51 protein-coding genes and 2 pseudogenes (1 of these 53 only partly in view) are annotated in these 56,793 nt (G+C 64.6%); 25 read left to right on the top strand and 28 right to left on the bottom strand.

Going from position 1 to position 56,793, the window contains the following annotated elements; all coding sequences use genetic code 11:
• Positions 1-347 precede the first annotated feature (347 nt).
• The 3 genes and pseudogenes from FME68_RS07280 to FME68_RS07290 all read left to right on the top strand — a co-directional run bounded on the left by FME68_RS07280 (position 348) and on the right by FME68_RS07290 (position 4,954).
• Positions 348-1,715: a PepSY-associated TM helix domain-containing protein gene (locus FME68_RS07280; RefSeq protein WP_158396959.1), complete on the top strand. Its 1,368-nt coding sequence runs from the start codon at positions 348-350 to the stop codon at positions 1,713-1,715.
• A 52-nt stretch (positions 1,716-1,767) separates the two neighbouring features.
• A pseudogene (locus FME68_RS07285) lies at positions 1,768-3,836 on the top strand (M3 family metallopeptidase).
• Positions 3,837-3,925: 89 nt separating this feature from the next.
• Positions 3,926-4,954 carry an HNH endonuclease signature motif containing protein gene (locus FME68_RS07290; RefSeq protein WP_158396960.1) on the top strand — a complete coding sequence of 343 codons (1,029 nt, stop codon included), beginning with the start codon at positions 3,926-3,928 and terminating at the stop codon, positions 4,952-4,954.
• A gap of 253 nt (positions 4,955-5,207) precedes the next feature.
• Here FME68_RS07290 and ppc read toward each other — a convergent pair whose 3' ends face one another.
• From ppc to pdxS, 3 genes are all read right to left on the bottom strand, one after another.
• Positions 5,208-7,877, bottom strand: a complete 2,670-nt coding sequence (gene ppc, locus FME68_RS07295) for a phosphoenolpyruvate carboxylase (RefSeq protein WP_328287765.1) — start codon at positions 7,875-7,877, stop codon at positions 5,208-5,210.
• A gap of 75 nt (positions 7,878-7,952) precedes the next feature.
• Positions 7,953-8,723, bottom strand: coding sequence for a pyridoxal 5'-phosphate synthase glutaminase subunit PdxT (gene pdxT / locus FME68_RS07300; protein ID WP_328287766.1), 771 nt, complete (start codon positions 8,721-8,723; stop codon positions 7,953-7,955).
• A gap of 5 nt (positions 8,724-8,728) precedes the next feature.
• On the bottom strand, positions 8,729-9,631 hold the full coding sequence (pdxS, locus tag FME68_RS07305; RefSeq protein ID WP_049157099.1) for a pyridoxal 5'-phosphate synthase lyase subunit PdxS: 903 nt from the start codon (positions 9,629-9,631) through the stop codon (positions 8,729-8,731).
• 81 nt (positions 9,632-9,712) lie between these two features.
• Here pdxS and pdxR point away from each other — a divergent pair, with 81 nt between their 5' ends.
• A complete protein-coding gene (pdxR, locus tag FME68_RS07310) occupies positions 9,713-11,014 on the top strand; it encodes a MocR-like pyridoxine biosynthesis transcription factor PdxR (RefSeq protein WP_328287767.1) in 1,302 nt (433 codons plus the stop codon).
• A gap of 43 nt (positions 11,015-11,057) precedes the next feature.
• On the opposite strand, the gene FME68_RS07315 is transcribed toward pdxR, so the two are convergent.
• From FME68_RS07315 to FME68_RS07325, 3 genes are read right to left on the bottom strand one after another with little or no spacing between them, the layout of a single operon-like run.
• Positions 11,058-11,690 carry an anti-sigma factor gene (locus FME68_RS07315; RefSeq protein ID WP_158396965.1) on the bottom strand — a complete coding sequence of 211 codons (633 nt, stop codon included), beginning with the start codon at positions 11,688-11,690 and terminating at the stop codon, positions 11,058-11,060.
• Positions 11,687-12,295, bottom strand: a complete 609-nt coding sequence (locus FME68_RS07320; protein WP_070821401.1) for a sigma-70 family RNA polymerase sigma factor — start codon at positions 12,293-12,295, stop codon at positions 11,687-11,689. Before FME68_RS07320 ends, FME68_RS07315 begins: the two co-directional genes overlap by 4 nt.
• 7 nt (positions 12,296-12,302) lie before the next feature.
• Positions 12,303-12,509: a hypothetical protein gene (locus tag FME68_RS07325; protein ID WP_158396967.1), complete on the bottom strand. Its 207-nt coding sequence runs from the start codon at positions 12,507-12,509 to the stop codon at positions 12,303-12,305.
• A 169-nt stretch (positions 12,510-12,678) separates the two neighbouring features.
• Between FME68_RS07325 and FME68_RS07330 the strand changes: the two genes are divergently transcribed.
• The 4 genes from FME68_RS07330 (at position 12,679) to metX (ending at position 17,487) form a co-directional block, all read left to right on the top strand.
• The gene (locus FME68_RS07330; RefSeq protein ID WP_158396969.1) at positions 12,679-14,259 is read left to right on the top strand and encodes a redoxin domain-containing protein; all 1,581 of its coding nucleotides are present in this window, start codon (positions 12,679-12,681) and stop codon (positions 14,257-14,259) included.
• A gap of 10 nt (positions 14,260-14,269) precedes the next feature.
• Complete coding sequence (locus FME68_RS07335) at positions 14,270-14,884, top strand: MBL fold metallo-hydrolase (protein WP_158396971.1); 615 nt, start codon at positions 14,270-14,272, stop codon at positions 14,882-14,884.
• 136 nt (positions 14,885-15,020) lie between these two features.
• On the top strand, positions 15,021-16,340 hold the full coding sequence (locus FME68_RS07340; protein ID WP_158396973.1) for an O-acetylhomoserine/O-acetylserine sulfhydrylase: 1,320 nt from the start codon (positions 15,021-15,023) through the stop codon (positions 16,338-16,340).
• The gene (gene metX, locus FME68_RS07345; RefSeq protein ID WP_230308932.1) at positions 16,288-17,487 is read left to right on the top strand and encodes a homoserine O-acetyltransferase MetX; all 1,200 of its coding nucleotides are present in this window, start codon (positions 16,288-16,290) and stop codon (positions 17,485-17,487) included. The genes FME68_RS07340 and metX overlap by 53 nt, the downstream gene beginning before the upstream one ends.
• Positions 17,488-17,521: 34 nt before the next feature.
• Here the strand turns inward: metX and FME68_RS07350 are convergent, their stop codons facing one another.
• Positions 17,522-17,836 carry a DUF3017 domain-containing protein gene (locus FME68_RS07350; RefSeq protein WP_328287776.1) on the bottom strand — a complete coding sequence of 105 codons (315 nt, stop codon included), beginning with the start codon at positions 17,834-17,836 and terminating at the stop codon, positions 17,522-17,524.
• Positions 17,837-17,998: 162 nt separating this feature from the next.
• The gene (locus FME68_RS07355; RefSeq protein WP_102234241.1) at positions 17,999-18,853 is read right to left on the bottom strand and encodes a bifunctional methylenetetrahydrofolate dehydrogenase/methenyltetrahydrofolate cyclohydrolase; all 855 of its coding nucleotides are present in this window, start codon (positions 18,851-18,853) and stop codon (positions 17,999-18,001) included.
• Positions 18,854-18,877: 24 nt separating this feature from the next.
• On the opposite strand from FME68_RS07355, the gene FME68_RS07360 reads away from it, so the two are divergent.
• From FME68_RS07360 to feoB, 4 genes are all read left to right on the top strand, one after another.
• Positions 18,878-19,348, top strand: a complete 471-nt coding sequence (locus FME68_RS07360) for a tRNA (cytidine(34)-2'-O)-methyltransferase (RefSeq protein WP_158396975.1) — start codon at positions 18,878-18,880, stop codon at positions 19,346-19,348.
• A 47-nt stretch (positions 19,349-19,395) separates the two neighbouring features.
• On the top strand, positions 19,396-21,267 hold the full coding sequence (locus tag FME68_RS07365) for a pyruvate kinase (protein WP_158396977.1): 1,872 nt from the start codon (positions 19,396-19,398) through the stop codon (positions 21,265-21,267).
• Positions 21,268-21,404: 137 nt separating this feature from the next.
• Entirely contained in the window at positions 21,405-21,653 is a 249-nt protein-coding gene (locus FME68_RS07370; protein ID WP_328287768.1) for a FeoA family protein, read from the top strand.
• A 3-nt stretch (positions 21,654-21,656) separates the two neighbouring features.
• Complete coding sequence (gene feoB, locus FME68_RS07375; protein ID WP_158396979.1) at positions 21,657-23,591, top strand: ferrous iron transport protein B; 1,935 nt, start codon at positions 21,657-21,659, stop codon at positions 23,589-23,591.
• Positions 23,592-23,831: 240 nt separating this feature from the next.
• Here feoB and FME68_RS07385 read toward each other — a convergent pair whose 3' ends face one another.
• Both FME68_RS07385 and FME68_RS07390 read right to left on the bottom strand, forming a co-directional pair.
• Positions 23,832-25,319, bottom strand: coding sequence for a PH domain-containing protein (locus tag FME68_RS07385; RefSeq protein ID WP_328287769.1), 1,488 nt, complete (start codon positions 25,317-25,319; stop codon positions 23,832-23,834).
• Complete coding sequence (locus FME68_RS07390) at positions 25,316-25,765, bottom strand: PH domain-containing protein (protein ID WP_158396983.1); 450 nt, start codon at positions 25,763-25,765, stop codon at positions 25,316-25,318. Before FME68_RS07390 ends, FME68_RS07385 begins: the two co-directional genes overlap by 4 nt.
• A gap of 58 nt (positions 25,766-25,823) precedes the next feature.
• Here FME68_RS07390 and FME68_RS07395 point away from each other — a divergent pair, with 58 nt between their 5' ends.
• Both FME68_RS07395 and FME68_RS07400 read left to right on the top strand, forming a co-directional pair.
• Positions 25,824-26,084: a helix-turn-helix transcriptional regulator gene (locus FME68_RS07395; protein ID WP_039673876.1), complete on the top strand. Its 261-nt coding sequence runs from the start codon at positions 25,824-25,826 to the stop codon at positions 26,082-26,084.
• Positions 26,085-26,091: 7 nt separating this feature from the next.
• Entirely contained in the window at positions 26,092-26,562 is a 471-nt protein-coding gene (locus tag FME68_RS07400; protein ID WP_070680499.1) for a hypothetical protein, read from the top strand.
• Positions 26,563-26,568: 6 nt separating this feature from the next.
• On the opposite strand, the gene FME68_RS07405 is transcribed toward FME68_RS07400, so the two are convergent.
• Entirely contained in the window at positions 26,569-29,706 is a 3,138-nt protein-coding gene (locus FME68_RS07405; protein ID WP_158396986.1) for an error-prone DNA polymerase, read from the bottom strand.
• Positions 29,707-29,870: 164 nt separating this feature from the next.
• On the opposite strand from FME68_RS07405, the gene FME68_RS07410 reads away from it, so the two are divergent.
• From FME68_RS07410 to FME68_RS07420, 3 genes are read left to right on the top strand one after another with little or no spacing between them, the layout of a single operon-like run.
• On the top strand, positions 29,871-30,761 hold the full coding sequence (locus FME68_RS07410; protein WP_070545972.1) for a MetQ/NlpA family ABC transporter substrate-binding protein: 891 nt from the start codon (positions 29,871-29,873) through the stop codon (positions 30,759-30,761).
• A 16-nt stretch (positions 30,762-30,777) separates the two neighbouring features.
• Positions 30,778-31,917, top strand: coding sequence for a methionine ABC transporter ATP-binding protein (locus FME68_RS07415; RefSeq protein ID WP_439329290.1), 1,140 nt, complete (start codon positions 30,778-30,780; stop codon positions 31,915-31,917).
• Positions 31,914-32,594, top strand: coding sequence for a methionine ABC transporter permease (locus tag FME68_RS07420; RefSeq protein ID WP_046648398.1), 681 nt, complete (start codon positions 31,914-31,916; stop codon positions 32,592-32,594). Before FME68_RS07415 ends, FME68_RS07420 begins: the two co-directional genes overlap by 4 nt.
• An 18-nt stretch (positions 32,595-32,612) precedes the next feature.
• Here FME68_RS07420 and FME68_RS07425 read toward each other — a convergent pair whose 3' ends face one another.
• Positions 32,613-33,497: a ferredoxin family protein gene (locus FME68_RS07425; RefSeq protein ID WP_158396988.1), complete on the bottom strand. Its 885-nt coding sequence runs from the start codon at positions 33,495-33,497 to the stop codon at positions 32,613-32,615.
• Positions 33,498-33,595: 98 nt separating this feature from the next.
• Between FME68_RS07425 and FME68_RS07430 the strand changes: the two genes are divergently transcribed.
• On the top strand, positions 33,596-34,249 hold the full coding sequence (locus tag FME68_RS07430) for an AMIN-like domain-containing (lipo)protein (RefSeq protein WP_083312713.1): 654 nt from the start codon (positions 33,596-33,598) through the stop codon (positions 34,247-34,249).
• Positions 34,250-34,254: 5 nt separating this feature from the next.
• Here the strand turns inward: FME68_RS07430 and FME68_RS07435 are convergent, their stop codons facing one another.
• On the bottom strand, positions 34,255-35,799 hold the full coding sequence (locus FME68_RS07435; protein WP_328287771.1) for a DNA polymerase Y family protein: 1,545 nt from the start codon (positions 35,797-35,799) through the stop codon (positions 34,255-34,257).
• Positions 35,796-36,479 carry a DnaE2-dependent mutagenesis accessory factor ImuA' gene (gene imuA', locus FME68_RS07440; RefSeq protein WP_070511383.1) on the bottom strand — a complete coding sequence of 228 codons (684 nt, stop codon included), beginning with the start codon at positions 36,477-36,479 and terminating at the stop codon, positions 35,796-35,798. The genes FME68_RS07435 and imuA' overlap by 4 nt, the downstream gene beginning before the upstream one ends.
• A gap of 59 nt (positions 36,480-36,538) precedes the next feature.
• On the opposite strand from imuA', the gene FME68_RS07445 reads away from it, so the two are divergent.
• Complete coding sequence (locus tag FME68_RS07445; RefSeq protein ID WP_158396990.1) at positions 36,539-36,949, top strand: hypothetical protein; 411 nt, start codon at positions 36,539-36,541, stop codon at positions 36,947-36,949.
• 25 nt (positions 36,950-36,974) lie between these two features.
• Here FME68_RS07445 and FME68_RS07450 read toward each other — a convergent pair whose 3' ends face one another.
• The gene (locus tag FME68_RS07450) at positions 36,975-37,628 is read right to left on the bottom strand and encodes a response regulator (protein ID WP_070680521.1); all 654 of its coding nucleotides are present in this window, start codon (positions 37,626-37,628) and stop codon (positions 36,975-36,977) included.
• 2 nt (positions 37,629-37,630) lie between these two features.
• Entirely contained in the window at positions 37,631-38,779 is a 1,149-nt protein-coding gene (locus FME68_RS07455; protein WP_158396993.1) for an ATP-binding protein, read from the bottom strand.
• A 113-nt stretch (positions 38,780-38,892) separates the two neighbouring features.
• On the opposite strand from FME68_RS07455, the gene FME68_RS07460 reads away from it, so the two are divergent.
• From FME68_RS07460 to FME68_RS07470, 3 genes are read left to right on the top strand one after another with little or no spacing between them, the layout of a single operon-like run.
• On the top strand, positions 38,893-39,948 hold the full coding sequence (locus FME68_RS07460) for a PspC domain-containing protein (RefSeq protein ID WP_158396995.1): 1,056 nt from the start codon (positions 38,893-38,895) through the stop codon (positions 39,946-39,948).
• Between the two features lie 11 nt (positions 39,949-39,959).
• Entirely contained in the window at positions 39,960-41,078 is a 1,119-nt protein-coding gene (locus FME68_RS07465) for a threonine aldolase family protein (protein WP_158396997.1), read from the top strand.
• A gap of 33 nt (positions 41,079-41,111) precedes the next feature.
• Positions 41,112-42,281, top strand: coding sequence for an HNH endonuclease signature motif containing protein (locus tag FME68_RS07470; RefSeq protein WP_158397000.1), 1,170 nt, complete (start codon positions 41,112-41,114; stop codon positions 42,279-42,281).
• A gap of 548 nt (positions 42,282-42,829) precedes the next feature.
• Here the strand turns inward: FME68_RS07470 and guaA are convergent.
• Positions 42,830-44,398, bottom strand: coding sequence for a glutamine-hydrolyzing GMP synthase (gene guaA / locus FME68_RS07475; protein ID WP_046648408.1), 1,569 nt, complete (start codon positions 44,396-44,398; stop codon positions 42,830-42,832).
• Positions 44,399-44,422: 24 nt separating this feature from the next.
• Complete coding sequence (locus tag FME68_RS07480; RefSeq protein ID WP_046648409.1) at positions 44,423-45,349, bottom strand: LysR family transcriptional regulator; 927 nt, start codon at positions 45,347-45,349, stop codon at positions 44,423-44,425.
• 74 nt (positions 45,350-45,423) lie between these two features.
• Here FME68_RS07480 and FME68_RS07485 point away from each other — a divergent pair, with 74 nt between their 5' ends.
• Complete coding sequence (locus FME68_RS07485) at positions 45,424-46,407, top strand: EamA family transporter (protein ID WP_187357531.1); 984 nt, start codon at positions 45,424-45,426, stop codon at positions 46,405-46,407.
• Positions 46,408-46,469: 62 nt separating this feature from the next.
• Here the strand turns inward: FME68_RS07485 and FME68_RS07490 are convergent, their stop codons facing one another.
• Both FME68_RS07490 and guaB read right to left on the bottom strand, forming a co-directional pair.
• Positions 46,470-47,666, bottom strand: coding sequence for a GuaB3 family IMP dehydrogenase-related protein (locus tag FME68_RS07490; protein WP_158397005.1), 1,197 nt, complete (start codon positions 47,664-47,666; stop codon positions 46,470-46,472).
• A gap of 9 nt (positions 47,667-47,675) precedes the next feature.
• On the bottom strand, positions 47,676-49,190 hold the full coding sequence (gene guaB, locus FME68_RS07495) for an IMP dehydrogenase (RefSeq protein WP_158397007.1): 1,515 nt from the start codon (positions 49,188-49,190) through the stop codon (positions 47,676-47,678).
• Positions 49,191-49,339: 149 nt separating this feature from the next.
• On the opposite strand from guaB, the gene FME68_RS07500 reads away from it, so the two are divergent.
• A complete protein-coding gene (locus FME68_RS07500; protein ID WP_046648414.1) occupies positions 49,340-49,714 on the top strand; it encodes a DUF5319 domain-containing protein in 375 nt (124 codons plus the stop codon).
• An 89-nt stretch (positions 49,715-49,803) separates the two neighbouring features.
• Here FME68_RS07500 and FME68_RS07505 read toward each other — a convergent pair whose 3' ends face one another.
• Both FME68_RS07505 and FME68_RS07510 read right to left on the bottom strand, forming a co-directional pair.
• Positions 49,804-50,646, bottom strand: a complete 843-nt coding sequence (locus FME68_RS07505; RefSeq protein ID WP_328287772.1) for a hypothetical protein — start codon at positions 50,644-50,646, stop codon at positions 49,804-49,806.
• A gap of 92 nt (positions 50,647-50,738) precedes the next feature.
• Positions 50,739-51,356 (bottom strand): sigma-70 family RNA polymerase sigma factor, encoded by a 618-nt coding sequence (locus FME68_RS07510; protein WP_158397009.1) that lies wholly within the window; start codon positions 51,354-51,356, stop codon positions 50,739-50,741.
• A gap of 350 nt (positions 51,357-51,706) precedes the next feature.
• Here FME68_RS07510 and FME68_RS07515 point away from each other — a divergent pair, with 350 nt between their 5' ends.
• Positions 51,707-52,006: a WhiB family transcriptional regulator gene (locus FME68_RS07515; protein WP_046648418.1), complete on the top strand. Its 300-nt coding sequence runs from the start codon at positions 51,707-51,709 to the stop codon at positions 52,004-52,006.
• A gap of 297 nt (positions 52,007-52,303) precedes the next feature.
• Here FME68_RS07515 and groL read toward each other — a convergent pair whose 3' ends face one another.
• From groL to tsaB, 6 genes and pseudogenes are all read right to left on the bottom strand, one after another.
• Entirely contained in the window at positions 52,304-53,920 is a 1,617-nt protein-coding gene (groL, locus tag FME68_RS07520; protein WP_158397011.1) for a chaperonin GroEL, read from the bottom strand.
• Positions 53,921-53,938: 18 nt separating this feature from the next.
• Positions 53,939-54,238, bottom strand: coding sequence for a co-chaperone GroES (gene groES / locus FME68_RS07525; protein WP_167595557.1), 300 nt, complete (start codon positions 54,236-54,238; stop codon positions 53,939-53,941).
• Positions 54,239-54,593: 355 nt separating this feature from the next.
• The gene (locus tag FME68_RS07530) at positions 54,594-55,022 is read right to left on the bottom strand and encodes a hypothetical protein (RefSeq protein WP_049157036.1); all 429 of its coding nucleotides are present in this window, start codon (positions 55,020-55,022) and stop codon (positions 54,594-54,596) included.
• A 78-nt stretch (positions 55,023-55,100) separates the two neighbouring features.
• Positions 55,101-56,152: pseudogene (gene tsaD, locus FME68_RS07535) on the bottom strand (tRNA (adenosine(37)-N6)-threonylcarbamoyltransferase complex transferase subunit TsaD).
• Positions 56,146-56,640, bottom strand: a complete 495-nt coding sequence (gene rimI, locus FME68_RS07540; RefSeq protein ID WP_049157032.1) for a ribosomal protein S18-alanine N-acetyltransferase — start codon at positions 56,638-56,640, stop codon at positions 56,146-56,148. Before rimI ends, tsaD begins: the two are co-directional and overlap by 7 nt.
• Positions 56,637-56,793, bottom strand: the final stretch of a protein-coding gene (tsaB, locus tag FME68_RS07545; protein WP_158397014.1) for a tRNA (adenosine(37)-N6)-threonylcarbamoyltransferase complex dimerization subunit type 1 TsaB. Its footprint extends 536 nt past the window's final position; only the last 157 of its 693 coding nucleotides appear in the window; its start codon lies beyond the right edge, outside the window; its stop codon occupies positions 56,637-56,639. Before tsaB ends, rimI begins: the two co-directional genes overlap by 4 nt.

Consider the following 56,793-nt stretch of genomic DNA (forward strand, 5'->3'; position numbering starts at 1 on the left):
AATCAGACTACCGGCTACCCCCGCCGATACCCGCTTAGTGCCGAAAAAATAACCGCCACAACACCAAACCTCCAGGCCACAATGTCAAGGGTGACCTTCATCACCTAACCGTGAGCCAAGTCAGGTTGAAGTCCGACAACGGCTTATGCAAACCCCTAACCTCATCAAAGGTTGTAAAAGCTACACCGCACAGCAAAAGAGAGAGTTTTTCAATCCACGGGAACCAAGCAACCACCGCCTCCGACTAGTAGTGCAGTTGATATCAGCGCCTGTCCATCGCCCCTCCTGAACGCCCCGCGAACGTTCAGCAGGGGCCTTCACCAAAGACCCTGAAAAGAGCACTACCTATGAGTCGGACGGCTCTGCGATCTTTCATTCAGCGCATCCACTTTTACGGCGGTATGTTCGTCGGCCCCTTCATCCTCGTTGCGGCCCTGACTGGCTGCCTCTATGCCATGGCGCCCTCCCTGGAGAAGGTGGTGTACCGCGACGTCATGTCCGTTCCGGCGGTCGAGCACCCCGTGAGCTTGGAGGAACAAATCCAGGCCGCGCAGCACAAACACCCTGACATGCCGGTCACGCAGGTCTGGCCAGCCACAACACCGACGGATTCCACGCGCGTGCTGGTTTCCGATGACAGCATCGACGAAAGCCTCCAGCGCACCGTCTTCATCAATCCTGCCAACGCCGAGGTCATCGGGGACTACCCCACCTACTCGGGCCTGGGTGAGATGCCGCTGCGCCGCTGGATTTCCTCCCTGCACGAAAGCTTCCGCTTGGGCAAGGTCGGTGAGCTCTACTCGGAGCTGGCCGCTTCCTGGTTGTGGGTCATGGCCTGCGGCGGACTTTATATGTGGTGGATTCGCCGCCGCCCGAAGAACAAGGCAACCTCGAACGCAGCGCAGCAGCAGCCCAAGCGCTCTGCCCGCTGGAAGGCCACCCGCCTGCATTCCACTGTTGGCGCCTGGATCTTCATCGGTCTGCTTGGTCTCTCTGCCACCGGTATCACCTGGTCGGGCCTGGCCGGCGACAACGTCGATTCCCTCGTCGAGCGCATGGACTGGAAGGCCACCCCGATCGAGACTGCCCTCCCCGGCACCACCGCTGAAACGCATGAGCACACCGGCCATGAAGGACATGAAGGTCATGGGGTTGGAGGGGCGTCGTCAAGCGCGAACGTGGCTGCCGAGGCCGAACGTGTCCTTGCCACCGGCCGCGCCGAGGGGCTGACCGGACCGCTGCGCCTGTACCCACCGGAGGACGCCAACTCCGCCTGGCAGGTCAGCGAACGCTGGGTGGAATGGCGCACCACCTCCGATGCAATTTCGGTAGATGGCACCACAGGCGACGTCATCGACCGCCAGCCTTTCTCCAGCCTGCCGCTGTTTAGCAAACTCAGCAGCTGGGGCATCTACCTGCACATGGGCATCATGTTCGGGCTGCCGCTGCAGATTGCGCTGCTCGCACTGGGCCTCGCCACCGCCGCTCTCGTAGTACTGGGGTACTACATGTGGTGGAAACGTCGCCCACGCTTCCTCCCGACTGCCCACTTCTCCTGGGCCACCACAGGGTTGGGCGCGCTATTCGCGGCCACCGTGGGCGTCTTCCTGCCGCTCTTAGGAATCACTTTGGCAGCGTTCCTGATTCTCGATGTCATCCTTGTGAACCGTGCCACCGCCCCGCGCAGGGAACGCACGCCAATCCCGGTCGGATAATTTAGTGAAAGCCATCACATAGGGCGGAGCTTATTAGGTACGGTAGTTTCTTATGACTAACCCACTTCTGACACCCTCCACACTGCCCTACCAGCTCCCACCGTTTGCGGAGATCAAGGTCGAGCACTACCGCCCTGCCTTCGACGAAGCACTCGCGCTTCACGACGCCGAAATCGCCTCCATCACCGACAACCCCGCCGCGCCTACGTGGGAAAACACCGTGGAGGCGCTCGAGCGCTCCGGCCAGGACCTCGACCGCGTCATGGCCGTCTTCGGCAACCTTTCCGGCACGGATGTCACCGATGAGATGGAGGAGATCGCCGCCGACATCTACCCGCGCCTGTCCGCGCACTATGACGCGATCTACCAGAACGAGGTGCTCTACGCGCGCATCAAGGAAGCCACCCCGCCTGCCGACGACGCGGAAGGCCAGCGCCTCCACGACCACCTCCTGCGCACCTTTGCCCGCAAGGGTGCCGACCTCGACGCGGCCGGCAAGGCCCGCCTGTCCGAGATCAACCAGCGCCTCTCCGCGCTCTCTGAAGAATTTGGCCGCAACCTCATGGCGTCTACCCGCGAGCGCGCGGTCTCCTTCACCGAGGAAGAACTCGAGGGCCTGCCCGCCGAGCGCATCGCCTCCGCCAAGGCCGATGCCGAAGCATTAGGCCGCGAGGGCTTCGTCATCCCGCTGGAGCTGCCGACCGTGCAGTCGGAGCTGAGCCGTCTGGCGCGGGAGGATGCGAGGGGGAGGCTGTATGCGGCGTCGGCAAGCAGGGGCTCCGAGAACAACATCCCGGGGCTCATCGAGGCCGTGCAGCTGCGCGCCGAGCGAGCCGAGCTGCTGGGCTTTGCCACGCATGCCGACTACGTCATCGCCGAGGAAACCGCCGCGACTGCCGACGCCGCCCGCACCATGCTCTTCGACCTCGCCCCCGCCGCCGCGGCCAACGCCGAAGGCGAGCAGAAGCTCCTCACGGAGGAAGCAACGCTCAACGGCCAGGGTTTCAGCTCCGCGGACTGGCCTTATTGGGAATCCAAGGTCCGCGCCCGCGACTTCTCCCTCGATGAGGAGGAGCTGCGCAAGTACTTCCCACTCGACCAGGTCCTGGAGAAGGGCGTCTTTGCCGCCGCCGAGCGCCTCTACGGCATCACCGTTATCCCCCGCGATGACCTCGAGGGCTACGCGGAGGGGGTTCGCGTCTGGGAGGTGATTGACGGAGACGTCAATCACGTGAATAAGGACCCACACGTAGATATCGACTCGCACGAGGATAAAGGAATCGGCCTTCTGCTCACCGACTACTTCGGGCGCCCACCAAGCGCGGCGGCGCATGGATGAGCGAGTTCGTGGGGCAGTCCCGACTGCTGGAGCGCAAGCCGGTCATTGTCAACGTCATGGGCATCACCAAGCCCGCCGACGGCTCGCAGCCGCTGCTGAGCATGGACGAGGTCCGCACCGTCTTCCACGAATTCGGCCACGCCCTGCACGGCCTGCTTTCCGACGTCCGCTACCCCACCTTCGCCGGCACCAACGTCCCTCGCGACTGGGTGGAGTTCCCCTCGCAGATCAACGAGAACTGGGCGCTCGATAAGAACTTGGTCAAGGAGTACGCCCGCCACGTCGAGACGGGCGAACCTATTCCGGACGAGCTTCTCGACGCCATCTCCGCCGCCTCCGAGTTCGGTCAGGGATTCGCCACCTCGGAGTATCTGGGAGCGTCAATCATCGACTTGGCCTGGCATTCGCTCAGTGCTGCCGACGCCGCCAAGCTGGAGGCTACCCCGGAGGCCGTCGCCGACTTCGAGGCCGAAGCCCTGCGCGCGGCCGGGCTGGATAACGAGCTCATCGCGCCTCGCTACCGCTCGACCTACTTCAACCACATCTTCGCCGGCGGCTACTCGGCGGGCTACTACTCCTACCTGTGGGCCGAAGCGCTCGACGCCGATGGTTTCGAGTGGTTCAAAGAGCAAACCGACCTGCGCGAGGCCGGTCAGAAGTTCCGCGATGTCATCCTGTCGAAGGGCGCGTCTCGCGACTTCACGGAGGCCTACCGCGAGTTCTGCGGCCGCGACAAGGACGTCGCGCCGCTGCTCAAGCGCCGCGGCCTCGCCGGCGCCTAAAGCCGAGTGCCGACTAGTTATCCACAGATTTCATCGGATGGCTAGTTCGGGGCTTGGAGGTGGGGTGGAGTGCTTTTAGGCTGCGGGGTATGAGATTACAGACGTTCTTCGCCGCCCTCGGCCGCGCCATTGACCTGGTGGCCGAGTGCGCGGGCCTGTCTGAATCTGACTTGGTGGCCCTCGGCGCCACGCCTGCCGACGCCACCGTGTTCCTCTCCCTCCACCACACCTACTTCGGGCACACCTCTTCTTCGAAGAAACAGCGCACGGCGGTTGCAGCCGCGCGCCAGCGCGGGCACGGGCTGGTGACCTTGCAGCTCATCGAGCACTTCGTGGCCAAGGTTCGGGACCACAACAAAGCGTGGGATTTGCGGGTGGAGCTATGCCAGACCAGCGCGGAGCTGGTGGAAAAGGTCGCGCGCAAAAAGCTGCGTCAGATGCGGAAGCCCCGCACATATGCCGAGCGCGCCAAGCTCACCCAGCATGGCAACGGCCTGGCCACGCTCACGGTCACCGCGGACTCGCTGCAGCTGACTGGCGTATTCGAGAGCATCGACCAGGAACGCCCCGGCGAGAGTTTCTTGGAAAATCTGGACGGTGGCGGCGTCAAGACTGAGGTTGCCACCATGGCGGTCCTGCAGCTCGATGACTACGCCGAGCTGCTCAAGGGCAATACCGACAAGGACGGCGAAGAGTTCATCGTCCGCACCACCAGTGGTGCGACGATGACCGGATCGCAGCTGGTGGAGCGCGCTTTGCTGGACAAGGGGATCATCGTGGCGGTCAGCCGCGAACACGGTCCGCTCGATGTCTTCCGCTTCCAGCGCTTCGCCACCGCCAAGCAGCGCCTCGCCTTGGCCGCGGAGAATCCCTGCTGCGCCTGGGAGGGCTGCAAGGTTCCCTTTGAGAAGTGCCAGATCCACCACATCAAGGCCTGGGCCCGCGGCGGGCCCACCAATATCCTCAACCTGGTGCCGCTGTGCCCGTACCACAACGGAGTCAACGACGATGACCCCGATGCCCCGCCCTCACGCGGCCACATGGATCGCATCGGGGGCCGGGTGGCATGGATCCCGCCATACGACGCCGCGCCGGTCTTCACCAGCGCCTTCAACTAACGCTTCAACAAACCTCAAGGTCATCTTGCGCACCAGTGTGCCCCGCTCCGCCAGGGCACTCTTCCAGCACTGTTTGGTCGTACCCCGCAGGAAATCACTTCCTCGCGGGGCATTCGGCGTGCCGGCTTAACTCACGGAACTGGTCATGCGCTCAAGCCTGTCCCGCAGGAATGTGGGCCGTGCGGGTTGAACGGACGTGGGGGTTGGCGGGCCGAGCGGTTGGGCCGGATGTGCGGTGTGGCGGGCGGGCGGATTAGCCGGCGTTGCGCAGCGCGGTGGCTAACCCGTTCATCGTGACCTGGATGGTCTTGGACACCAGGAATTGGTCGTCGCCCTTACGGTAGCGACGCAGCAGCTCCAGCTGGATGGCATTGAGCGGAAGCAGGTACGGGTAGCGACGCTTGAGCGACCGCGCCTGGCGTAGGTTCTCACTAACCAACTCCGCGTTGCCGGTGACCTTAAGATAGACCTCGCGGGTGCGCTCAAACTCCTCGGAAATCAGGCCGTAGATACGGTCCGCGGTTTCTTTGTCGTCGACCAAGTTGGCATACAGGCGCGCCAGCTGCATCTCCGCCTTAGCCATGACCTGCGCCATGTTCGCGAACACAGAACGGAAGAAGGGCCACGTGCGGTACAGCTCGCGCAGCTCTTCCCAGCGCTTCTCCTCGCTCCCCGAAACCTCCCCTCCAGCGGATTGCTGCACCCACGCCGTCACCGCGCTGCCCACGCCGAACCAGCCCGGAATGTTGGTGCGGGACTGCGACCACGACAGCACCCAAGGAATCGCACGCAAATCCGTAATCGCGGTGGTCTGCTTGCGCGAGGTCGGGCGCGAGCCCAGGTTGAGCTCGCCAATCTCGTGCAGCGGGGTGGACTGGGTGAAGTAGGCGATGAACCCGGGGTCGTCGACAAGCTGGCGGTAGGCCACGCCACTCAACGCCGCCAGCTCACGCATGATGCCGTAGGCGCGCTCGGGATCCACAATCGGTTCGGTATCCAACAACGATGCCTCCAGCGCGCCAGAGACGAAAGCCTCCAGGTGGCGGCGCGCGGTCTCCGGAGCGCCGTATTTCGCAGAAATCACCTCACCCTGCTCGGTAATGCGCACCGAACCCGACACCGCACCTTTCGGCTGAGCCAAAATCGCATCATAGGTCGGGCCACCGCCGCGGCCTACCGCACCGCCGCGACCATGCGCTAGCCGCAGCTCCACGCCGTGGCGCGCGCAGAGCTCAACGAGGGCCAGTTCGGCGTCGTATAGCGCCCAGTTCGCCTGCAAATAACCGCCGTCCTTGTTGGAATCCGAATACCCCAACATCACCTCTTGGATATCCCCGCGCGAGCGCAGATGCGCGCGATAAACGGGCACCTGCCACAGCTTCTCCAGGATGCCGGCGCCGGCCTTCAAATCCTCGATGGTCTCAAACAGCGGCACCACATCGACCTGGCCTAGGCCCACCTCCTTGAGCAGCACCATCGGCTCCAAAATGTCGGAGACCGTTCCCGTCATAGAAATAATGCAGTGCGACACCGACTTCGGCCCAAAGTCCCGCACAGCGCGTGCCGCCGCACGGAAAATCCCCAGCTCCTTCGCGGTCTCTTCGCTGAATTCCTTCTCCGCCCCCGGGAACAGCAGCGGACGGTTGGTCTGCAGCTCGCGCACGAGCAGCGCGACCTTCTCCTCCTCCCCCAGCGCGCGGTAGTCCGGGGTGATGGTGGCCGCGGCGAAAATCTCGGTGAGGACGTTCTCAAAGGACTCCGAATTCTGGCGCATGTCCAGCGTCGAAAGGTGGAACCCGAACGTCGTCACCGCCGAGCGCAATCGGGCAAGTCGGTCATCGGCGATGATGTCATCGTTGAACTGGCGCAGCGAGCGGTCGATCACGTCCAGGTCCCGCTTGAGTTCCTCCGGCGACGCATACGCGCTTGGCGACGCCTCCCCCTCCAACCTCGCCAGCACCTTCTTCCGGATGCCGAAGATGGCCCGGCGATAGGGCTCGTCGACGCGGGATTTTTCGTCGTTGTGGGCGGCGTCGGCAAGCGCGCCCAGTTCCTTGGAACTGGAGGAATAGCGGTCTGATAGGGAGAGCTCGCGCTCCAACTCGCCGAGCTCGTCGGCGTAGTACTGCAGCACCGTCGCTGCGGCCTTGCGGGTGGCGTAGGTCAGGGTGTGCTCGTTAACAAAGGGGTTGCCGTCATGGTCGCCGCCAATCCAGGAGCCGGGGCAGACGACGGGGGAATCGGGAAGCTGCTGGCCAAAGGTCTCGCGCATGGCGTGGCGAATGGCGCGGTTGAGAGCGGGAACCTGGTCGAGCAGCGAAAGCTTGTAGTAGCGCAGGCCGACGTCGATCTCGTCTTCGAGGGTGGGGCGGGCGATACGAATCAGCGCGGTCTGCCACAGCAGCGTCATGCGCAGGTACATTTCCTTCTCGATCGCCGCCATGTCGCCGCCGCGGTGAGCTTCCTTGAGAAGATTCTTGATGCGGGTCTGGGTATCGAAGACGGTGCGGCGGCGGGTTTCGGTGGGGTGCGCGGTGAGAACGGGGGCGACGTGAGCGCCTCGGATGACGGAGGCGGCGTCGGCGGGCGCAACACCTTCTTCTTTGAGCTTGGCGAATGTCTTGCGCAGGGAAACCGGCGCCTCGACGGACTCGTCATCCAAGTCCTCCGCTAGATTCGCGATGAGCGCGAAATAGCTGAACGCTCGCGCCACGAGGTTGACTTTGGTGATGTCGAGGTCGCGGAAGATAGCGACGAGGTCTTCCGGCTTGGCATCGCCGTGGGCGATGTCGAAGGCCATGCGGCGGGTGGATTCGACGAGCTCAAAAACGTCCTCGCCTTCCTGCTGCGCGATGACCCGGCCGAGCACCCGGCCGAGGAAACGGATGTCTTCGCGGACTTGTTCTGGGGCGGGTGTGCTCACGGCGAGGAGCCTTTCTGGGAGTGATGTGTTCAGCTAGCACATCTCAATGTAGCCCAGAGCACTATCGGGCGATAGTTATTTAGCAAAAGAAGCGAGCCACGCGGCGTGGAGGCGCGAGTCACCGTTTTCTTCCGGATGGAAGCTCAGCGCTGTGACCCGGCCCTGGCGCACGCCCACAATTGCTTCGTGCCCCGCGGCGGGATGAGTTAGCTTCCCGTCATATTCGGCGCTATCTTTGCACGCCGCGCTATCTTCGCCAGCCGCACCACTGGCTACGCTGTCGGGTGCAGGGGCAGGCACGGTGGCGATGACCTCGACACCTTCGCCCACGCGGGTAACGATGGGCGCGCGGATGAAGCTCGCCTCAATATCGAGCGTGATGCTTCGGGGTCCTATGCCATGAGCCTCGGCGTCCCGGCGCCGCGCCCCAACCTCTGAGGTCTCTGCATCGGGCCGCTGACCTTGCATCGCGACGGGAACGATGCGCTCCTGGGAGAAGCGTTGGTTGCCGAAGGCGTTGCGGCGCACGGTGACGTCGATAAGCCCCAGTGTCTGCTGGCCCGGCGCGGGGTTTTCCAGCTCGCGAGCGCTGTAGATGAGCCCCGCGCAGGTGGCCAGGACCGGCAGCCCTCCCTCGACAGCACGGCGCAGCGGCTCGGCGACGCCAAAAGAGCGCGCCAGCTTATCGATGGTGCTCGACTCTCCGCCGGGCAGAATGATTCCGTCCAGCCCGTCGAGATCCTGCGGCAGGCGCACCCGGCGCGTTTCAGCACCGAGGCTCTCCAACACGGCGAGGTGTTCCTCCACCCCGCCCTGCAGCGCGAGGACACCAACGTGTGGTCGCACCGCGGTTACCAACCGCGCTCAGCCAGGCGGTGCGGGGCGGGGATGTCGTTGACGTTGATGCCCACCATGGCCTCGCCTAGGCCGCGGCTGATCTTGGCCAGCTCGGCCGGCTGATCATAGAGGGTCGCCGCCTTCACGATGGCCTCCGCGCGCTTCGCAGGCTCGCCGGACTTGAAAATGCCGGAGCCGACGAAGACGCCTTCGGCGCCCATTTGGCGGACGAGGGCGGCGTCGGCAGGCGTAGCCACACCACCAGCGACGAACAGTACGACCGGCAGCTTGCCGGTCTCCGCGACCTCAGCAACCAGGTCATACGGTGCCTGCAACTCCTTGGCTGCGACGTAGAGCTCGTCGCGGTCGAGGTTCTGGAGGCGCGCGATTTCACCCTTGATGGTGCGCAGGTGCTTGACGGCCTCGGAGACGTCGCCAGTGCCGGCCTCGCCCTTGGAGCGGATCATGGCCGCACCTTCGGTGATGCGGCGCAGGGCCTCGCCCAGGTTGGTGGCGCCACAGACGAAAGGCACGTCGAAGTCCCACTTGTTGATGTGGTTGACGTAATCGGCCGGGCTGAGCACCTCGGACTCGTCGATGAAATCTACGCCCAGCTCGCCGAGGATCTGCGCCTCCACGAAGTGGCCGATGCGGGCCTTCGCCATCACCGGAATGTCCACAGCGTTGACGATGCCCTCGATGAGGTCCGGGTCAGACATGCGGGCCACGCCGCCCTGAGCGCGAATATCGGCCGGCACGCGCTCCAACGCCATGACGGCGGACGCACCCGCGTCCTCAGCAATTCGGGCCTGCTCCGGGGTGACTACATCCATGATGACGCCGCCCTTGAGCATGTCAGCCAGTCCACGCTTGACGCGCGTGGTGGCGCGTCCCTGTTCAATCTTCTGTTCAGTCATGGCTCACATAGTGGCCCAGAAAATTGGTCCAAGACAAGAGCCATTTTTAGAGTGTTGAATTAGACCACTTATGATGGGGTCGTGTCTTTCCGCCTCGATCCATCTGATACGCGCGCGCTGCCGGTGCAGATTGCCGAAGCCCTCCGCACCCAAGTCGCGGCGGGCATTTTGCTGCCCGGCGAGCAGGTGCCGTCGACGCGTTCACTGGCGCGCGATCTGGGCATTTCCCGAGGCAGCGTGGTTACCGCCTACGAGCAGCTCACCGCCGAGGGCTACCTCACCGCGTCGGTTGGCTCGGGCACAGTCATCAACCCGCACCTGCCCCATGGGCGCACCCCACAGCCTCACCCCGCGCCGCGGCCCAGCTCTGCCCCACCGCGCGTGGAGTTGACCCCCGGCTTGCCCGATACCGAAGGAATCATCACCCCCGAATGGAGGGCGGCGTGGCGCAAGGCCGCCGTGAATCCTTCCGGCGATCTTCCCCGCGAGGTGGCCGCGCACCTGCGCCACATGCGCGGGCTCACCGTCGACCCGGCTTACGTTGTCATCACCGCCGGCGCCCGCGACGGCCTCTCGGTGCTGCTGCGCGCGCTGGGCGGCCAGCTTCGCGTGGGCGTGGAGTCCCCCGGCTACCCCAGCCTGCGCCGCGTCCCCCAGGCTTTGGGCCACACGCTTGTCGACGTCCCCACCGACGCCCACGGCGTCACCGTCCCCACCGTTGACCTCGACGTTCTCATCGTCACGCCGTCCCACCAGCACCCTTATGGCGGTTCCCTGCCGGCCGCCCGGCGCGCGGAGCTCGTCGAGTGGGCACGCAGCAACGACGTGCTCATCATCGAGGATGACTTCGATTCCGAGCTGCGCTACGTCGGCCAGCCCTTGCCCGCGCTGGCCGCGCTCGCTCCCGAGCACACCGTCTTGCTGGGCACGTTTTCCTCGGTGATTTCGCCGTCGATTGCCTGCGGCTACCTGGTGTTGCCCCCGAGCTTACGCTCGGCGGTGGATCGGGTGCGGGAGGTCTTCGGCCAGCCTGTCGGTGCTATCCCCCAAGCGGCGCTAGCGAACTACTTGGCCAGCGGTGCCCTGCGGCGGCATACCGGGCGGATGCGCCGCGCCTACAAACGCCGCCGTGACCTCGTCCAAGCCGCGCTGGAAGACGCCCCCGCTACCCTTCTGCCCATCCACGGCGGGCTCCATGCGGTGTTGCTGTGCGATAACGCCGTGGTCGACCGCGCGGCTTCCCTAGGGCTAACGCTCACCCCGCTCAGCGACTACTGGGGCGGCGTGGCCGCCGAGGAAGGCGTGGTCTTGGGCTTCGGACATTTGAGTGATGTTGAGCTCGCCGCCGCGCTGGATCTGGTCAAGCAGGCCTTAACTAGCTGACATGTAGCTGGCCTGGCGCGTAGCTGCCCTATCGCATACCGGGCTAGCTAGCGCTGGCCAAGGTCACGGTGGCGAGGGTGCGGCCCGTCGGTTGCTCGCTGCCACCCGCGGGTTCTTCGGTAACCATGACTTTGACCGCGGCACCGTCGAAGGGCATCCACACCCCATCGTGTGGGTCCTGACCGATAACCCCGGCTGAGGCCATCTCACCATCTGCACTGACTGCCCACACCTGGGCGCCCATGCCGTCGGCCAGTTGCGGCTGGCCATCGACCATCGCGCCGGATTTCGCCATCGAGGCGGAGGAAACGATATCCAGTTGCGCTCCCGAGGCATCCGCACTGCCCTGCATAAGGTCCTCTGCGCCCATGATGTCGTGCATGGATTTTTCGCCCGGCGATTCAGCCTCTACTTGCGCGCTATCCGGTGCATCTTGCTGACCCAACTGCAAGAGCTGCGGCGCGGCTACCACGCCTGCGACGAGCACTGCGGCGGCAGCCGGCACCGCTACGAAGGCCCGCCAGCGGCGGCGTGGAAGCTCGATGACCTCAGCAGCTTCGCCACCGTCAATTTCCGCAAAGACAGCATCTTTCATTCGCGCTGGCGGATGCACGTCTGGGAGGGAATCGAGGAAGTCGTCGAAAGTCTCATCAGAAAACTCATGCGTATTGCTCATCTTCCCTCCTTTCCGAGAATCGCTTTTAGCTTCTTAACGCCGTCGCGCACGCGCGTCTTCGCCGTACCCAGCGGTACTCCCGTTGATTCTGCCAGTTCAGCATGCGTCAAGCCATTGAAAAATGCGAGGGCTACCGCGGTGGAATGCGGCTCCCCAATCTCGTCGATGGCCCAGCGCAGGCGCTGCGCTTCGACATGTCCTAGGGCCTCATCTTCAAGAGGCTCGGTGTAGGTAGCCTGGTCCAACAGCGCGTCGCGGTTATCGCGTTGCACTGCAGCAACGTGGCTACGCAGCTTATCGACGGCCCTCCCATGCGCCAACCTGCCCACCCACGACCGCGCGTTTCCCCGCTGCGGGTCAAATTTCGCAGCGGAAGTCCACACCTCAACGAAGACATCTTGGGCAACCTCTTCGGCTAAAGCGGGATTGCGCAGAACGCTCAGGCACACGCTGTACACGGTGGGCGCGAGGGCGTCGTATAGCGCACTGAAGGCATGCTTGTCTGCCGCAGCGGTCTGAACGAGCAAGTCGTTCAGCCGCGCATGTTCATCAGGTGACATCGCAGACACGGGTGTAGAGCTTACCTCCAGCAGCGGGGCGGACATGGCACTTTTACTTGGTCATTTCTTCGCTTGGCGCCATCATCTCATCGCTCTTCATTTCCTCTGTCATCATGGAATCCGACTCCATGGCGTCCGAGCTCGGGGCCATCATCTCGGAGCTGGGCTTCATGTCCACCTCTTCCTTCTTGTCGTTGCAGGCAACCAGCCCACTGGCGGCAATGGCAAGTGCAGCGGCGGCGGTAACAAACTTCTTCATTTCGGTACTCCTTCTTCAGGTCTTCGGGTCCGGCCTTTCCGGACCCTGTATCTGACGATTCGGAGCCACCCTGCGATGCGGATTGGACGGATTTAAACGCAATCCGCTTTTCACTCGTGTTCCGAACTGATTGCATACGCACACCGCATCACAAGCGAAGGAGCACAGGATGTTATCTACGCTATTCATCGGGTTTACCGGTGGTCTTATCACCGGCATCTCGCCCTGCATCTTGCCGGTCTTGCCGCTGGTCCTCGCGGTCAGCGGCGGCTCACGGTGGCGGCCATGGCAGGTCGTCGGCGGGCTGGTGACGAGCTTTAGCCTCGTCACGCTTTTCGCCACAACGCTGCTCAATGCCTTGGGCCTGCCCGCCGACGTCCTGTGGAAAGTGGGAATCGCGCTGCTCGTTCTCGTGGGCCTAGGAATGGTGTTCCCTCGCGTGCAGGAAGCCCTCGAGTGGCCTTTCCAGAAGCTCCCGAAAGCTGGCGGCTTGCAAGCCACAGCCCGCGACAAGAGTGGCTTCATTGTCGGCCTAGCCATGGGGGTTGTCTTCGTCCCCTGCGCCGGCCCTGTACTCGCCGCCATCTCCGTGGCGGGCGCCACCGGGACTGTCGACGCCCACATCCTCCTCCTCTGCCTCTCCTTCGCCCTCGGCGTGGCGATCCCGCTTCTGGCTTTCGCCTTAGGCGGCAACGAGGTGGGCAAACGCGTCGATGCTTTCCGCTCCCATCAACGCGGGGTGCGCATCGCTGCGGGAATTGTGGTGATCGCTATGGCCGGCGCCATCTCACTCGGCGCGCCCGCGTGGCTGCAGCAGAAACTCCCCAGCATCAACGTCGACGCCACGCCCGTTGAACAGGACGCTCCCACAGCGGAAGGAACCCCCGTGCCCGCGTTCGCGGGGCTGACCGGCTGGTTCAACACGGATGCGCCCGCCGATCCGCGCACCTCCGGCAAGGTCACGCTTATCGACTTCTGGGCCTATGCCTGCATCAACTGCCAGCGCAACAACACGCACCTGACCAAGCTCTATGCGCATTACAAGGACTACGGCTTCGACATCATCGGAATCCACGCGCCGGAATACGCTTTCGAGCACGAGGCCGACAACGTGCGCCGTGCGGCCCGCGAGCAGGGAATCGAGTACCCGGTGGCACAGGACAATGACTTCGCCACCTGGAAGAACTTTGGGAATCGGTACTGGCCGGCGCACTATCTCGTCGACAAGCACGGCATGTTGCGCCAATCCCACCACGGCGAGGGAGATTACGCCGAGACCGAGCGCCTCATTCGCGAGCTTCTCCTCGAGCGCGACCCCAGCATAGAACTGCCTGAGCCCATTGAAGCCGCCGATACTCACAGCGCTCCGCGCTCGCCGGAGACCTACCTCGGCACCGCACGCGCACAGTATTTCACCAACCCCGATTACCACGACGGCACGCACCAGTTCACCACAAGCGAGCCGCCGTTAGGTCAGTATTCGCTGGGCGGGACGTGGACGCTGGCCGGCCAGCCCATCACCGCCGGACCTAACGCGCGCCTGCGACTGAACTATCGCGCCGCCTGGGTACAGCTCGTAACATCAGGGAGCGGAACGGTTCGCGTGCACCGCGCGAATGGTTCGGTCCGCACCTTCGACATCACCCAGGACGGCACGGTGGATCTCGTCCGGGAGTCTGACAATCACACCGAGACCATCGAGCTGGAGGTAAGCGAAGGGCTCTCGCTGTATTCCTTTACTTTTGGCTAGCGTGGGGATCATGAAGCTATCTCTACATGGACAATCCGCCGTGGCCGTCGAGGCACCCCAGGGGCGCATCGTCATCGACCCCGGCCCCCTTTCAGATCTCAGTTGCCTCGAAGGCGCTGAGGCGGTGCTGCTCACGCACGCGCACGGTGACCACCTCGACGTCGATGCCGTGCGTGCAAGCGGCCTGCCGGTGTGGGGAACGCAGGAAGCCATCGACGCCCTCGGCTCCGGCACCGTCGTTCATACCGGAGAGACGTTCACGGTTCTGGGCCTTGAGATTCACGCGGTGGGCGGGCTTCACGAAGAAATCCACCCCAGCATTCCGCGCCCGGAAAACCTGGGTTATTTCTTTAATGGCGTGCTGCACCCCGGGGACCAATGGTGCGTCCCTGAGGGACGCAAGGTTGAGGTTCTACTGCTCCCCATCGCCGGCCCGTGGGTGCGCGGGGCGGATGCCGCGGATTATGCCATGCGCATCGGCGCGCGCGTGACGGTGCCCATCCATGACGCCGTGCTTTCCGACGCCGGCAAGCAAATCACCGACGGCATGCTCCAACGCGCCGGCGTGAGCGGCTATCGGCGCCTGCAGGTCGGTGAAAGCATCGACATCCAACAGGCGCCTTGAGCCTTCGCGCTGCGGGGAGATCTACAACGCGCACAGCCACCGAACCAACCGCTCGGTCTATTTTTATTCTCGGTCTTGCCTGCGGTTTCCACAAAGCCACTAACGGCACTGAACCGCTTGGTCTAGCCTTTGTGGCATGAGCACCAAATACGATAATTCCGAAGTCAACGAGTGGTCGTTCGCGACCCGCGCCCTCCACGCCGGACAGAACCTGGACGGCTCCACCAACGCACGCAACGTTCCGATTTACCAAACCACCTCGTATGTCTTCAACGACGCCGAGCACGCCGCCAACCGCTTCAATCTCTCGGATGCTGGCCCGATTTATACCCGCCTGACCAACCCCACCCAGGACGCACTGGAGGAGCGCCTCGCTTCCCTCGAGGGCGGCGTTGCCGCAGTGGCTTTCGCCTCCGGCCAGGCCGCCGAGACCGCGGCCATCCTGAACCTGGCTTCCGCCGGCGACCATATCGTGACCTCCCCGCGCCTCTACGGCGGCACCTCCACACTGTTTACCGTTACCTTGAAGCGCCTCGGCATTGACGTCACCCTCGTCGAGAACCCGGATGACCCGGCCTCCTGGCAGGACGCCGTCCAGCCAAACACGAAGGCTTTTTACGGCGAGACCTTCGGCAACCCAGTCGCCGATGTTCTCGACATCCCTGCCATCGCCGAGGTAGCCCACAAGAACCAGGTCCCGCTCATCGTGGATAACACCATCGCCACCGGCGCGCTCGCCCGCCCGCTGGAGCTGGGCGCGGACATCGTCGTCGTCTCCACCACCAAGTTCTATACCGGCAACGGCTCCGCCATCGGCGGCGCCATCATCGACGGCGGCTCCTTCGATTGGACCGTCGAGCGCGACGGCGAGCCCGTCTTCCCCTACTTCGTCACCCCGGACGAGGCTTACCATGGCCTCAAGTACGCCGACCTGGGCGCACCGGCCTTCGCCATCAAGGCGCGTGCGGGCCTGCTGCGCGATACCGGTGCCGCCATCTCCCCCTTCAACGCCTGGCTGACGCTGAATGGCATTGAGACGTTGCAGTTGCGCGTCGAGAAGCACAATGCCAACGCCCAGGCCGTGGCTGAGTACCTGGAGTCCCACGCCAAGGTCACGAAGGTCAACTACGCCGGCCTGGAGTCCTCGCCGTACAATGCCACCAAGGAGAAGCTCGGTTACGCCTACACCGGCTCCGTGCTCTCCTTCGACATCGACGGCGGTCGCGAAGAGGCCTGGGCGTTCATCGATGCGCTGAAGCTGCACTCTAACCTGGCCAACATCGGCGATACCCGCTCCCTGGTGGTGCACCCGGCGACCACCACGCACTCGCAGTCCGACGAGGCCGCTCTCAAGGCCGCGGGCATTACGCAGGCCACGGTGCGCCTGTCGGTGGGCATCGAGGATGTCAACGACATCATCGCCGACCTCGAGCGTGGGTTCGCGGCCATTGGTTAGCGCCATCCCGGAACTCGCGCCCGAAGGCGAGCTCGCCGTCGTCCCCATCGGTGACTTCACCACGGAAGCAGGCGCCGTGCTTGCCGACGCCCACGTGGCCTACCAACGCTGGGGCGCTTTCGCCGGCGACCCGGACGGCGTCAACAATGTCTTGGTGGTTGAGCACGCGCTGACCGGGGATTCCAATGTGGCGGACTGGTGGTCCGACCTGGTGGGCCCGGGCAAGGCCCTGGACACCACGCGCTGGTGCGTTATCGCGACCAATGCGCTGGGTGGCTGCAACGGCTCGACGGGGCCGAAGTCACTGCACCCGGATGGAAAGCCGTGGGGCGGGCGCTTCCCAGCGCTGTCGATTCGGGACTTGGTGGAAGCCGAGCACGACTGCTTGACGCAGCTGGGTATTTCGCGTGTGCACGCGGTGCTCGGTGGCTCGATGGGCGGCGCGCGCACGCTGGAGTGGAGCTTGCTGCACCCGGAAAGCGTGTCCGCGGTGTGTGTGATTGCGGTGTCTGCCCGGGCTTCGGGCTGGCAGATTGGCATCCAATCCGCGCAGATTTCTGCCATCGAGCGCGACCCGTTTTGGCATGGCGGAAATTACTACCTGACCGATAAGACCCCGCGGGATGGTCTGGCAGCGGCGCGCCGCATTGCGCACTTGACGTATCGCGGCGAGCAGGAGATCGATGAACGCTTCGGCGCCCAGCCGCAGCAGGGCGAGAACCCGCTGGGGCCGCACCGGGAGCTCAACCAGCGTTTCGCGGTGAACTCCTACCTGGATTACCAGGGGGCGAAACTCACCGAGCGCTTCGATGCGGGTTCCTATGTGGTGCTCACGGAGGCGTTGAACCGGCATGACGTCGGCCGCGGGCGCGGCGGGCTCATCAAAGCACTGGCCGCCTCCCAGGTACCGACGATGGTCGTGGGTGTGGACACGGATATCCTCTACCCCTATCACCAGCAGGAGCATATCTCCCGCAACGTCAACCACCTGCTGGCGATGGCCAAGATTGTCTCCCCCGTGGGCCACGACGCCTTCCTAACGGAGACCCGGCAGATGAACCGCATCCTGCGCAACTTCCTGCTGCTCTCCGCGCCGAATGGCCTCGATGTGGGCCCTGCGTACGTCGGTGACGAATACTACATCTAGAGAGCTGTGTGGCTCTTTTCAGGAGCCACACGCTTCACGATCCCAGCGCGTCGATGGAAAAGGCCATGAACACCATCGCCGCGCCCAAGATGCCTGTAAAGCAGGCATCGAAGCGCCGGGAGCGGACCGCTAGCACGCCGACCCGCGAGGAGTCGCAGGTCAAGCGGACCACCGTGAGCCACACCAGCGCCCCGCCCAACAACAGCGTGGCTCGGCGCCAGTGCTCAAACACGGCATAGAAACCCGACACCACAACCGCCGCCACGAACAAGCCGATGGCCAACCACTGGAGAGCCGGCGGCAGCGCCGAGGGCTTCAGGTGCGCGTCGTGGGGATTGGCCAAGGACACCGGCGGCGCGGTTTTCCCACGGGCTTGGCTTTCAGTCTGGCTTTGAGGCTGGCCTTGAACAGGACCCTGAGCTGGGCGCCGGGGCATTCGTTGTGCTCGGTGCTGCGGGCTTCCTTCTGATTGTGGGGACATGCTCATTGCTTGGGCGTTCGTGTTGCGCCGTTAGTGAGCGGCAAGCTTTTCGGCGCGCTCGACGATATTGCTGACCAGGAATGCGCGCGTCAGTGGCCCCACGCCGCCCGGGTTCGGGGAGACGTAGCCGGCCTTCTCCCAGACGTCCTCGGCCACGTCGCCGGCGAGTTTGCCGTCAACGCGGGACACGCCGACGTCGAGAACCGCAGCACCTTCCTTGACCATGTCGGCGGTGAGCATGTGTGCCTTGCCGGCTGCCGCGATAATGACATCGGCCTCACGGGTCTCCGCAGCGAGGTCCTTGGTGCCAGTGTGGCACAGCGTCACCGTGGAGTTTTCGCTGCGGCGGGTGAGCATCAGACCAATCGGGCGGCCCACGGTCACGCCGCGGCCAATGACCACGACCTTGGCACCATCAAGCTCCACGCCGAAGCGGCGCAGCAGGTGGATGCAACCGTTCGGCGTGCACGGCAACGGGGCTTCCTCGTTGAGCACCAGCTTGCCCAGGTTGATCGGGTGCAGGCCATCAGCGTCCTTGGCCGGATCGATGAGCTCGAGCACGCGATTTTCATCCAGGTGCTTCGGCAGCGGCAGCTGCACGATGTAGCCGGTGCAGGCATCATCATTGTTGAGTTCCTCGATGACGCGCTCCAGCTCCTCCTGGGAGACGTCGGCAGGCAGGTCCTTGCGAATCGAATTGATGCCGAGCTTCTCGCAATCGCGGTGCTTCATCTTCACGTAGGAATGCGAACCCGGATCATCGCCCACCAAGACCGTAGCCAGGCCCGGGGTAAGCCCCTTCTCTTTGAGGGCGGCCACGCGCTGGGCCAGGTCCTCAAAAATCTCGTCGCGGTACAAGTTGCCATCTAGTTTGGTAGCGCTCATGCACACCATCCTAGACTGATGCCTATGAGCAGCTTGCACATCGTCTTCGACAACCCCGTGATCCCTACCAACACCGGCAATGCGATTCGCACCGCCGCCGTCACGGGCGCGAGCCTGCACCTCATCGAGCCGCTCGGCTTCAACTTCGAGGACAAGCACCTCAAGCGCGCAGGCTTGGACTACCACGACCTGGCGGACCTCAAGATCCACAAGGACTTCGACGCCTGCATGGAGGCACTGCCCGGCGCGCGGGTTTTCGCCTTTACTACCCACACGGATAAGTGGTTTACCGACGTGAAATACCAGGAGGGCGATGTCCTCCTCTTCGGTACCGAACCCACCGGCCTGCCGGAGGAGCACGCCTTCCACCCGCGGGTAACGGAGCGCGTGCGCATTCCCATGATGCCGGCGCGGCGCTCGATGAATCTATCCAACGCGGCGTCGACAGCCGTGTATGAAGCCTGGCGGCAGCTCGGCTTTCGTGGCGCGGTCTAACAAGTCGCGGCACAATATGGGTGGACTTTCACACCGAAGGAGACACCTTGCCTAGCCTGCGCCCACTGCTTGATTCCCTCATTACCCGCGTCGAAGCTTCGTCTGCCGCCCACGCCACGCAGATCGCGCGCGTGGATCCCATCCACCGCCCCGGCGCGGTCAACCTCGTGCGCTACATGGAATTGCGCTCCCAAGACGCCGTCGAACTCCAGGAAGGCCTCACGGCGTTGGGCGCCACGAGCCTCAGCCACCCGGAGCCCGCAGTGCTTGAGCGCCTCCACGCCGCGCGCAACGTGCTCGACGCCTTCGATGGCCACGCGCCAACCTATCCTGTGCAGCCCATCGCCACGGCTTATGCTGACGCGGACGATATCCTCGACGCCAACACCGAAGTCCTCCTCGGCCCTACCCAGGAGGACACGCACGCGCGCATCATGGTGACTCTTCCTGCTGAGGCCGCGGAGGATTATGAACTGGTCCTCGGTTTCGCCCGCGCGGGCATGGAGTTAGCCCGCATCAACTGTGCGCACGATGACCAGGCGGCGTGGACAAAGATGGTGGAGCACGTCCACCGCGCCGCTGAAGAGGTGGGGCGCGAGATTCTGATTTCCTGCGATATTGCTGGCCCCAAGGTCCGCACCGGCAGCATCGAGCCGGGTCCGCAGGTCATTCGCGTGCGCGGCGAGCGCACCGCTGCGGGCGAGCTGCTGAGCCCAGCAACGCTCGTGCTTCACGACGCCCCCTCCTCTACCCGCGCCCACGGGGTGGCGGGGGAGGCGTCGCCAAGCGCGGCCCGCCCGGCGGTAGCGCTGGAGGTGGATGACGAGTGGTTGGCGCGCCTGCACCCCGGCAGCGAGGTGCGCTTCACGGAAGCGCGCGGGCGCTCGCGTGTGTTCACCGTGGAGAGCGCGGAAGCAGGCGTGGCGGTGCTGCACGGTGATCGCAACTGCTACCTCGCCGAGGGAACGGTGTTGAGCCACGGCGGGGACACCACGCAGGTGCATGGGGTTCCGGCACTGGAGCAGAAGATTCGCCTGCACCGCGCCGAGGAGTTGGTGCTGAGCACTTCGCAGGAGCCGGCGCGCATCGTCGAGGGCGAGGTGACCACGATTGGGTGCACGCTGCCGGAGGTGGTTGGCGCGCTCAAAGTGGGGCACCGGGTGATTTTCGATGATGGCGCGATCTCCGGCCGCGTCCGCGAGGTGCGGGACAACGGCGCTGAGCGCGAGGCTGTCATCACCGTGGAGCACGCCGGGCCCACCGGCACCAACCTGGCCGCTTATAAGGGAATCAACCTGCCGGATACTGACGTCCCGCTGCCCAGCCTCACCGAGGAAGACATCGAAGCGCTGCGTTTTGTGGCCACGCACTGCGATATCGCGGCGGTCTCCTTCATCCGCACTCCAGCTGATGTGGCCTTCCTCTATGACACGCTCGAGGCGATTGCCGCCGAACAAGATTCGGAGGAGATGGCGCAGCGCGTGCGTGACCTAGGCATCGTGCTCAAGATTGAGACGGTTCCGGCTTATGAGCAGCTGGGAAGTGTGTTGCTGGAGGGGATGCGGCACGCCAAGTTCGGCATCATGATTGCGCGCGGTGACTTGGCCGTGGAGTTGGGATTCGAGGAGATGGTCCAGGTGCCGGGGCGCATCATGAAGGTCGCGGAGGCGGCCCACATCCCGGTCATCATGGCCACGCAGGTTCTGGAGACCCTAGCCAAGACCGGGCTTCCCTCCCGCGCGGAAATCACGGACGCTGGCTATGCGCTGCGCGCGGAGTGCGTGATGCTCAACAAGGGGCCGCACATCACGGAGGCCATCCAGATTCTGGACCGCATGTCCCGCAAGCTAGGCCAATCGCGGCTGAAGAATCGCCAGAGGCTGCGCCAGGTGAGCAGCTGGACCAATCCACTCGCTTAATCCGTGGTGCAACTGCGCCGCGTGGTGAGGATCACCTAAGAGATAGCCACAAAACCTAGACGGACCTATATTTACTAAGGGTACCCTATAAAGGTAATGCTTATTCGGTAGTGCTTATTTAAGGAAGAGGGCTCACCGTGAAGTTATCTGAGTGCCCGCGACAAACCGCCGACGCTATCCCCACGGGGTGCACCATCACCCTGAGAGACGAGTGCATCTCCTGCACCTGCGACGCCGCACTGGCGGTGCGCCTCGGTGAGCTGGGTATCCGCCCCGGCGCCACGCTAACGCTGGGCCCGCGCGTGGCCGGTGGCGCGCGTGTTGTCTCGGTGGGCAGCTGCCGCTACGCCATCGATAAGGCGACACTGCAGGCCATCGAGGTCTAAGCCATGTCCACCACGAAACCCAGCTGTCACGGCGATCCGGGCGGCGCGGTAGCCCCTGCTGGCGCGCCCATCATCGCGCTCGTTGGCTCCCCCAACTCTGGCAAGTCCACTCTCTTTAACGCCCTGACCGGCGCGAAGGCGCAGACCGGCAACTGGCCGGGAACCACGGTTGAGGTCAGCCGCGGTGCGTGGAAGATCGGTGACGCAACCGCCGATCTCATCGATTTTCCCGGCACCTACTCACTCGACCCGCTCAGCCCCGATGAGGCGCTGACCCGCGCCATGCTCATCGATTGCCCAGATGATGAGCGCCCCGACGCCGTCGTCGTGGTCGTCGATGCCAGTGCCGTGGCGCGCGGCCTCAACGTGGCCCTCCAGTTGGCGGAGCAGCCCTACCGCCTCATTATCGCGCTAACGAAGACCGACGTGGCCCTTAACCAGGGCCAAACGGTGGACCCCGTTGCGCTCGCTGAAGCCACCTCCATCCCGGTGGTGGTGGTTGATGGGCGTAAGCGGGAGGGCGTCGAGAAGCTGCGAGAGGTTGTTGTTCATTCTCTGGCGGCTGAGCCCGTGCAGCTGCGCGAGGACGCAGGTTTGGAGGCCCGCTTCGCGGAGTTGGATGCGGCGGCGAAGGCCTCGGTGAGCGAGGTCGAGCACGCCACGCCCCTCTCCCACCGCCTCGATGCGGTAGCCCTTCACCCGGTGGTGGGACCGCTGCTGTTTCTGGCCGTGATGTGGGTGGTCTTCCAGATCACCACCACGGTGGCCGCTCCCCTCCAAGATGGGTTGGAGGCGCTGGTTTCTGGGCCTTTGAGTGACTGGGCGCGGGCGGGGCTTGAGGCCATCGGCCTGGGCCACCCACTCATCACGGGCCTGCTTGTCGACGGCCTTATCGGCGGCGTCGGCATGGTCCTCACCTTCGCCCCGCTCATGGCGCTGATGTTTTTGTGCTTGGCGGTGTTGGAGGATTCCGGCTATATGGCACGTGCGGCGGTAGTCACAGATCGTCTTATGCGGGCCATCGGTCTGCCGGGCAAGGCTTTCATCCCCATCGTCGTGGGCTTTGGCTGCAACGTGCCGGCGATCTCGGCCACGCGCGTGCTGGGCAGCCCGCGGCATCGCATCATGACCGCGCTGCTCATCCCGTTTACCTCGTGCTCGGCGCGCTTGGTGGTCTTCGTCATGCTCTCGGCCACGTTCTTCCCGGAGCATGCTGGCAGCGTGGTGTTCATCATGTACGTCATTTCCATCGCGCTGCTCGTGCTGGTGGGCTTGGCGCTGCGCAAGACGCTGTGGCGCGCGGTTCCGGAAGAGGCACTGGTTATTGATTTGCCGACGTACCAGCTGCCCACCGTGCGCCTAGCACTGAGCGTGATGTGGACGCGCTTGAAGGGCTTCTTGCAGACGGCCGGTGGCATCATCGTGAGCACCGTGGTCGTGGTGTGGCTGCTCATGGCCATCCCGGTGGGTGCGGCGGTCCAGGACTCCTCCTGGGGAGAACCGCCGGCGCCGGAGGATTCGGCCTACGGGGCGGTCGCGCACGCCATCGCTCCAGCCTTTGCCCCGGCTGGCTTCGACTCGTGGTCCCTGGCGGGTCCGCTAGTCACTGGTTTCGTGGCCAAGGAGGCGCTGATTTCCACGTGGGCGCAGACCTACGCGGTCGAGGATGTCACCGACGCCTCCGCGGAGGAACAATCCCACAGCCCGCTCAGCGATCACGTGCGCGCGGACTTCGAGCAGGCTTCTGGCGGTCATCCCCTCGCCGCGGTGTGGGCCTACATGCTCTTCCTGCTGGCCTACACGCCCTGCGTGGCCACGATTGCCGCGCAGCGCCGCGAGATTGGCTGGCGCTGGACGCTCTTCGGCTTCGGCGTCCAGCTGGCCACGGCGTGGGTGCTGGCCGTGGCTGCCTTCCAGATGTTGAAAGTGTTTATCTAATGCCTGCCTCCCCCATCCAGGCCGTGCAGGAAGCCATCGAATCCGGCGTGCGCTCGCGGGCGGCCATCGCTGCCGAGACGGGGCTCGAGCCCGGGACAGTCGATGTGATTCTGGATCACCTCACCGCCAGCGGGGTGCTCGATATGGAGCCACTCGGCTCCTGCCCCGCGGGCGGTTGTGGGTCCTGCTCGGCGGCCTCGGCCTGTGCCGGCCCCAGCAACACTCGCGGGCCGGTGCTGCTTAAGCTTCGTCGCTGCCCCTAACCGCGCTGTCACGGGAGTCTTCACGTGGGTTTTGCCGCGGGTCAACCTGTGAGATGTTGACGGATGAGTCCATGGGACTTAGCGCGGCTTCCATGGCAGGCAGGCGGCGGGAGCGCAGGCGGGTGAGGAGCTCGGAGGCGTCGGCAGGCGTGAGGTCTTGGCCAGCCATCTTCACGGGGCCAGCCACGAGGTCGAAGCGCACGGTCCGCACGCCCGCAAGGTGCCCCAACGGCCCCACTTTCAGCGTGAGCTCCTGGATGTGCGGGGTTCCAATCACCATGACGCGGCGGTTAATGCGGCCGCGGTGCACGATCGTCACGGGCTGAGGCGACTCCACCAGCGTTACCGACTGCTGCTTACGGTCGATGGGACTGACCCACGAGGCCCGGCGCGGGGAAGTGTATGTGGGCTGGGTGTGTCCTTCGGGGCGTGCGAAATCCTCAATCTGCGCACGATCCAGATCGGAGATGAGCTCTAAAAGCTCCAGCGCCTGCTCGCGGGTGCCCACCGGCAGGATGCGCGTAGAACCAGATTGCTTGCCACTGCCCTTAGCGCCGTAGCCGGCCACCGACACGTTTACTTCGTACCAGCCGAAGCGCCGCCACAGGAAAGGCTGGCTCACCCGCACGCCGTGGATGCGGCTGATGCGGATGGTCTGGCGGCGGCGGTCGGCAAGGCCATAGGAGACGTTGAGGGCGTTGGCGGGGACGTCGTGAAGCGCGGTGAATTTCCAGGAGGAATCTACCAGCCCCCACACGCGCCCCACGAAACCCACAATGATGGGCAGCAGCGCGGTCCACATCCCGGGGATGAAGAGCAAGCCGCCGAGGACCAGCGCGGTAATCAGCGTGGGTAGGCGCAGAGCCTCGGCGGCAATCGTGCGCAGGATGGGAATGGCCGGGATCAAAGCGGCAGGGGCTTCCTCTGCCGGCCGTCCTGGCTCCTCCGCCGGTCCACCGTTCGTGCGTCGCAACAGCTCAGCGCGCAGCTCTTCCGCTTTCGCCTTGGACAGGTACTCAATTTTGATCACCGAGGACGTACCACCGGCGGTTTCCACGCGCACCGCCGCCAATCCCAACAGGCGCGCGATGATGGATTCCACCACGTCCACTGCCTGGATGCGCTCATAGCGCGCGGAACGAAAAGACGTCGAGATAGCCCCGTGCCGCAGAGCGATTTCATCCTCCGTGAGCTTATATCCCAGCTTGCGCCACCAGATTCCGGAGACCAGCCAAATCACCGCACACAACAGCACGAAACCGCCAACGCCTAGCAGTGTGCCACGGCCAACCTCGCCGAGGTTGCCGCCCTGTAGGTAAGACACCACATCAGAAATCATGGAGGCGTTGATATTCACCGCGAAAATGGCCACCAGCGCCAGGATCAGCGACCAAAAGCGCAGCAGCGGGGTGAGGCGGTGGACGCGGGTGTAGCCGTCGGCGTCGACAAGCGCGCGGTCCTTCACAGCCCACTCATCCTCTCACGTGCCTTGACGGCGAGGCGCTCGCGCAGGGCGTCGGCGTCGGCAGCAAGGAGGCCGGGGATGGTGGCGTCGCTGCTGGGCGACGCCGTGTGCAGCTTCACCTTCTTCAGCCCCATCGCCCGCTCGACGGGGCCGGCGGTGACGTCGACGAATTGGATGCGGCCATAGGGCACGACGGTGAAGGTGTGCCAGATTTTCCCGCGGGTGACGAGCAATTCGTCGGCGGTTTCCTGCCAGCCTAGGTTTTTGACCTGCGCGGGGATGAGCCAGAGCTGATAGAGCGCCCACGCAACGAGCGCTCCGGCGACCCAATAGAGCCAATCCCACCAGAAATACGCCGCCGCGGCCGCCAGGGCGGCAAGGATGACGTCCCAGCTCAAGCGCGAGATGTAGCGGGCTTTAGTGAGTGACGGGGATACGGGATTCATGCCGCCACTTTAACACGAACCCTTGACAAGTCGTTGTGTTTATACAACACTGTGGTGCATGTCCCCAAAGAAAAAGCCAACCCGCCCACTATTTAACCGGGTCCGCGTGCTCCGCGTTGAACGGGACATGACGCGCGCACAGCTTGCCGACGCCATCGGGGTCAACCCCCAAACCATCGGCGCTCTCGAGCGCGGCGACCACTCCCCCAGCTTGGACCTCGCCTTCAACATCTGCGAAGTTTTCAATCTACCCGTGGAAGCCGTGTTCTCCCGGACCGAATTCACCCCCATGTCCTCCGAAATCTACCGAAAGGACTAAACCACACATGTCCGCCTCTATTCCCGATTCCGTTAAGACCCGCAAGCGCTACATCACCCTGACCGACCTGTCCACCGCCCTCATCATCGCTTCCATTCCCCTGCAGTTCTGGAGCGCCTTTACCTCACTCATGGTGGCCGCCCTTGGAACTTTGCTGTGCGCGTTGATGACCGCTCGCCTGCGCGCAACGATTGGTGCCGCTGACCTGCCCACGACGGAACTTGATGAGTACCAGATGCAGCAGCACCTTGAGGCCCGCGACGACGGCCTCAAATTCTCCCTCGCAGCACTCGTCATCTTGCTGCCAGTGACTGGCCTTATCGCCTGGGGTGCCCGAACCATGCCCATCATGGATGGAGTATTCGTATCCCAGCTCTACCTCAAGATCATCCTGCTGCTCATGGTGTGGGTGCCCTTCTCTGTGGCGCGTTCCCTGGCAGGAAAGATGAACCGCGACGAGCTCATTTCAAAGGAATAAGCACCCCTAGCGAAAATCCCGCGAGCCGCGTGAGAGCGCCTCGCCGAAGGCCAACGGCTCCAGCTGGTCCGCAGCAACGGTGACCGCCCCGGAGGCGTTCTGCACGATGCCGCGCACGATGAGCGCGGGCGCTGTTCGCGCGGTGACTTTATCCCGGGCCCACAGGCCTGGCGTGACCATCACGTTCATCAACCCGGTCTCATCCTCCAAACCAAAAAAGACCACCCCGCCCGCTGTCTGCGGGCGCTGGCGGTGCGTGACCACCCCGGCGATGCGCACGCGGGTGCCATCCTCCACTGCCGGCAAATCCGCCGCGGATAGGATGCCGCGGGCCTGCAATTCCCCGCGGACCTGCTCCATCGGCTGCTGGTTGTGGGTCACGCCGGTGCTTGCCACGTCCGCCGCCATGAGCTCAAAGGCGCTCATCCCCGGCAAAGACGGCGCCTCAATCGCCGAAAGCCCTGGCAACATCCCCGCCCGTTCTGTTGCGGCCACGCCCGCCTGCCACAGCGCCTGGCGGCGGTCCACGCCAAAGACATCCAAGGCCCCCGCCACCGCGAGGGCCTCCACGTGATCGACGGTGAGGTCGGCGCGGCGGGAGAGATCGGGGACGTCGCCAAACGGCGCGGCCGCTTCAATGCGATCGGCGGCCTTATCACCCAACCCCTTGATGAGGTTAAGCCCCAAGCGGATACGCGCCTGACCATCCGAGCCCACCACCACGCGCGCCTCGCGGCCCGACTCGTTAACGCTGACCGGCAGCACCTCCACCCCGTGGCGGCGGACATCCTGAATAAGCGACTGCGGCGAGTAGAAGCCCATCGGCTGCGCGCGCAGCAGGCCCACGCAAAACTGCGCCGGGTAATAGCGCTTAAACCACGCCGAAAAGTACACCAAGGAAGCAAAAGACTGCGAGTGGGACTCCGGGAAGCCATAAGCAGCGAAGGCCACAATCTTGGCCCACAACTTATCCGCCACCTCCCCGACGATCCCGTTGGTTTCCTCCAAGCCCTCATAAAAGCGCTGCTTGAGCGCTGCCATCTTGGCCGGCGAGCGCTTCGAGCCCATCGCGCGCCGCAGGTCATCCGCCTCCGCGCCGCTGAACCCGGCGGCATCAACCGCAATCTGCATGAGCTGCTCCTGAAAGAGCGGAATCCCCAGTGTCTTGCCCAGGGACTTCTCCAGCACCGGGTGGTCATAGGTCACCGGCTCCTTGCCATCGCGGCGGCGCAGGTAGGGGTGCACCGAGCCGCCCTGGATGGGGCCCGGCCGGATGAGCGCGACCTCCACCACGAGATCGAAGAAGACCCGCGGCTTGAGCCTCGGCAGCGTGCTCAGCTGCGCGCGTGATTCCACCTGGAACACGCCCACTGCATCCGCGCGGCAGAGCATGTCATAGACTTCCGGGTCAGCCAGGTCCAGCTCCCACAGGTTGACCACCCGGCCGGTGCTCTCCTCCACCAAGTCCATCATGTGGTGCAGCGCTTCGAGCATGCCCAGGCCCAGCAGGTCGAACTTCACCAGCCCGGCCGCGGCGCAATCATCCTTATCCCATTGCAGCACCGAACGATTCTCCATGCGCGCCCACTCCACGGGCACAACATCCGCAATCGGCCGGTCGCACAGCACCATGCCGCCGGAGTGAATGCCCAGGTGGCGCGGCTGACCCAGAAACTGCTCGGCCAAGCATTCAACGTCCGAAGGCGCGAGCGCAATGCCCTTCGACCAGGCATCGGCCGAGCCCTGCGGGTAGCCCAACGCGCGGGCGGCATCCCGCAACGCCCCTTTGCGGCGGTACGTAATCACGTTGGCCACCTGCGCCGCCTTCTCGCGGCCGTGCTTGGCGTAGACGTACTGGATGACTTCCTCGCGCCGGCCGGATTCAATATCGATGTCGATATCCGGCGGGCCATCACGGTCCGGGGAGAGGAAGCGCTCAAAGAGCAGTCCCGCGGAAATCGGCTCCGCATTCGTAATCCCTAGCGCGAAGCACACCGCCGAATTCGCCGCCGAGCCGCGCCCCTGGCACAGGATGTTCTCCCGTTTACAAAAGTCCACGAGATCACACACGATGAGGAAGTAGCCGGGAAAGCCCAGCTGATTGACCACACCCAGCTCATACCGCATCTGCTCCCACGCCCGCTCCCGAATCTCCTTAGGCCGCGTGGCATAGCGCGCTGCCGCGCGCTCGAAGGTGAGGTGCTCCAGCCAGGACATCTCGGTATAGCCTTCCGGCACGTCGAAATCAGGCAGGTTCGGGGCCAGCGCCTCCCACGTGAAGCTGCATTCCTCGAGGACGCGGACGGTTTCGGCAATGAACTCGGGGCGCTCAGGCAGCAGGCGCGCCATCTGTTCCCCGGAGCGCAGCCAGGACGAGCCCATGGGGTGGGAGCTGGGGGAGGCGTCGGCAAGCGCGAGGCGTCTGGACAGGGCTTGTTTGGCTCCAGCCAACCGCGCGTGTTCACGCGTGGCGGCAGCCGGGCGCGCAGTGGCAATGGCGCGCGAAACCGGCAAGGAATCCAACAGTAGGTGGTGGTCCGCGTCCTCCGGGAGCTGGGTACATGCATACTCCAGAACCATGCTGTCTATTTTTATTCCCTCGACCAAAAGATCGAAATGCTCTACCCATTCCCAGCCCACCAGGAAGAGGCACTCGTCCTGCAGCTGCGCACCAATCTCCGGCAGGGAAGGATAGGACACGACCCCCTTCTCCCCCGCCTCCATGTGAGCGCGGGAGATAAGCCGAGATAGACGCCGATAGCCCTCCGGGGTGCGCGCCAGGACGGTCAGCGGAGCTGGGTCGAGACTGAGCTCCGCCCCGAAGACCGCGGGCAGGCCAACTTTGGCGGCGGCCTCCGCAAACTTCATAAGACCATAGAATCCATCCCGATCTACCAGCGCAATCCCCCGCAGGCCCAGTTCGACGGCGCGCGCCACGAGCCCCTCCGGCTCGGAAGCGCCACACAGAAAGCTATAGGAGCTCACCGCATGCAGCTCGGCGAAAGGCACGGCGGAATGCCCCACCTTCGGCGCGTCCGTGGCCTGCGGTAGGTGGTCCACCGAGACCGGGACGGGCCCCGGGCGACCAGAGAGAATCCTCTCCACCCGGGACCACGGCAGCGCCTCACCCCCATTGAATCTCATAGCCCCACACACTATATTCGAACACAGGTTCCAGTCAAGGTTTTCGTTGAACAATTCTCCGAATAGACAAAGCGGTTCAATCGTTGCTAGTTTTTCGTGCAGCGCACAAATCCTGCGGTGACACGACTTGCCGCACAACCAAGAAGGGACACTAGGAACCCACCATGAGCATCCGTCGCGTACTTGCTGCCACCTCGGCAGCCGTCATCGCCGCAACCGGCCTGGTTGCTTGCTCCTCGGACTCCGCTGAGTCCAAGGATTCCGGCGAGGCCATCACCAAGGACTCCACCATCACCATCGGCACCACCGACGCCAACATGGAAGAGTGGGCCGTCTTCCAGGACCTGGCCAAGGAAGCCGGCTACGACGTCAAGCTGGAGAACTTCGCCGACTACAACACTCCGAACCAGGCTCTGGACCAGGGCCAGCTGAGCACCAACAAGTTCCAGCACCTGAAGTTCCTGGCTGAGTACAACAAGGGCAACGGCACCGATCTGGTCCCGCTGGCCTCCACCGAGATCTACCCGCTGGCCATCTACTGGAAGGACCACAAGGACCTCGCTGGCATCGAGGGCCAGGAAGTCGCCATCCCGAACGACTCCACCAACCAGGGCCGCGCCATCGGCCTGCTGGTTCAGGAAGGCCTGGTCACTCTCAAGGAGAACAGCCCGCTGACCCCCACCCCGCTGGACATCGATGAGGACAAGTCCAAGGTTAAGGTCACCCCGGTAGATGCTGCCCAGACCCCGGCCGCCTACGGAGAGGGCAAGCCGGCCGTCATCAACAACTCCTTCCTCGAGCGCGCCGGCATTGACCCGAAGTCCGCCGTCGCTCAGGATGACCCCGACTCCACTGAGGCTGAGCCCTACATCAACGTCTGGGCCGTGCGCGCCGACGACGCCGACAACGAGGCCCTTCACGAGCTGGCCAAGCTGTGGAAGGACCCGAAGGTCACCGAGGCCGTCCTGAAGTCCTCCGGCGACACCGCCGTGGCCGTCGACCGCTCCCAGGAAGAGCTCCAGGAAATCCTGGACCGCCTCGAAGAGCAGGTCTAAGCCCCGCGTAATCCACATGTCCCCCGCGCTCACGCTTGATTGCGTGACCCGGGGGATTTTGCCCGTTACTCCCTCCTCACTCATCACACGGACACGTACAAAGGAAACCCACGTGACTGAACAAACTGGCGCCCACCGGGGCACCCGGATTGAATTCCGCAACATCACCAAAGTCTTTAAAAACAAGAAAACCACCACGAAAGCGCTTGATGATGTCTCTTTGACCGTCGAGCCCGGCGAAATCATCGGCATCATCGGTTTCTCCGGCGCGGGTAAGTCCACGCTGGTGCGCATGATCAACGGCCTGGATAAGCCGACCTCGGGACAGCTGCTTCTCGACGGCACCGATGTCGTCCCCCTCCCCGAATCCAAGCTACGCGGCATCCGCCGCAACATCGGCATGATCTTCCAGCAGTTCAACCTCATGTCCTCCCGCACCGCGGCGGGCAACATTGAGTACCCGCTGAAGCTGCAGGGCGTCGACAAGCAAGAGCGTAAACAGCGCGTCCAGGAACTGCTGGAATTCGTCGGCCTGGCGGACAAGGGCGATAACTACCCGGAGCAGCTCTCCGGCGGCCAGAAGCAGCGCGTCGGCATCGCCCGCGCCCTGGCTAATAACCCTTCCCTGCTGCTGGCGGACGAGGCCACCTCGGCGCTCGACCCCACCACCACCCACGAGGTGCTCGACCTGCTGCGCAAGGTCAACCGCGACCTCGGCATCACCATCGTGGTCATTACCCACGAGATGGACGTCGTGCGCTCCATCGCCGACAAGGTAGCCGTCATGGAAAACGGCCGCGTCATCGAGGCCGGCAGCGTTTACGAGGTCTTTTCCAATCCGCAGACCAAGGTGGCGGAAAAGTTCGTGGCCACCTCGCTGCGCAACACCCCGGACGTCGTGGAGGCCGATGACCTGCTGGCCCACGAAGGACGTTTGTTCACCATCAACCTGACGGAAAAGTCGGGCTTCTTCGGCGCCGCGGGCAAGCTCGCGGACGAGGGAGTGTCCATCGCTGTGGTCCACGGCGGCATCACCACCCTGCAGAAGCATTCCTTCGGCAAGATCACCGTGCGTCTCAACGGCCCGGATGCCGCCATCGAAGACTTCTACGCACATATGCAACGCACCACCGACATTGAGGAGATCCAACGATGAACGTCACCTACCTCGCGCAGGCCAATTGGGATCGACTGGGCGGCACGCTTGTCGACGCCGTCAAGGACACCCTCATCATGGTCGCCACCACCCTGGTGATCGCCGGCATCATCGGCTTGGTTCTCGGCATCCTGCTCTACACCACCCGCCCAGGCGGCATCCTGCAGAACAAGCCCATCTACTTCATCATCAACATCCTGGTGAACTTTGTTCGCCCGATTCCGTTCATTATCTTGCTGGCCTTTGTCCAGCCGCTGACGGTGGCGGTGCTAGGCAGCTCTATCGGCCGCGAGCCGGCCACGTTCGTCATGGTTATTGCGGCCACGTTCGCGGTGGCGCGCATCGTGGAGCAGAATCTCGTGGCGCTGGATCCGGGCGTGATTGAGGCGGCCCGCGCGATGGGCGCTTCGCCGTGGAAGATCATCACCACGGTCATCATTCCGGAGGCGCTCGGCCCGCTGGTGCTGGGCTACACCTTCCTGTTTATCGGCATCGTCGACATGTCCGCGATGGCCGGCTACGTCGGCGGCGGTGGCTTGGGTGACTTCGCCATCGTCTACGGCTACCGCGCCTTCGAGTGGGAGGTCACCGTGGTGGCTACGCTTATCATCATCGTGCTGGTGCAGGCAGCGCAGTTCTTTGGCAACTGGCTCTCGGCCAAGATTATGCGCCGCTAACCGCGCCGACCCCGTGCTCTATACGCTGCGCTTTTCGACGCGGCGCGCGGCATAGAAACGAGAGGTCTTCGGCTCGTCTCCGCAGGAGGAGACGACGCCGGAGGCCTCTTTTTCTTCGAGTTCTACGTCCCATGCACGGCCATCACGGTGGCGCACAACGACGCCATTTCGCGCGGCGGGGTTTTCCGTTGCGGTGTTTTCCGCTGCGTCGACGGTGAGGTCGCCGTAGTGGAGGGGCTCGGAGGCGTCGAGAAGCTGGCGTGCCACCGCAAGCTCCGCCACTTGCCCTTGGGGCGTGGTGAGGCCGGAACCGCGGTTGGCGGGGTAGAAATACTCGCCGTGCAGCGCCTTGCCCACGAGCTCGCGGCCAGCTTCCACGTTGAGGCGACCGAAGGAATAGCCCCACGGCATCAGCAGCACCGACGGCGCGAAGCGGTGGCCTTTGGTGTGGGAGGTTTCCCACACGGTCTCCTCAAATTCGCATGCCAGGGAGGCAGCAAGCGGGCGGCCCTTGATTGCGCAGCAGGCATCGCGCTTGGCGTGGGTGCACACGAGCACCAGCGGCAGGCACGTGCCGGTGGGGTGCTCCAGATCCAGATCGAGGATGTCCTCCGGGCCGTTCAGGACGTAATCCTGCACTAACCCCTCGCGTGCCCACACGACGAAACAACGGAAGTGCCCCGTCCCCCGCTCGTGCCCGGCGCGCCCGGGGCGGCGAATGAGCTGCAGGCCCGCCACGCCTTTGAGCTTGGCCTTGAGCTTCTCGGTGAGGCCTGGGCCAAAAGTACGACCATCCAGCACGTCGCGAGACCAGGCCGTAGGCCACTCAAAAAGGACATAAACAGATTCTTGTTTAGCGGTACCAGCCAGGGGCTCGACCTGGACATCGGAGCAGAAGGTCATGGCGCCATCTTAACTGGTATCACTCCTTTCACAACAATGTGGTTACGATGTTTACTTCAATGCATAGAATGTCTCGCGGTACCGCTACCCTCGGAGTTATGCCGAAACACAATCTCTTGCGCACAGCCGCCCCCGTGGCCGCACTCGTTGTCTCGGGTGCGCTCGTGCTTCAGGGATGCGCTCCGTCTTCCTCCTCGGACGGCGGTACCGACGGCCCCACGAAGACTCTCGACGCTACCTTGTCCGGCGCCTCCACCTCCACTGCCACAGTCACTCCTGCTGCCCCCTCCCCCGCCGCACCGGCTGGGCTGACTCCGCTGGGCGACGCCAACATGGAGATGAAAACCCTCCGCCCACCGGCTCCCTCGGAGCTGGTGGTGACCGATGTCCGCGTGGGCAAGCATGAAGGTTTTGACCGCGTGGTCTTCGAATTCGTCGGGAACGGTTCACCGGGCTGGTTCATTGATTACACCGATGCCCCCGCCCAGCAGGGCTCCGGCAACCCGATTCCTTTCAAGGGTTCCACCGCGCTCGACGTCAGCATCGACGGCACTGCTTATCCCTTCCAGCTCGATATGGAAGACCCGAATATCGGCACCGTAAACGGCGCCGGCGGGCTGGTGACCCAGGTGGTCAGCGGCGGCACTTTCGAGGCCCGCTCGCAGTTCGTTATCGGGCTTAATGAACGCCACCCGTACTCGGTTCAGGTGCTCACGGGGCCGACGCGCCTGGTCATCGACATCTTGAATTAAGCCGTTCAGGCATAGGTTGCCTCCACAGACCAGCGCCCGCCTGCCCACACGAGGAGCCAGGCGCGCTGGCCTTTCTCGTTTTCTCCGACGACTTGCAGACGCGCGCAGCGCTGCGCCGCGCCTGCTTCCCACCACCCGGTGTCTACGGGCCACGGGCCGGCCCAACCGGTCACCCGGTAGCGGTGGCACCCCCATCCCAGACCCGCCGGCTCCCCGGAAAGGAGGGCCTCGGCGGTGACGATGACCTCCTTCGAGGAGACGTCGATAAGCCGAATCCGCGCGGCCGGGTGCGCCAGGCTCGCCGGGAGCGGCGCCGGGATGCGCCCCGGCCAGGTGCCCTCCGGCTGCGGATCGCGCTGCTCGCCATAGGGGACGTACTCGATGCGCTCGGCCACCCCACGCCCGCCCGCCGGGCGAGGCTGCAGCACGCGGTCCACCCCCAGCTGGGATTGCACCCGCGCGATGACACGCTTGGCCTGCTCCGCGGATTCGCCTGCGCCCCACAGGAGTCCATCCCCCGGCGGGGCGACCTCCACCGGCTCCAACGCCAGCTTGACGACGCCTCCTCCCTCACCCGGCGCACTCCCCGCCCACGCAGCACTCAGCCAGCCATCGAGCTGCCAGCGCACGCGGTCCGCCGTGGCGGCCTCGCTGAGCGCTTCCTGGGTACGCCAGATCCGCTCCAAACGCTCGCCGCCCTCGAACTCCGCGGCAACGCGCAGCCGCAGACACACCACGCCGGCCTCATCGAGCACCACATGCAGGCGCGCCGCGAGCTGGCGCGCGGCAAAGGCCGCGGCGTCTACGCGCTCTAAGGGTTCTTCGAAGCCCTGCTCCACGCCCAGGTCCGGGCGTGCAAGCTCCGGCGCCACGCGCCGATCCGGTGCGGCCGCGGCCACCGCGTGGCACCGCCGTCCAGCCTCGCCGAAACGGGTGGTGACTTGGCGCAACGGCAGGCCCGCCAGCTCCCCTAACGTGCGCACGCCCAGCTGCTCCAAGGCGTGCACCACATCCGCCGCGCACCCCAGCGCCACCTCGGCGGCTAATACTCCAACCGGCTGCTGAGCCAGAAAGTCGCGCGAGCCGCCTGCCGGGACTACCGCGCCCAGGTTGTGGTGGCGCGCGGCAATCAGCGCGGTGGCGATCTCATCGGCGACGCCGACGGTGGCGTCGAGGTGGGATCTGGCGGTGGCGTCGACAAGCATCTCCACCGCCTTCGCCTCGCTGCCGTGGAAACGCCCGGCCGCGCCCGCGTCCACGATGACCAGGCCCGGACGCAGCACCTCCACCGAGGAGGCCACCGCATCCAGCCCCGCGGCAATCTCCGCGAACACCACCCCGTCCCGGTCCGGGTTGACCTCCTCCACGCGCAGCTCCGGCAGGACGGCTTGGGCTTGGCGCACGCGCATCCCGCGGCGCACCCCCGCCCGGCGCGCCGCCGCGTTGCAGACCGCCACGCGGTGCTGGGCGGCGATAGCGCACGCTGCCCTGTCGGCGTCCTGCAGCGCCTGGATAGGCCAATCCGGGAACCACAGCGCCGCGACCCTCACACGACCTCCAGGCGTGGGCGCGCGTCCAGACGCTGCCCACACGTGAGCACTCCACGGCGCGGGCGCATGCTTGCCGACGCCACCCGCACCCCTATATCAACTCCCCAAATACGCCCGCTGCCCCGGCCCAAGCCATGCACCGCGACGACCTCCGCACCTATCTCCATCGCCGTTCCTGGCAGCCGGGTTCCCACGGTGAGCAGGGCCGCCTGCCCTGCTCGCACCTTCGCCAGCACGGGGCGCGCCCGGGTGGGGCTCAGCTCGCCTGTGCCTTTGTGCACCACCAGGTCCAGTCCCTCACACAGCACGCCGGTCACCGCCCAGGGCTCCGCGCCCGGTTCGGGCACCGCGATGACCCGGGAGATATCTCCATCCTCAACCACCTGTGCGAGTGAGAGATCGGGCCAGCCCACCACCGCAACGTGTCCGCCCGCCGCGCTAACATGGGATATCAGCTCCACCACGAGAGCGGCACATTCCGCACAGACGGTTGCCCGCTTGCGGGGAAGGCCACCGCCCGGGAGCAGCTCAGATAGCCCTTCGGGGACGCCGAGAAGCTCCACCTCCGGCTGCACCTGCGCGGCAACATCCGGGGTTTCCAGGCGTTGAATCTGGGCGCGCAGGACCGCAATTTGCTCGGCCTGCGATCCGCCCACCACACGAACACCTGTTTGATTCATGGCTCCTATTATGAACCTCTCTCCGGACGCGCGCAATTGCGCTGGTAGCGTTAGGCGCCATGAATCCCCTCCGCACGCACACCACCCCAATCCCCACTCCGCTGTGGGTGCGACTCGGTTCCTCACTGTTGGCTGGTGCCGCCGTGGCGGTGGGTACCAGCCGCATCCACTTCGGTCTCGCGCTGGGGCTCAGCCTGCTCTTCCTCCTCGCGGCCTGCGCGCTCGTACTCCTACACCCCTACCGCGCGGGCCTGCGTGATTATGCCCAGCGCCACAACGTCACCATGCTGCCCAACGCGGCACAGCTCATCCCGCTTATGGTGCTGTGGTTGATGGTCATGTTCTCCCCACTCCTCGCGCTGCCTGCCTGGGGCAGCGCGCTGGTGTGGGTGCTCGTTTCAGGCGCGGCCTTCCTGCTCTTTCCCCACGTCGACGGCTCCCGCAAGCTCGCCTACGCACCCCCTGCCTAAACCCAACCCGCCTAGGCCAGGCTGTTTAAGCCAGGTCGCGCGAGGTGGCCCAGCGCGTGAGCTGATGGCGGTTGGACTGCTGGGTCTTGCGCAAAATATTGGAGGCGTGTGTTTCCACCGTCTTCACCGAAATAAACAGCTGCTTGCCAATCTCGCGGTACGTATAGCCGCGCGCAAGCAACCGCAAGACCTCTAGCTCGCGCCGCGTGAGCGCATCCACCGCCGGGTCTTGTCCCTCCTCCGGCTCCGGCGCGGGCGAACCGGAAGCAAAAGCGTCGAGGACAAAACCCGCCAGGCGCGGCGAGAAATACGCATCCCCGCTGTGCACCTGCACCACCGCCTCGGCCAGATCCGGGCCGGAAATATTCTTCGTCACATACCCGCGCGCGCCCGCCCGAATCAGCGCAATCACGTCCTCCGCCGCATCCGACACGCTCAGCGCCAAAAACACCGGCCGCGCCGGCTGATTAGCCGTCGCGTTAATAACGGCGAGGCCACCGCCGTCGGGCATGTGGACGTCGAGAAGCACCACGTCCGGGGAGGTACGCGCAATGCCCTCCAGCGCCTCCGCAACGGTCCCGGCATCGCCCACGATCTCAATCTCCGAGGACGCCGCCAGCTCCGCGCGAACGCCCGCGCGAAAGACGGAGTGATCATCAACCAAAAAGACCTTCACCATGCTCATAACGCTACCGCGAGCTCCACCTCGGTGCCCTCCCCCGGGGTCGAGGAAATCCGCACGCGCCCACCAGATCCTTCTACGCGCGCGCGAATACTGTCACGAATCCCGTGCCTATCAGCGGGAATATCCTCCACGTCGAAACCCACCCCGCGGTCGCGCACAAAGATACTCAGCTCGCCCGCTAACAACTCCGCGTAGACATCCACCACGTCCACGCCTGCGTGCTTGCCGGCATTCACCATCGCTTCACGCGCGGCCTGAATAAGCAGCTTCGCGGAGTCTGTCAGCTCCGTGTCCTCACCCACCGTCACCGCGGATACCCGCATGTCGAAGAGATCCTCTACCTCCCCACACGCCGCCTCGAGGGCGCCGAAGCAGGTGGTGGGGGCGGCAGAAGGGGCGTCGAAAAGCCAGGCGCGCAGCTCGCGTTCTTGGGCGCGCGCCAAACGCGTCACCTCGCGCGGATCCCCCGCTCTCTTCTGAATCAGCGCCAGCGTCTGCAGCACCGAATCGTGCAGGCGGGCGGCAATCTCGGCGCGCTCCTCGGAGACCGCCTTCGCCGCCTGCTCCTGCGACAGCGAACGCCAGAGCTTCAGCACCAGCGGCACCACCAACGCACCAAAGCCCACAAGTGTGAGCGCCGTGGCCAGGATCGCCGAACCCGATCCGCTTTCCCACGTCACCGCCGCCACCACGACGCCACCGATGACCAGGACGGCACCCGCCGCCACGGCAACCAGGCCCACCGGCGTGTTCAGACCACGGTCATAGGCCAACCACGCCAACACCGCGCCGATGGCCACCACCGCCAACGGCACCGCCGCGCTTAGCGACGCCCCCGACACCCCCAACACGCCCACCGCGCTACCCGCCAGCGCCAAGAGCACCAACCCGACGGAGAGGGGGCTGCGGCGGGCGGAGGGGGCGTCGGCAAGCGCGGGCGTGAAGATCCACAGACCGGCATAGGCCATCGCCCCCACCCCGCCCAGCAGGGTCAACGCGGTCAAAGCGATGCGCACGGAGAGCGCCGAAACCCCCAGATTCTGTGCCAGCCCCGCCGCCACGCCGGCGACCACGCGGCCAGATTGGGGGCGCGACATCACGGGATAAGGCGCCGCGTTTTCTGCGGGCACATAGGGCGAAGTCATACTAGCTATGGTCCCACGCCCCATCCCTCGGGCACATCAGGGACAACCCTGAGGTTGAAAAATCAGGGCGATTACCGATACCGCCGCAAGGCCCCACGCGGCACGATAAAAGTATGACGAAGAACAGCACGCTCAACCAGATGTGGACGACCCGCCCCGTCCGCCTTCCCAAGAAACAGGGCGGTGACGCGCACATCGCTGGTGTCTGCGAAGGCATTGCGGTGCGCTACCAGCTCGACCCCACGATCGTGCGCGTGGCCTTCGTGGTCGCGTCACTCGCCTTCGGCGGTGGCATCGCCGCCTACCTCGCCGCGTGGGCGCTCATGCCGCGCTTTGGCTCGCCCTACTGCCCGCTCGATGCTGCCTTGGGCAAGGATGGTGTCAAGGAGGAACAAGAGCTCGGCTGGATTCTGATTGTCGGTGTTCTTCTTACGTTTAGCTCCGGCCCGTTGTTCCTCAGCGGACAATCCCTCGCCGGACTTCCGCCCGCTGTGCTGACCTTCGGGCTGTTGGCGCTGGCATGGTACGCCCTTCACCAACGCGAACCGCTACCGCCCAGCGGGCTATTGGCTGCCGAGCAGCCAGTGCGCGAGGAACCTGTCAACCTCAACCCTTATACTCCGGCAGACGGCCACCCCTTCCCGCCCGGCCGCAGGACCCCGCCGTCCTGGGATCCACTCGGTGTGGTGCCCGATGCCTGGGACTTACCCGAGCCGGGCCCGCGGGAGGAACCGACAAAGAAACGCGGTTCGCAGTGGGTCGAGGGCGCGATTGCGCTTGGTGCCGTCGGCGCTGCTCTAACGATCACCTTCCTTGGGGTCTCCTTCGTTACCGAGGCCGACGAAGAATCCGGCTTCAGCGCCCGCTTCAATGTCGGTTCTCAACACATCGCGCCCACCCATGAAGATGAACTCGAGGAATACTACGACCTGGGCATCGGCGAATCGACGGTGGACTTCAGCCAGCTCCACGAACTGAAAGACGAGCACGACGTCACCGTCGACGCCGGCATCGGCGCCGTCGAGGTCATCCTCCCGAAGGACATCCCCGTCGCGCTGACCTGTGATGACGGCCTGGGCGAGAGCAACTGCACCGAACGTCAGGACCCTGACGCGCTGTTGAACATTCACATCGACGCAGGCATCGGCGAAGTCACGGTCACCGGCTAAACTGGCTCACCATGATTCACTTCGGCAACGACTACCACCGCTCCGCCCACCCCCGCATCCTTGAAGCCATCGCGGGGGCGGGTGGGGCTTATGCCGGCTATGGCGCCGACGAGCTGTGCGCCACGGCCGCTGAGCGCATCCGCACTGCCTGCCAGGCGTCGAACGCTGAGGTGCATTTCATGGTCGGTGGCACGCAGGCCAACGCCACCATCATCGCCCACCGCCTGCGCCCCTGGGAAGGCGTTATCGCGGCGGATAGCGGGCACATCGCCACCCATGAGACGGGCGCCATCGAGCACACCGGGCACAAGGTCATCACGTTGCCGAACCAGCTGGGAAAAATCACCGCCGCGCAGGTTCGCGCCTGCATGGATGAGTACCGCGCCTCCGGGGTGGAAGAGCACATGCCGGAGCCCGCACTGGTCTACATCACGCAGCCCACCGAGTTCGGCACCGCCTATTCCCGCGACGAACTCGTGGCCCTGCGCGAGGTCTGCGACGAGTACGATTTGGGCCTGTTTGTCGACGGCGCCCGCCTCGGCTATGGCCTCTCCGCTTCGGATATCACCCTGCCGGACCTGGCCGCGCTTGTCGACGTCTTCACCATCGGCGGCACCAAATGCGGCGCCCTCTTCGGCGAAGCCATCGTCTTCCCCGCGGGTGCGCCGCGCTTTCGCAATGCGATGAAGCAAAACGGTGGCCTGCTGGCCAAGGGCTGGTTGCTCGGTGCGCAATTCGCCGCCCTCTTGAGCGCCCCTCGTGGATCCGCCGATGCACTCCCCGGAACCAACGCTTCCTACGCAGACGCTAGCGCAACTACCCCAGACACTGAGGTCACCGGCACAGCTGCAACCACCCTCTACGAGCAGATCTGCGCCCGCGCCAATGCTCAAGCACAGCGCATAGCCGAGGCATTCCGCACCACAGGCATCGACATGCTCTTTGACTCCCCTACCAACCAGCAATTCGCGCTGTTGACACGCGAGCAGGAAGAGACGCTCGCGCAGGACTTCGTGTGCCAGTTCTTCGAAGAACACGAGGGGCTACGCGTGGTGCGTTTTTGTACGGCGTGGTCGACGGAAGAGGGGGACGTCGATAAGCTCTGCGCTGCGATTTCTGCGCTCAAGTAGCGAGGTTGCCCAACCTGGTTTAGGCTGTGAGCTATGCAACTGGGGGGTTACATTCAAGCACTAGCGCGCGGGCTCGACGTGGTCGAGCAATGCGCCGGTGTCACGCGCGCTCAGCTGGTTGAGATGGGTGCGCGGCCGGATTTCGCGGAGAAGCTCCTAGGACTGCACGCGGTGTATTTCGGGGACACAATGTTCCGCTCCCGGCAGCGCAAGGCCCGCCGCACGGGCCACGACGTGTTCACGCTCCTCGATATCGAGCGCTATTGTTCCAAGCTCAAAGCCCGCAGGGCCTGGGAGCTGCGCCAGCTACTAGCTGCCACCCCGCGGGAGAAAATCCCCATGGTGGCGAAGGCAAAGCTCAAAGAATGGCGCCCGCCCAAGGACCCCGCCCCAGGCGTGCGAGTGACGCGGCGCGCGGGCCGCAACCACACGCTGAGCATTACGGATTCCTCGCTCAATATTTCTAAGCTGCTGGCCGTGCTTAAGACCACTGACAAGGACTTGCTCACCGCGGCGCATACCGTGTTCCGCGGCGGGGGTGGCTCCGGCCAGAAGCTGCAGTCCAACGTCATCGTGCGATTGGATGAACTCGACCGCATAGTCGACGGTGATGGCGAAGAGATTGAACTACAGCTGACCAATGGGGCCACGATGACGGGTGCGGAGTTCGTGCGCGAAAAGCTTGCCGACGTCGGCCTCATCACCCTCGTCCATCCCCACCACGGCCCCGTGAACCTGTACATGGCGAGCCGTTTCGCCAACACCAAGCAGCGCCTCGCGCTGTCTGCGGAGCACCCGACGTGCGCGTGGCCGGGTTGCAACGCGCCCGCGGAGGATTCGCAAATTCATCACCTCACCCGTTTCCAGGACGGCGGGCCGACAAACATGGCCAACTTGGTGCCACTGTGTGCGTATCACAACGCGGTCAATGACGATGATCCGGAAAAGCCCACCGGCCGCGGGCACCTCGACCGCATCGATGGCCGCGTGCACTACCTGCCGCCGTGGGCCGGCCCGCCGATTCCCATTGAAAGCCCGGCCCACCCGCCGCGCTCCGCTCCGGGGCCAGCTCGCGCATCGTCAGGTTCGTCGACATCCGGCCCGCCCGACCCACGCACCACGCCGCGTGGGACACCAGCCCCTGTCTCCGGCGCGCCACCGCATAACTCCGGCGAACCTCCGGACCCGCCACCGAGTTCATGAGTGCTTTTAGTCCGTAGACTTCGCCCTGATCTCACGGTGGAAGCGCCACCCCGCCGGCTCAATGGTTCAGCGGCTCGCGGGTCACCGCTCCGCCGAACCAACCGGTCGCAGGCTGCCGCTCCGCAGCCCCACCAGCCGGAGACACCCTACGGCACACAGCCGCTTTAACCAGCCGCTCGCTGAGAAAATTTGCTCGGCGTGCGGCTACTCGCGCGCGCGATATAGAGGTATGCGTCCTTGTGCCGTGCGTACTAACGCCGTCGATACTGGCAACGGGCACGCTAACGCCATCCAGACTGGCGCCTGTCGCGACCACCCCCTGGAGGGTACGCAGGAGCCTGGCACCGCGCCATCTGCCCCCATTCCGCGGAGCTGAGTGCCGGGGATCGAAAACGGGGAACGCGGCCGCGCCCTGTTAATTCAAGGCGCGGCCGCGCTACACAGCGTCTGGGAGTTTGCTTCGCTGCCCGCTTTCTACCACCGAGCTATCTCACTGAGATACTCCACTGCACTGCTACAGTGCGTGTCCCAGTGCCTTTCGGCTGCGCTTACTCCCACTCGATGGTTCCCGGCGGCTTCGACGTCACGTCGAGCACCACGCGGTTGACTTCCTTAACCTCGTTGGTGATGCGGGTGGAAATCTTCTCCAGCACGTCGTACGGCAGGCGCGTCCAGTCGGCGGTCATGGCGTCCTCGGAGGACACCGGGCGCAGGACGATCGGGTGGCCGTAGGTGCGGCCATCGCCTTGGACGCCGACGGAGCGGACGTCGGCAAGCAGCACCACCGGGCACTGCCAAATCTCGCCGTCCAGACCAGCGTTGGTCAGCTCGGTACGCGCGATGAGGTCCGCCTGGCGCAGCGTCTCGAGTCGCTCCTCGGTGACCTCGCCGATGATGCGGATACCCAGGCCCGGGCCCGGGAAGGGCTGGCGCGCCACGATCTCCTCCGGCAGGCCCAGTTCACGGCCAACCGCGCGCACCTCATCCTTGAAGAGCAGGCGGAGCGGCTCGACGAGCTCGAATTCGACGTCGTCAGGCAGGCCGCCCACGTTGTGGTGGGACTTAATGTTCGCGGTACCGTCACCGCCACCGGACTCCACCACGTCCGGGTACAGCGTGCCCTGCACCAGGAAGGCGGCATCCTGGCCGTCCAGGGCCTGGTCGACGGCGCGCTCGAAGGAGCGGATGAACTCCGCACCGATGGCCTTACGCTTGGCCTCCGGCTCGGTCACACCGGCCAGCTTGGAAAGGAAAGCCTCGCGCTCATCAGCGGTGATGAGCTTGGCGCCAGTCGACGCCACGAAGTCCTTCTCCACCTGCTCACGCTCGCCCGCGCGCAGCAGACCGTGGTCGACGAAGACACAGGTCAAACGATCACCGATTGCGCGCTGCACGAGGGCTGCGGCCACGGCGGAATCCACGCCACCGGACAGGCCGCAGATTGCGCGGCCTTCCTCGCCGATCTGCTCGCGCACATCGTTAATGAGCTGCTCCGCGATGTTCTCCGCGGTCCAGTTCTGCTCCAAGCCTGCTACCTCAGTCAGGAAGCGCGTGAGCACCTCCTGGCCGTGCGGCGAGTGAAGAACTTCCGGGTGGTATTGCACGCCGGCCATCTGCTTGGACAGGCACTCGAAGGCTGCCACGGGAGCGCCTTCGGAGGAAGCGGTCACCTCAAAGCCCTCCGGGGCTTCCGTGACCGAATCGCCGTGAGACATCCACACCTTGTGGGTGTCCTCCAGACCCTTGTGCAGCACGCCGCCGGACACGGTCATGTCCGTGCGGCCGTACTCGCGGGCACCCGTGGAGGCCACGGTGCCGCCCAGGGCTTGGGTCATGGACTGGAAGCCGTAGCAGATACCAAAGACCGGGATGCCGAGCTCGAGCAGCTCCGGCTTCAGCGCAGGGGCGCCGTCCGCGTATACGGAAGACGGGCCACCGGAAAGGATCAGCGCGGCCGGGTTCTTGGCCTTGATGTCCTCCACGGAGGCGGAATTGGGGACAACCTCGGAGTAGATGTTGGCCTCACGCACGCGCCGGGCGATGAGCTGCGCGTACTGGGCGCCAAAGTCCACCACGAGGACAGGACGCGGGGTTGTATTTGGGTTAGTCACGGTCATCAGTTTAACGCAAGAACCCGCACCCTAGACCGCAGGGAGTGGCCCATAATCTTTCGCGGTGGCAGCTGCCTTGCTCAACGCTGCCCGAAACGCCCGCAAGGCTGGGTGTCCCTCGCGCCCAGCGCGAACCGCGGTGTAGAGCGTGCGGGTGGGATTACCAGGCAAGGCAACCACACGCACGCCTTCGATCTCTTCGAGAAAAAGGTCCGAGATCACCGCCACCGCGTGGCCCGTACGCACCAGGTGCGCGTGCAGGAACGGGTCCGGGGTTTCATAGAGCACACTGGGGTTAAACCCATGCCTGCGGCACAGCCGGTGGACGAACCTCCCCAACAAAAACTCCTCCGGGTCCATGGCAAAAGGGATTTCGTCATCGAACGCTGCAAAATCCTCCAATCGCAACTCGCTCCAGGGTCCGGTGAGTGGGGTGATGAGGCGGAGGGGGTCGTCGAGAAGCAGCTCCCGGTGGGTGTGCTCATCCGTGGCGGGCATGTCCGACTCGTACTCTTCACCCAGGATGAGGTCCACCTCCCGGCGCGCCAGCAGCTCCATCGCGCCTTCGGCTTCGCGCTGGATGATTTGCACGCGCAGGTCCGGGTACTCCCTGGCCAGCTCCGTGAGCGCCCGCGGGACCAGCGAGGACATGATGGTTTGAAACGTCGTGACCTTAATCGTGCCACGCACCGCATTGGTTGATGCGATGACCTGCGACTCCGCCTCATCCGCCAACGCGAGCATCCGCTCAGCATAAGACGCAAGGATTTCCCCCTGCTCCGTCAAACGCACGCGCCGGCCGACCTTTTCATAGAGCGCCACGCCGACGTCCTTCTCACACTGCGCCAGTTGTTGGGAGATTGCCGAGTGCGTATAGCGCAGCGATTCCGCCACCGCAGTGACGGTGCCGAGGCGTTGCAGCTCGTAGAGAATGCGCAAACGGTGCAGATCCAACATGACAGAATCCCTAACAGGTACGTGTTAAAAACTGTAGATAGACTAACAGTTCTTCCCGCCCCACAATGGACTGCATGACCAATCCGTTTGCAGTTTTGTGCGTCATCGGCTCGTGCATTTCGCTCCAGTTGGGAGCGAGCCTCGCCATCCAGCTTTTCCCCATTGGCGGCCCGTGGGGCACTGCCTCGCTGCGTCTGCTTTTCGCCGCCGTGATTCTGCTCGCCATTGCGCGACCGCGCGTGCGCACATGGAGCCGCGAGAAATGGATCTCTGCCACCATTTTCGGTCTCACTCTGGGCCTGATGAATGGCTTCTTCTATTCCGGCATCGAGCTGGTTGCGCTGGGGCCTGCCGTGACCATCGAGTTCCTCGGCCCGCTGCTGCTGGCGGCGTGTCTCTCCCGCTCGCTTCGCGACGCCACCTGCGTCGCCCTCGCCCTTCTCGGCATGGGCCTAATGGGCCTGGATTCCTTCAACGGAGACCCCCTCGACCTGCGTGGCGTGTTCTTCTTGCTGTGTGCCGGGGCGATGTGGGCTGCCTACATCCTGGCCAGCAAGAAGGCGGGTGCGCTCTTTAGCGGCGCAGACGGCTTGGCTATGGCTTTCCTCATCGGCGGCCTCGTGCTCCTGCCAGTGGGTGGGCGCGGGGCGGTGGCGTTGGCCAGCGACCCCACCCTATTGCTGTTTGCCCTGGGCACGGGCGTGCTGGCCTCGCTCATCCCCTATTCGTTGGAATTCATTGCGCTGCGCAGGCTCGCCCCCAACGTCTTTTCCATCTTGATCGCTTTGGAGCCCGTTTTCGCCGCGCTCTTTGGCTGGATTCTGCTTTCACAGAATATTTCTCAGCTCAAGCTGGCAGCTATCGGGCTGGTGGTGGTGGCCTCGGTGCTGCAAACCATGGCGCCGGCGCGCGGGCGCGTGGTTTTCCGCAAGGTGGCACTGCGCCCACGCCGCCTGAAGAAGCCCCGGCTACCGCGGTTTCACAAGCCACGCAATCGCAGCTCTGATCCAGCAGTGAGTCCAGTGCTCAGCACAAAGGACGCCGAGGCAGCGAAGTAAACTCCGTCCCGAGGCAGGCTGAGCGGCGCAGCGCCCCAACGGGGGAAGCTGCGCCTGCAGGGCTAGCGGACGGCCAGACCAACCTTCTGGAAGGACTTCAGATCCGTGTAGCCGCACTTTGCCATGGCGCGCTTCAGCCCGCCAACCAAGTTGAGCTCACCCAGCGGTTCGTTGGACGGGCCATGGAGCACGACCTCCAACGAAGGCGCACCCGCTGAGGCATCCTCGGCGGTGCCAGAAGCTGCGTTGCCAGAAGCAGCGGCGTCAAAAGCATCGGCGCCAGAAGTGCCGGTGCCCAGGAGGGCATCGGCCACGCCAATCGGCTCGATGAGGCCGCGCGGGAAACGCGGGTGGCCGGCCGTGGACGGCCAGTACCAGCCCTTGCCGCCGGCCTCCGCCGCGCGGGCCAGCACTGGCCCTAGAACGACACCATCGGCGCCACAGGCAATGGCCTTGGCGATGTCTGCGGAGGTGAAGATGTCGCCGTCGGCAAGCACGTGCACGTAGCGGCCCCCAGTCTCATCCAAGTAGTCGCGGCGTGCGGCCGCAACATCCGCGATGGTCGTCGCCATGGGGATATCGATGCCGACGGTCTCCGGGTTGGTGTTCACGCCGGAGCCAACGATAATGCCCGCAGCGCCCGCGCGCATCAGGTGCAGCGCCGTGGTGTAATCCGCCACGCCACCGGCAATCACCGGGGTATCCAGCGAGCCGATGAACTCCTTCAAGTTGAGCGGCTCGCCGCCAGTCTGCACGTGCTCGGCGGAAATCAAAGTGCCGTGGATGAACAGCAGCTCCGCGCCCGCCTTAATAACCACGGGCGCCAGCTCGCGGGCGCGCTGCGGGGACACGCGCACGGCGACGGTCACGCCGGAATCGCGCACCTGTGCGATGCGCTCGGCCAGCAGCTCCTCGTTGAGCGGTGCCGCGTGCAGCTCCTGCAGCGTCGACAGGTCGCCGAAGTTCTCCGTCACGCGGGCAATCGCGCCCTCCAGATCCTCGTGACGGCCCCACAAGCCCTCTGCGTTGATAACACCGAGGCCGCCCTGCTTGCCCATCTCGATAACGAACTCGGGAGTGGCCAGCGCATCGGTCGGCGCCGAGACGAACGGCACGTCAAAAGTGTAGGCATCGATGTGCCACGAGGTGTCCACATCCTTGGAGGAACGGGTGCGGCGAGTCGGCACCAGGGAGATCTGGTTCAGGTCATAGGTGCGGCGTGCCTCGCGGCCGACGCCGATTTCTACGTAATCGCGCATTGTTAGTCCTTAGCGGTAGTTCGGAGCTTCGACGATCTGCTGAAGGTGGTGCGGGTGAGACTCCTTGAGGCCCGCAGCGGTGATCTGGACAAACTGCTTGGTCTTGAGCTCAGCCAAGGTGGCGGAGCCGGTGTAGCCCATCGAGGCGCGCAGGCCGCCCACAATCTGGTGGACGATGGCATCGATATCACCGCGGAAAGGCACACGCCCCTCCACGCCTTCCGGCACCAGCTTGTCCTCGCTCTTGACGTCGGCCTGGAAGTAACGGTCCTTGGAGTAGGAGCGCTTCTCACCCGTCAGGCCGCGGCCCTGCATGGCACCCATGGAGCCCATGCCGCGGTAGCGCTTGTACTGCTTGCCCTGGACCACGACGATGTCACCCGGCGCTTCCGTGGTGCCGGCCAGCATGGAGCCCAGCATGACGGCATCGGCGCCGGCTGCCAAGGCCTTGGCGACGTCACCGGAGTACTGCATACCGCCATCGCCGATAACCGGCACGCCCGCCGGGCCAGCGACGGCTGCAGCTTCCATAATGGCGGTGATCTGCGGGGCACCTACGCCCGCCACGACGCGCGTGGTGCAAATGGAGCCCGGTCCGATGCCGACCTTGATGGCGTCGGCACCAGCCTCAATCATGTCGCGGGCCGCAGCACGAGTGGCCAGGTTGCCGCCGACGACGTCAACGCGGTCACCGAAGTTCTTCTTCACGCGGGAGACCATCTCCAGCACGCGGTTGTTGTGGGCGTGGGCGGAGTCGACGACGAGGACGTCCACGCCGGCGTCGACAAGCTGGCCCGCGCGCTGGTAGGACTCCTCACCGGTACCGATGCCCGCCGCCACGAGCAGGCGCCCGGAAGAATCCTTGGAGGCGTTGGGGAACTGTTCAGTCTTGACAAAGTCCTTGACGGTGATGAGGCCGACGAGCTTGTTCTCATCGTTGACGATGGGCAGCTTCTCCACCTTGTTGGCGGACAGCAGCGCCAGCGCCTCCTCCTTGCTGACGCCTTCCTTGGCCACAACCAGCGGCATCGGGGTCATAATCTCGGAGACCTTGCGGGAGAAATCCGGCTCGAAGCGCATGTCACGGTTGGTGCAGATGCCCACGAGGGTGCCCTGCTTATCGACGACCGGCAGACCCGAAATCCGGAACCGCGCGCACAGCGTGTCCACCTCGTCGATAGTCATGTCCGGGGTGGCGGTGACCGGGTCGGTCACCATGCCGGACTCGGAGCGCTTCACAATTTCCACCTGCTGCGCCTGATCCTCAGCAGAGAGGTTGCGGTGCAGGACGCCAATGCCACCTTGACGGGCCATGCCGATGGCCATGCGGGCCTCGGTCACGGTGTCCATCGCGGCGGAAGCCAGCGGCACGCCGAGGCGAATGTTGCGGGTGAACTGCGCCGAGGTATCCACCTCGGAGGGAACGACGTTGGATTCTGCCGGCAACAGCAGAACATCATCAAAAGTAAGGCCGTAGAGTGCAATCTTGTCGGGGTTGTCTCCGCCGGTGTGGACGTGGCTCATGAGGGTGGGGCTCTCCTAAACTGACCAGATAGTTTTATGCGGTAGCCCTCACTGTAGTGCGTGGACGCCCCGTAGTGGTAGCCGTGGGTGGACGAATCGGTGTCGAGAGAGAATTGCTATGCGCGCACGGAGTTAATAGGCTCGCAGACGTGAACTTTTTCGCCAACATGCCCCGCGATCCTTTCGCGGACGATCCTAACGACCCAGCTTCCTTCCTCGAGGAGGAGGACCACGTCGAGCCGCTGTCCGAGGAGGACCGCCTCGCCGTCATCCACGATCTGGCCATGGTCCAAGAGTTCGCGCGCGTTCTCAGCCCGCGCGGCATCGACGGCATCTTCTTTTTCTGCGAGGACTGCGAGGAAAACCACTTCTACGAGTGGGACATTATGGCCTCCAACATGCAGGCCACGCTGGCAGGCCAGCTCGCCCCCGTCCATGAGCCGGGCGCGGAGCCGGACCCCATGCGCTATGTCCCGTGGGATTATGCGGTGGGCTACCTCGACGGCATGGATTCGCGCTACTAACGCGCGCGGTTGGCGCGGATTAAGTACCGCGCCTTATACAACGAAAGAACCTCTCCTCCCCGCTGTGGGAAGGAGAGGTTCTGTGCGTTTTATTGCTGGAACTGCGGCGGCGGGAGTTGGCCGTTATCCCCAGTACCATCCCCGTCGGAGTTATCGCCCTGCGGAGGCGTTGGCTGCTCGCCACCACCCGGCTGGCTCGGCTCCGGGTAAGTAGGCGCTGGAGGGTTCAGCGGGTTACCGGCCGACACCGTCTGCGTGACCACAACGGTGGACACCGCAGTCTGGGTCTGCGTGACGGTTGCCGGCTCCTGCGGCGGCTGCTCCTCTTCCACCGGAACGGGCTTTTCCACGGTCTGCGTCTGCGTCACCGTGGCGCGGGGCTGCTGCCTCGTCGTACGCGGCGCTTCTGCCTCGCGTTCCCGGTTGGCCTGGTCCACCATCTTCCGGGCTTCTTCGAGCAACTGGCGGGTGCCGTCCATGTCTCCCTGCGCGGAACGCTTTTCCATTTCGTCGAGCGTTCCAGCGAGCTCCACTACGGACACATCCTCATTGTTCGTGCCGAAGAGCGACTGATTCACGCCATAAAGCGGCGATCCCGGGCCGGCGTTGACGACCACCGCTCCGCTACCCGCGATCAGCAGCGTAGCTGCGGCCGCGCCGATGAGGCCGTGGATGAATGGCTTGCCCCGACGACGGCGACGTGCCGCATCCAGGGAAATAACCTCCGGCTCTTCGTCCGCGCCTTCAATGAGCGGGGCCGGGGGCATCTGCTTTTCGACGTCCCCGCGCAACTCCAGCAGGAGCTCTGCCAGCTCATCACCGCCATCGGAGGGATCCGTTCCTTCGGAGAGAGTGGTGAGGAATGCATCATCATCAACCAAAGGCTGCAGCTGCTCAGCGACGCCCTGCTGAGGCTGGTCCTTCTTTGCCACGATGTCCTCCCTTCCTTGATAGAGAAATTCTTAACTTATCGGTGCCAAGTGCCGATGGCTCACTGCTAGCTTGTGCTAGCCCCACTGCTGGTTCATTGCGTCTCGTGCGAGTCGAGGGATTTGCGCAATTGCGCCAGTGCACGATGCTGTGCCACGCGGACTGCGCCAGGGGTGGACTCCACAATTTCTGCGGTCTCCTCTGCCGACAGCCCCACGAACACACGCAAAATGATAATGTCCCGGGCCTTGTCACTTAACGTATCGAGCATGGCCCGCACTCTGTTACTACCGTCCATGACCAGAGCGGATTCTTCGGGGGTAGCGTCCTCAGCGGCGTCTTCCGGGACGTCGTCCGTGGGGTGGGTGTGATCGCGGCTGAGGGCGCGGTGGGCGTCGGTCACCTTGTGGGCAGCGATGCCATACACGTAGGCCATAAACGGGCGACCCTTGTCCTTGTACGTGCCAATCGACGTCGCCACCGCCAAGCAGATTTCCTGCGCCACATCCTCTGCCGTCGGTTGGCGGTGGCCGCCGATGCGGGCGCGGCAATAGCGCAGGACCTGCGGGTGAATAATGCGCATGATGCGCTGTAGGGCGCGGCGGCTACCGTCGACAGCGAGCGGAACGAGGTCCGCTAGTTCCTTATCGCTGTCGCGCTTCGACGCCGCTGAGGAGCCGCTCGCGTCTGTAGCTTGAGTAGCCACTGCCATCCTTGCTTGTTCTGCTTGGTGTATTAGTTCATATTCTGCACGAACATCATGTCACAACCTTTGGTTGAAACCCGAAACGACGGGCCTATTCCCCGCCCTTCGACGGCTATGAGAAAAGTTCATACACCGTTCATCTTAGATGTAGGTGCAGGTCATCAAGGGTAAAAGTGAGAGTTTTCGGCTTGCTACACCTACATGTCAGCATTGCGTAACGCGCCGTTTACCCAAGGGGGACACACTTCTATCTCGTCTCACCTCGCCCCGGTGCTCAGGGCGCCACCCCGTGCAAAGGCTTGCCCACAGCACGATGCGCACCCGGGCGCTCTATCTTTGATTAAGGAGAATCGAACGTGTCTCAGTCCTTCCTGCTCCCCGGGCCGAATGCGGACTTTTGGGATTGGCAGCTCCACGGGGCATGCCGTGGAGAAAACTCTGACGTGTTCTACCACCCGGACGGCGAGCGCGGGCGCGCCCGCGCTCAGCGCGAAAGCCGCGCCAAGGCGATCTGCCACACCTGCCCAGTCATCGAAATGTGCCGCGAACATGCCCTGGCCTCCGGCGAGCCCTACGGCGTGTGGGGTGGCATGAGTGAATCTGAGCGCGTCGTAGCTCTGCGCTCGCGCGACGCTCACGCCACCGTCAGCGCCTAAGCCCCTCGCTTCACGTCTCGCAGCCGTGGCTGGGTCAAACGCGATGTTTCTTTAAGTAGCATCACTTCCCGGTCGTGCCGATGATCTTCGCGCCGTGCCCCCGCACTCCGTGCCCACACCCCCATGAGCATCACGTGGCTAGGCCCTTAGAACAATTACTCACCGGCCGGTGAAGGCACAGACCGGCCGGGCACAGGACAAAGGCCCGCAGCCCCTTCCCCACGTACGGGGCTTGGGCGACGGGCCTTTTCTTGTAGCTCTTTGCTATTCCCGGAGAAACGTTGTTTCCCCGCGCTTTTAGTGGGCGTGCGCGTGGCCTGCCTGTGCCGGTTCCTCCTCGGCGGGCTTCTCCACCACGGAAGCCTCGGTGGTGAGCACCATGCGGGCCACGGAGGCGGCGTTAACAACTGCGGAGTGGGTGACCTTCACCGGGTCGATGATGCCCTGCTCCAGCAGGTTGCCGTATTCCAGGGTGGCGGCGTTGAAGCCTTCACCGTTGGCCTGCTCGGCAACGCGGGCGACGACGACGGAACCATCCAAGCCGGCGTTCTCGGCGATCCAGTAGGCCGGGCGGGTTAGCGCGCGGGCTACGGCCAGCACACCTACCTTGGCCTCGCCCTCGAAGCCCTCGGCGAAGGCCTCAAGCTCCTGGGAGATCTGGACCAGCGCGGAGCCGCCCCCAGCGATAACGCCTTCCTCGACGGCCGCGCGGGCGGCGTTGATGGCGTCCTCAACGCGCAGCTTGCGCTCGTTGACCTCGGTCTCGGTAGCGGCACCAACGCGGATGACGGCAACGCCACCGGACAGCTTGGCCAGACGCTCCTCGAGCTTCTCCTTATCCCAGGTGGAGTCGGTGCGCTCGATCTCGCGACGCAGCTGCTCGCGGCGCTCCTCGACGGCCTCTGCAGTACCTGCACCATCCACGATCACGGTGTCCTCCTTGGACACGGTGACGCGACGTGCGGAGCCGAGAACCTCCGGGCCGACCTCCTTGAGGTTGATGCCAACCTCCGGGTCGACGACCGTAGCACCGGTGACAACAGCCAGGTCATCCATGAAGCCCTTGCGACGCTCGCCGAAGTACGGGGACTTCACGGCGGCGACCTTGAGGACCTTGCGGATGGAGTTCACGACGAGTGCCTGCAGCGGCTCGCCCTCGATGTCCTCAGCGATGATCAGCGTCGGGCGCGAGGACTCCGCGATCTTCTCCAACAGCGGCAGGAAGTCCGGCAGGGAGGAGATCTTGTTGCAGACGAGGAGAATTGCGGCGTCGTCAAGCACGGCGTTGTAGGTCTCCTCCTCCGTTGCGAAGTACGGGGAGAGGTAGCCCTTGTCGAAGGAAATACCCTCAGTAACGTCCACGGTGGACTCGATGGTCTGGGACTCCTCGACGGTCACGACGCCGTCCTTGCCCACCTTGTCCATCGCGCCGGCAACCATCTCGCCGACCTCCGCATCGCGGGAGGACACGGTGGCAACCTGGGAGATCTCCGCGGAGGAGTTCACCGGGGTGGCGCGCTTCTTGAGCTCCTCGACGACCTTCTCAGCCGCCGCGGCGATGCCCTTGTTGAGCTCCACCGGGTTAGCGCCGGCAGCAACGTTGCGCAGGCCTTCGAAGACGAGTGCCTGGGCCAGCAAGGTGGCGGTGGTGGTGCCGTCGCCGGCGATGTCGTTGGTCTTGACGGCCACGGACTTCACCAGCTGGGCGCCGAGGTTCTCAAAAGGATCGTCGAGGTCAATGTCGCGGGCGATGGTGACGCCGTCATTCGTGACGGTCGGGCCACCGAAGGCCTTGGACAGCACGACGTTGCGGCCGCGGGGGCCGAGGGTGACCTTGACGGCGTCGGCAAGCGTGTCTACACCGCGCTGGATGCCCTCGCGGGCCTCCTGGTCAAATGCAATCAGTTTTGGCATAGGGTTAATCGCCTACTTTTACTTCTCGATGACAGCGAGCAGGTCACGAGCGGACAGCAGGAGGTACTCCTGGCCGTCGTACTTCAGCTCGGTGCCGCCGTACTTGGAGAAGATGACGGTGTCACCCTCGTTAACGCCAACCGGGACAACCTCGCCCTTATCGTTGGTGCGGCCCGGGCCAACGGCTACGACGGTGGCCTCCTGCGGCTTCTCCTTCGCGGAGTCCGGGATAACCAGGCCGGACGCGGTGGTGGTCTCAGCTTCAACGATCTGGACGAGGACCTTGTCCTCCAGCGGCTTGATGTTTGCCATGATGATTTCCTCCAAAGTGTTCTTAATGCGCGTCCACGTGGACGCGCGTGTGCCGGTTGTGGGTAGCCCAGCACAGCCGTCGTCGCGGGTGAACAACTGTGGGTCAAAACAACCTGCCTAGCACTCTACCCTCGCGACTGCTAGCCCTCAACAGCCCGGGCCGCTAACCCGTTCGCCCTCCGCGAACGCCGCCCTCACGCGCGCGAGAGTTGTCATGTTTTCCGCCACAACCTCGGCCAATAGAACCGGAGAGAGTCCCGAAAACCACCAAAGACGCTCGGGCTCGAGACGAGCCGTCGCGTCCTTGGGTTCCTGAGGGCTGCGCTAACGCACCCTCGGCCTGCCTATGGGAGTTAGGGATTTAAACCTGCTTATCGGAGTTGATGACGGCCGCGCGCCACAGGTTGTATTCCTCCGGGTTATCCTCGCGGTAGTTCTTCACCGCGCGGATGCCGTGCTCCACGGCCTCGACGACCTCGTCGATGTTCTTGTCGTCGCCGTCGGCAGTGACGAAGATGACCGGGCCGCAGATGGAGCGGATCGGGTCCTGCAGGAAAGCAGAGTTGCCGGTAGCGGCGGCGTTGCGGGCCAGGGAGGCCACCGGGTTCGGGTCGGCGTCGTCAGCCTTCGCGTTCGGGTTGAACAACGCCGCGTAGGTCTGGCCATCATCCTGGAAGGCCACGGAAACGCGATCCTCAGTGGTACCACCGAGGAATTGATTTGCCTGTTCGAGCTCAAACTCGATGATGCGACGGGACAGGTCAGGGTTAACGAGGAATCCAGTGGTCATAGCGGTGTGAGCTCCTTGTGTGTGAGCCGGACAATTATCGGTCATCACACTACCGGCACCCTGGAGGTTGCGCATCCGCTAGCGCGCAGCGGCCACGAGCGGAACCTCCACCTCAAGCTGCGTATCGGTCCCACACGCCAGGCCGGAAGGTTCAGCGCCTTCGTGGATGAGCTGGGCAGCCACCGCGGCGATCATCACACCATTGTCGGTGCACAGCTTGAAACGCGGCACGCGCAGCTCGATGCCCGCAGATTCGCAGCGCTTCGCCGCCAAGGCGCGCAGGCGCGAGTTCGCCGCCACGCCGCCACCGAGCAGCAGCACCTTGGCGCCGGTGTCCTGGCAGGCGCGCACGGCCTTGGCGGTGAGCACATCGGCCACCGCCTCCTGGAAGGAGGCACACAGGTCCTCAACCTGGACCGTGGTGCCTCGCGCTCGGCCTTTTCCACGTGGCGTGCCACCGCCGTCTTGAGCCCTGAGAAAGAGAAGTTGTGGCGGTTGGGCCCGCGCAGGTCTTCGGCCTTGGACAAACCTCGCGGCAGGTCGATGGTGGGCTTTCCTTGGGCGGCCAGCTTATCGATGACCGGCCCTCCCGGATACCCCAACCCTAGGAGGCGGGAGACTTTGTCGTAGGCTTCGCCGGCGGCGTCGTCAAGCGTGGTGCCCAGCTCCTTCATGGGTTTGCCCACGGCCTCCACCTCGAGCAGCTGCGTGTGACCGCCGGAGACAAGCAGGGCCACCGAGTGCGGCAGCTCCTCGCCCTCCAGGTTGGCCACCGCGACGTGCCCGCCGAGGTGGTTGACGCCGTAGAAGGGCACGCCCCACGCGGAGGCGAAGGCCTTGGCTGCCGACGCCCCGACGAGGAGTGCGCCGGCGAGGCCCGGCCCCACGGTGGCGGCCACTGCATCTGGCTTCTCGACGCCCGCCTCCTCCAACGCCGCCTTCATCACCTGCGGCATGGCTTCGAGGTGGGCGCGGGAGGCAATCTCCGGAACCACGCCGCCGAAGCGCGCGTGCTGTTCCATGGAGGAGGCGACGACGTCGGCGCGGATCTCCATGTGGCCGTTATCAGACAGCTCGATGATGCCCACGCCGGTTTCGTCGCAGGAGGACTCGATGCCGAGGATTAACATCTCTCACTCTTTCGTGGTCGGTACATGGTGTGGGCGTCCGCGCCGGAGGGCTGATAGTAGTTGCGGCGCAGGCCGTTGATGACAAAATCATAGGCCTCGTAGAGGCGGATGGCCGGATCGTTGCCCACGCGCACTTCGAGGAAGATGGGCGCGTCGTGGGAATCTGCAAGCTCGACGATGGCGTCCATCATCAGCCGCGCGATGCCGCGCCGCTGGGCGGCGGGGTCGACGCCGATGGTGTGGATTTCGTACTCCGGCCAGGCGGCGGGCCCCATCCGTCCCACGCCGGCGTAACCGAGAACTTCCGCGCGGTTGTCGTTGTGGTCTTCGCGGTTGACGCTTGCGTCAACCGCCCAGTAGGTGGTGTGGCCCGCCGCGATTTCCTGCTCGAAGGCATGCGCCGGCCATGGGTGTTCGCCGGGGAAGAGGACCTTCTCGAGCTCAGCACAGCGCGGCGCGTCCGCGGGGGTCAGTGGGCGCAGCCTCATGATTCGGGAGTGTCCTCGATGCCGCCGACGAGCGCGGCCGAGCGCGGCTTGGTCTGTGGCTCCACGGCATCGGGACGGCGCAGGTAGAGCGGGACGAGTGGCGCGGGTTCAGCGGACAGATCAGCGCAGGCCACCAAACCCGCGGCGCGCGGT

This window comes from Corynebacterium hiratae (assembly GCF_009708045.1).
Lineage (GTDB): Bacteria > Actinomycetota > Actinomycetes > Mycobacteriales > Mycobacteriaceae > Corynebacterium > Corynebacterium hiratae.

Excerpts from the sequence above, each read along its gene's own strand:
- FME68_RS07480 (WP_046648409.1), bottom strand. The coding sequence starts at position 45,349 with ATGTTGGATCTGCACCGTTTGCGCATTCTCTACGAGCTGCAACGCCTC.
- FME68_RS07445 (WP_158396990.1), top strand. The coding sequence starts at position 36,539 with ATGAATCCCCTCCGCACGCACACCACCCCAATCCCCACTCCGCTGTGG.
- FME68_RS07465 (WP_158396997.1), top strand. The coding sequence starts at position 39,960 with ATGATTCACTTCGGCAACGACTACCACCGCTCCGCCCACCCCCGCATC.
- FME68_RS07335 (WP_158396971.1), top strand. The coding sequence starts at position 14,270 with ATGAAGCTATCTCTACATGGACAATCCGCCGTGGCCGTCGAGGCACCC.
- imuA' (WP_070511383.1), bottom strand. The coding sequence starts at position 36,479 with ATGAATCAAACAGGTGTTCGTGTGGTGGGCGGATCGCAGGCCGAGCAA.
- FME68_RS07320 (WP_070821401.1), bottom strand. The coding sequence starts at position 12,295 with ATGTCCGCCCCGCTGCTGGAGGTAAGCTCTACACCCGTGTCTGCGATG.
- FME68_RS07430 (WP_083312713.1), top strand. The coding sequence starts at position 33,596 with ATGCCGAAACACAATCTCTTGCGCACAGCCGCCCCCGTGGCCGCACTC.
- feoB (WP_158396979.1), top strand. The coding sequence starts at position 21,657 with ATGTCCACCACGAAACCCAGCTGTCACGGCGATCCGGGCGGCGCGGTA.
- guaA (WP_046648408.1), bottom strand. The coding sequence starts at position 44,398 with ATGACCGTGACTAACCCAAATACAACCCCGCGTCCTGTCCTCGTGGTG.
- FME68_RS07330 (WP_158396969.1), top strand. The coding sequence starts at position 12,679 with ATGTTATCTACGCTATTCATCGGGTTTACCGGTGGTCTTATCACCGGC.
- FME68_RS07325 (WP_158396967.1), bottom strand. The coding sequence starts at position 12,509 with ATGAAGAAGTTTGTTACCGCCGCCGCTGCACTTGCCATTGCCGCCAGT.
- FME68_RS07340 (WP_158396973.1), top strand. The coding sequence starts at position 15,021 with ATGAGCACCAAATACGATAATTCCGAAGTCAACGAGTGGTCGTTCGCG.
- FME68_RS07315 (WP_158396965.1), bottom strand. The coding sequence starts at position 11,690 with ATGAGCAATACGCATGAGTTTTCTGATGAGACTTTCGACGACTTCCTC.
- FME68_RS07360 (WP_158396975.1), top strand. The coding sequence starts at position 18,878 with ATGAGCAGCTTGCACATCGTCTTCGACAACCCCGTGATCCCTACCAAC.
- FME68_RS07455 (WP_158396993.1), bottom strand. The coding sequence starts at position 38,779 with ATGACTTCGCCCTATGTGCCCGCAGAAAACGCGGCGCCTTATCCCGTG.
- FME68_RS07405 (WP_158396986.1), bottom strand. The coding sequence starts at position 29,706 with ATGAGATTCAATGGGGGTGAGGCGCTGCCGTGGTCCCGGGTGGAGAGG.
- rimI (WP_049157032.1), bottom strand. The coding sequence starts at position 56,640 with ATGAGGCTGCGCCCACTGACCCCCGCGGACGCGCCGCGCTGTGCTGAG.
- FME68_RS07400 (WP_070680499.1), top strand. The coding sequence starts at position 26,092 with ATGTCCGCCTCTATTCCCGATTCCGTTAAGACCCGCAAGCGCTACATC.
- FME68_RS07510 (WP_158397009.1), bottom strand. The coding sequence starts at position 51,356 with ATGGCAGTGGCTACTCAAGCTACAGACGCGAGCGGCTCCTCAGCGGCG.
- FME68_RS07450 (WP_070680521.1), bottom strand. The coding sequence starts at position 37,628 with ATGGTGAAGGTCTTTTTGGTTGATGATCACTCCGTCTTTCGCGCGGGC.
- guaB (WP_158397007.1), bottom strand. The coding sequence starts at position 49,190 with ATGAGCCACGTCCACACCGGCGGAGACAACCCCGACAAGATTGCACTC.
- FME68_RS07530 (WP_049157036.1), bottom strand. The coding sequence starts at position 55,022 with ATGACCACTGGATTCCTCGTTAACCCTGACCTGTCCCGTCGCATCATC.
- FME68_RS07410 (WP_070545972.1), top strand. The coding sequence starts at position 29,871 with ATGAGCATCCGTCGCGTACTTGCTGCCACCTCGGCAGCCGTCATCGCC.
- pdxS (WP_049157099.1), bottom strand. The coding sequence starts at position 9,631 with ATGACTGAACAGAAGATTGAACAGGGACGCGCCACCACGCGCGTCAAG.
- FME68_RS07355 (WP_102234241.1), bottom strand. The coding sequence starts at position 18,853 with ATGAGCGCTACCAAACTAGATGGCAACTTGTACCGCGACGAGATTTTT.
- FME68_RS07290 (WP_158396960.1), top strand. The coding sequence starts at position 3,926 with ATGAGATTACAGACGTTCTTCGCCGCCCTCGGCCGCGCCATTGACCTG.
- FME68_RS07420 (WP_046648398.1), top strand. The coding sequence starts at position 31,914 with ATGAACGTCACCTACCTCGCGCAGGCCAATTGGGATCGACTGGGCGGC.
- metX (WP_230308932.1), top strand. The coding sequence starts at position 16,288 with ATGTCAACGACATCATCGCCGACCTCGAGCGTGGGTTCGCGGCCATTG.
- FME68_RS07415 (WP_439329290.1), top strand. The coding sequence starts at position 30,778 with ATGTCCCCCGCGCTCACGCTTGATTGCGTGACCCGGGGGATTTTGCCC.
- FME68_RS07280 (WP_158396959.1), top strand. The coding sequence starts at position 348 with ATGAGTCGGACGGCTCTGCGATCTTTCATTCAGCGCATCCACTTTTAC.
- FME68_RS07470 (WP_158397000.1), top strand. The coding sequence starts at position 41,112 with ATGCAACTGGGGGGTTACATTCAAGCACTAGCGCGCGGGCTCGACGTG.
- FME68_RS07460 (WP_158396995.1), top strand. The coding sequence starts at position 38,893 with ATGACGAAGAACAGCACGCTCAACCAGATGTGGACGACCCGCCCCGTC.
- FME68_RS07490 (WP_158397005.1), bottom strand. The coding sequence starts at position 47,666 with ATGCGCGATTACGTAGAAATCGGCGTCGGCCGCGAGGCACGCCGCACC.
- FME68_RS07425 (WP_158396988.1), bottom strand. The coding sequence starts at position 33,497 with ATGACCTTCTGCTCCGATGTCCAGGTCGAGCCCCTGGCTGGTACCGCT.
- FME68_RS07485 (WP_187357531.1), top strand. The coding sequence starts at position 45,424 with ATGACCAATCCGTTTGCAGTTTTGTGCGTCATCGGCTCGTGCATTTCG.
- FME68_RS07390 (WP_158396983.1), bottom strand. The coding sequence starts at position 25,765 with ATGAATCCCGTATCCCCGTCACTCACTAAAGCCCGCTACATCTCGCGC.
- FME68_RS07395 (WP_039673876.1), top strand. The coding sequence starts at position 25,824 with ATGTCCCCAAAGAAAAAGCCAACCCGCCCACTATTTAACCGGGTCCGC.
- groL (WP_158397011.1), bottom strand. The coding sequence starts at position 53,920 with ATGCCAAAACTGATTGCATTTGACCAGGAGGCCCGCGAGGGCATCCAG.